43 protein-coding genes, 3 tRNA genes and 4 rRNA genes (1 of these 50 only partly in view) are annotated in these 54,653 nt (G+C 31.2%); 14 read left to right on the forward strand and 36 right to left on the reverse strand.

What is annotated here, in order from left to right; translation table 11 throughout:
• Positions 1–935: the 3' portion of a 2-hydroxyacid dehydrogenase gene (locus bsdtw1_RS22880; protein ID WP_183279971.1), read on the forward strand. 19 nt of this gene lie to the left of the window's left edge; 935 of the gene's 954 nt are visible here — the last part of the coding sequence; its start codon lies beyond the left edge, outside the window; the stop codon is at positions 933–935.
• Between the two features lie 156 nt (positions 936–1,091).
• Here bsdtw1_RS22880 and bsdtw1_RS22885 read toward each other — a convergent pair whose 3' ends face one another.
• On the reverse strand, positions 1,092–1,922 hold the full coding sequence (locus bsdtw1_RS22885) for an RMD1 family protein (RefSeq protein WP_183279972.1): 831 nt from the start codon (positions 1,920–1,922) through the stop codon (positions 1,092–1,094).
• Between the two features lie 692 nt (positions 1,923–2,614).
• Between bsdtw1_RS22885 and bsdtw1_RS22890 the strand changes: the two genes are divergently transcribed.
• Positions 2,615–2,908 (forward strand): hypothetical protein, encoded by a 294-nt coding sequence (locus tag bsdtw1_RS22890; RefSeq protein WP_183279973.1) that lies wholly within the window; start codon positions 2,615–2,617, stop codon positions 2,906–2,908.
• Positions 2,909–3,156: 248 nt separating this feature from the next.
• On the opposite strand, the gene bsdtw1_RS22895 is transcribed toward bsdtw1_RS22890, so the two are convergent.
• Positions 3,157–4,511 (reverse strand): IS3 family transposase gene (locus tag bsdtw1_RS22895; protein ID WP_183276183.1). Its coding sequence is split into 2 segments (ribosomal slippage): positions 3,157–4,052 and positions 4,052–4,511, totalling 1,356 coding nucleotides; the frame shifts between segments, so codons are not numbered across the junction.
• Positions 4,512–4,712: 201 nt separating this feature from the next.
• Complete coding sequence (locus bsdtw1_RS22900; protein WP_183279974.1) at positions 4,713–5,408, reverse strand: GGDEF domain-containing protein; 696 nt, start codon at positions 5,406–5,408, stop codon at positions 4,713–4,715.
• 554 nt (positions 5,409–5,962) lie between these two features.
• Here bsdtw1_RS22900 and bsdtw1_RS22905 point away from each other — a divergent pair.
• A complete protein-coding gene (locus bsdtw1_RS22905) occupies positions 5,963–6,580 on the forward strand; it encodes a DUF3793 family protein (RefSeq protein WP_183279975.1) in 618 nt (205 codons plus the stop codon).
• A 196-nt stretch (positions 6,581–6,776) separates the two neighbouring features.
• Here the strand turns inward: bsdtw1_RS22905 and bsdtw1_RS22910 are convergent, their stop codons facing one another.
• The 3 genes from bsdtw1_RS22910 to bsdtw1_RS22920 all read right to left on the reverse strand — a co-directional run bounded on the left by bsdtw1_RS22910 (position 6,777) and on the right by bsdtw1_RS22920 (position 9,647).
• Positions 6,777–7,160 carry a hypothetical protein gene (locus tag bsdtw1_RS22910; RefSeq protein ID WP_183279976.1) on the reverse strand — a complete coding sequence of 128 codons (384 nt, stop codon included), beginning with the start codon at positions 7,158–7,160 and terminating at the stop codon, positions 6,777–6,779.
• Between the two features lie 562 nt (positions 7,161–7,722).
• On the reverse strand, positions 7,723–8,820 hold the full coding sequence (locus bsdtw1_RS22915; RefSeq protein ID WP_183279977.1) for an MGDG synthase family glycosyltransferase: 1,098 nt from the start codon (positions 8,818–8,820) through the stop codon (positions 7,723–7,725).
• Positions 8,821–9,386: 566 nt separating this feature from the next.
• Entirely contained in the window at positions 9,387–9,647 is a 261-nt protein-coding gene (locus bsdtw1_RS22920) for a late competence development ComFB family protein (protein WP_183279978.1), read from the reverse strand.
• A 405-nt stretch (positions 9,648–10,052) separates the two neighbouring features.
• Between bsdtw1_RS22920 and fabV the strand changes: the two genes are divergently transcribed.
• Entirely contained in the window at positions 10,053–11,243 is a 1,191-nt protein-coding gene (gene fabV, locus bsdtw1_RS22925) for an enoyl-ACP reductase FabV (protein WP_183279979.1), read from the forward strand.
• Between the two features lie 101 nt (positions 11,244–11,344).
• On the opposite strand, the gene bsdtw1_RS22930 is transcribed toward fabV, so the two are convergent.
• The 3 genes from bsdtw1_RS22930 to bsdtw1_RS22940 form a co-directional block, all read right to left on the reverse strand.
• The gene (locus tag bsdtw1_RS22930; protein WP_183279980.1) at positions 11,345–12,406 is read right to left on the reverse strand and encodes a WG repeat-containing protein; all 1,062 of its coding nucleotides are present in this window, start codon (positions 12,404–12,406) and stop codon (positions 11,345–11,347) included.
• Positions 12,407–12,536: 130 nt separating this feature from the next.
• The gene (locus bsdtw1_RS22935) at positions 12,537–12,689 is read right to left on the reverse strand and encodes a hypothetical protein (protein WP_183279981.1); all 153 of its coding nucleotides are present in this window, start codon (positions 12,687–12,689) and stop codon (positions 12,537–12,539) included.
• 407 nt (positions 12,690–13,096) lie between these two features.
• Positions 13,097–13,390 (reverse strand): hypothetical protein, encoded by a 294-nt coding sequence (locus bsdtw1_RS22940; RefSeq protein WP_183279982.1) that lies wholly within the window; start codon positions 13,388–13,390, stop codon positions 13,097–13,099.
• 268 nt (positions 13,391–13,658) lie between these two features.
• On the opposite strand from bsdtw1_RS22940, the gene bsdtw1_RS22945 reads away from it, so the two are divergent.
• Both bsdtw1_RS22945 and bsdtw1_RS22950 read left to right on the forward strand, forming a co-directional pair.
• Positions 13,659–15,032: an aminotransferase-like domain-containing protein gene (locus bsdtw1_RS22945; RefSeq protein ID WP_183279983.1), complete on the forward strand. Its 1,374-nt coding sequence runs from the start codon at positions 13,659–13,661 to the stop codon at positions 15,030–15,032.
• Between the two features lie 472 nt (positions 15,033–15,504).
• Positions 15,505–16,056, forward strand: a complete 552-nt coding sequence (locus bsdtw1_RS22950) for a lysoplasmalogenase family protein (protein ID WP_183279984.1) — start codon at positions 15,505–15,507, stop codon at positions 16,054–16,056.
• A gap of 174 nt (positions 16,057–16,230) precedes the next feature.
• Here bsdtw1_RS22950 and desB read toward each other — a convergent pair whose 3' ends face one another.
• Positions 16,231–17,292 (reverse strand): Delta(10) desaturase DesB, encoded by a 1,062-nt coding sequence (gene desB, locus bsdtw1_RS22955; RefSeq protein ID WP_183279985.1) that lies wholly within the window; start codon positions 17,290–17,292, stop codon positions 16,231–16,233.
• A 529-nt stretch (positions 17,293–17,821) separates the two neighbouring features.
• Between desB and bsdtw1_RS22960 the strand changes: the two genes are divergently transcribed.
• A complete protein-coding gene (locus bsdtw1_RS22960) occupies positions 17,822–18,619 on the forward strand; it encodes a TPM domain-containing protein (RefSeq protein WP_183279986.1) in 798 nt (265 codons plus the stop codon).
• Between the two features lie 30 nt (positions 18,620–18,649).
• Positions 18,650–19,216 carry a LemA family protein gene (locus bsdtw1_RS22965; RefSeq protein WP_183279987.1) on the forward strand — a complete coding sequence of 189 codons (567 nt, stop codon included), beginning with the start codon at positions 18,650–18,652 and terminating at the stop codon, positions 19,214–19,216.
• Between the two features lie 332 nt (positions 19,217–19,548).
• Here bsdtw1_RS22965 and bsdtw1_RS22970 read toward each other — a convergent pair whose 3' ends face one another.
• From bsdtw1_RS22970 to bsdtw1_RS23005, 8 genes are all read right to left on the reverse strand, one after another.
• Positions 19,549–21,054 (reverse strand): DUF4179 domain-containing protein, encoded by a 1,506-nt coding sequence (locus bsdtw1_RS22970; RefSeq protein WP_183279988.1) that lies wholly within the window; start codon positions 21,052–21,054, stop codon positions 19,549–19,551.
• A complete protein-coding gene (locus bsdtw1_RS22975; RefSeq protein WP_183279989.1) occupies positions 21,055–21,618 on the reverse strand; it encodes a sigma-70 family RNA polymerase sigma factor in 564 nt (187 codons plus the stop codon).
• A gap of 270 nt (positions 21,619–21,888) precedes the next feature.
• Entirely contained in the window at positions 21,889–22,380 is a 492-nt protein-coding gene (locus bsdtw1_RS22980) for a GNAT family N-acetyltransferase (protein ID WP_183279990.1), read from the reverse strand.
• A 268-nt stretch (positions 22,381–22,648) separates the two neighbouring features.
• Entirely contained in the window at positions 22,649–24,517 is a 1,869-nt protein-coding gene (locus bsdtw1_RS22985) for an ABC transporter ATP-binding protein (RefSeq protein WP_183279991.1), read from the reverse strand.
• A complete protein-coding gene (locus tag bsdtw1_RS22990) occupies positions 24,514–26,739 on the reverse strand; it encodes an ABC transporter ATP-binding protein (protein WP_183279992.1) in 2,226 nt (741 codons plus the stop codon). The genes bsdtw1_RS22985 and bsdtw1_RS22990 overlap by 4 nt, the downstream gene beginning before the upstream one ends.
• Before the next feature lie 135 nt (positions 26,740–26,874).
• Positions 26,875–27,312, reverse strand: a complete 438-nt coding sequence (locus tag bsdtw1_RS22995) for a MarR family winged helix-turn-helix transcriptional regulator (RefSeq protein ID WP_183279993.1) — start codon at positions 27,310–27,312, stop codon at positions 26,875–26,877.
• Positions 27,313–27,807: 495 nt separating this feature from the next.
• Entirely contained in the window at positions 27,808–28,842 is a 1,035-nt protein-coding gene (locus tag bsdtw1_RS23000; RefSeq protein ID WP_183279994.1) for a hypothetical protein, read from the reverse strand.
• Between the two features lie 19 nt (positions 28,843–28,861).
• Positions 28,862–29,809 carry a phosphodiester glycosidase family protein gene (locus bsdtw1_RS23005; RefSeq protein WP_183279995.1) on the reverse strand — a complete coding sequence of 316 codons (948 nt, stop codon included), beginning with the start codon at positions 29,807–29,809 and terminating at the stop codon, positions 28,862–28,864.
• A gap of 279 nt (positions 29,810–30,088) precedes the next feature.
• Between bsdtw1_RS23005 and rbr the strand changes: the two genes are divergently transcribed.
• Positions 30,089–30,673: a rubrerythrin gene (rbr, locus tag bsdtw1_RS23010; RefSeq protein WP_183279996.1), complete on the forward strand. Its 585-nt coding sequence runs from the start codon at positions 30,089–30,091 to the stop codon at positions 30,671–30,673.
• Positions 30,674–30,787: 114 nt separating this feature from the next.
• Here the strand turns inward: rbr and bsdtw1_RS23015 are convergent, their stop codons facing one another.
• The 6 genes from bsdtw1_RS23015 to bsdtw1_RS23040 all read right to left on the reverse strand — a co-directional run bounded on the left by bsdtw1_RS23015 (position 30,788) and on the right by bsdtw1_RS23040 (position 36,600).
• On the reverse strand, positions 30,788–31,336 hold the full coding sequence (locus tag bsdtw1_RS23015) for a manganese efflux pump MntP (protein WP_183279997.1): 549 nt from the start codon (positions 31,334–31,336) through the stop codon (positions 30,788–30,790).
• Positions 31,337–31,522: 186 nt separating this feature from the next.
• Positions 31,523–31,598 (reverse strand) — tRNA-Ala (locus bsdtw1_RS23020).
• Positions 31,599–31,603: 5 nt separating this feature from the next.
• Positions 31,604–31,680: transfer RNA gene (locus bsdtw1_RS23025), tRNA-Ile, on the reverse strand.
• A 6-nt stretch (positions 31,681–31,686) separates the two neighbouring features.
• Positions 31,687–31,804: ribosomal RNA gene (rrf, locus tag bsdtw1_RS23030) — 5S ribosomal RNA — on the reverse strand.
• A gap of 140 nt (positions 31,805–31,944) precedes the next feature.
• Positions 31,945–34,850: ribosomal RNA gene (locus bsdtw1_RS23035) — 23S ribosomal RNA — on the reverse strand.
• A gap of 230 nt (positions 34,851–35,080) precedes the next feature.
• Positions 35,081–36,600, reverse strand: a 16S ribosomal RNA gene (locus tag bsdtw1_RS23040).
• The 16S, 23S and 5S rRNA genes sit together here with 2 tRNA genes alongside, the layout of an rRNA operon.
• Positions 36,601–37,214: 614 nt before the next feature.
• Here bsdtw1_RS23040 and bsdtw1_RS23045 point away from each other — a divergent pair.
• A complete protein-coding gene (locus bsdtw1_RS23045) occupies positions 37,215–37,757 on the forward strand; it encodes a DUF6512 family protein (RefSeq protein ID WP_183279998.1) in 543 nt (180 codons plus the stop codon).
• Positions 37,758–38,065: 308 nt separating this feature from the next.
• On the opposite strand, the gene bsdtw1_RS23050 is transcribed toward bsdtw1_RS23045, so the two are convergent.
• The 4 genes from bsdtw1_RS23050 to bsdtw1_RS23065 all read right to left on the reverse strand — a co-directional run bounded on the left by bsdtw1_RS23050 (position 38,066) and on the right by bsdtw1_RS23065 (position 43,609).
• Complete coding sequence (locus bsdtw1_RS23050) at positions 38,066–38,269, reverse strand: cold-shock protein (RefSeq protein WP_183279999.1); 204 nt, start codon at positions 38,267–38,269, stop codon at positions 38,066–38,068.
• A gap of 136 nt (positions 38,270–38,405) precedes the next feature.
• Positions 38,406–39,326: a patatin-like phospholipase family protein gene (locus bsdtw1_RS23055; protein ID WP_183280000.1), complete on the reverse strand. Its 921-nt coding sequence runs from the start codon at positions 39,324–39,326 to the stop codon at positions 38,406–38,408.
• Between the two features lie 489 nt (positions 39,327–39,815).
• Positions 39,816–40,619: a pyruvate, water dikinase regulatory protein gene (locus bsdtw1_RS23060; protein ID WP_183280001.1), complete on the reverse strand. Its 804-nt coding sequence runs from the start codon at positions 40,617–40,619 to the stop codon at positions 39,816–39,818.
• 275 nt (positions 40,620–40,894) lie between these two features.
• Positions 40,895–43,609: an EAL domain-containing protein gene (locus bsdtw1_RS23065; protein ID WP_183280002.1), complete on the reverse strand. Its 2,715-nt coding sequence runs from the start codon at positions 43,607–43,609 to the stop codon at positions 40,895–40,897.
• A gap of 832 nt (positions 43,610–44,441) precedes the next feature.
• Between bsdtw1_RS23065 and bsdtw1_RS23070 the strand changes: the two genes are divergently transcribed.
• The 3 genes from bsdtw1_RS23070 (at position 44,442) to bsdtw1_RS23080 (ending at position 48,210) form a co-directional block, all read left to right on the forward strand.
• Positions 44,442–45,185 carry a signal peptidase II gene (locus bsdtw1_RS23070; protein WP_183280003.1) on the forward strand — a complete coding sequence of 248 codons (744 nt, stop codon included), beginning with the start codon at positions 44,442–44,444 and terminating at the stop codon, positions 45,183–45,185.
• Positions 45,186–45,672: 487 nt separating this feature from the next.
• Positions 45,673–46,581 carry an alpha/beta hydrolase gene (locus bsdtw1_RS23075; RefSeq protein WP_183280004.1) on the forward strand — a complete coding sequence of 303 codons (909 nt, stop codon included), beginning with the start codon at positions 45,673–45,675 and terminating at the stop codon, positions 46,579–46,581.
• Between the two features lie 351 nt (positions 46,582–46,932).
• Positions 46,933–48,210, forward strand: a complete 1,278-nt coding sequence (locus tag bsdtw1_RS23080) for an MFS transporter (RefSeq protein WP_183280005.1) — start codon at positions 46,933–46,935, stop codon at positions 48,208–48,210.
• 53 nt (positions 48,211–48,263) lie between these two features.
• On the opposite strand, the gene bsdtw1_RS23085 is transcribed toward bsdtw1_RS23080, so the two are convergent.
• The 4 genes from bsdtw1_RS23085 to bsdtw1_RS23100 are packed head-to-tail and all read right to left on the reverse strand — an operon-like array spanning position 48,264 to position 51,815.
• Positions 48,264–49,628 (reverse strand): PTS fructose transporter subunit IIC, encoded by a 1,365-nt coding sequence (locus tag bsdtw1_RS23085; RefSeq protein WP_183280006.1) that lies wholly within the window; start codon positions 49,626–49,628, stop codon positions 48,264–48,266.
• 25 nt (positions 49,629–49,653) lie between these two features.
• Positions 49,654–50,097, reverse strand: a complete 444-nt coding sequence (locus tag bsdtw1_RS23090; protein ID WP_183280007.1) for a PTS sugar transporter subunit IIA — start codon at positions 50,095–50,097, stop codon at positions 49,654–49,656.
• 2 nt (positions 50,098–50,099) lie between these two features.
• Positions 50,100–51,035, reverse strand: coding sequence for a 1-phosphofructokinase (pfkB, locus tag bsdtw1_RS23095; RefSeq protein ID WP_183280008.1), 936 nt, complete (start codon positions 51,033–51,035; stop codon positions 50,100–50,102).
• Between the two features lie 18 nt (positions 51,036–51,053).
• Positions 51,054–51,815, reverse strand: coding sequence for a DeoR/GlpR family DNA-binding transcription regulator (locus bsdtw1_RS23100; RefSeq protein WP_183280009.1), 762 nt, complete (start codon positions 51,813–51,815; stop codon positions 51,054–51,056).
• 275 nt (positions 51,816–52,090) lie between these two features.
• Between bsdtw1_RS23100 and bsdtw1_RS23105 the strand changes: the two genes are divergently transcribed.
• The gene (locus bsdtw1_RS23105) at positions 52,091–52,381 is read left to right on the forward strand and encodes a hypothetical protein (RefSeq protein WP_183280010.1); all 291 of its coding nucleotides are present in this window, start codon (positions 52,091–52,093) and stop codon (positions 52,379–52,381) included.
• 356 nt (positions 52,382–52,737) lie between these two features.
• Here bsdtw1_RS23105 and rrf (bsdtw1_RS23110) read toward each other — a convergent pair.
• The 4 genes from rrf (bsdtw1_RS23110) to bsdtw1_RS23125 form a co-directional block, all read right to left on the reverse strand.
• Positions 52,738–52,855, reverse strand: a 5S ribosomal RNA gene (gene rrf / locus bsdtw1_RS23110).
• Positions 52,856–52,939: 84 nt separating this feature from the next.
• The gene (locus bsdtw1_RS23115; protein ID WP_183280011.1) at positions 52,940–53,236 is read right to left on the reverse strand and encodes a hypothetical protein; all 297 of its coding nucleotides are present in this window, start codon (positions 53,234–53,236) and stop codon (positions 52,940–52,942) included.
• Between the two features lie 220 nt (positions 53,237–53,456).
• A complete protein-coding gene (locus bsdtw1_RS23120; RefSeq protein WP_183280012.1) occupies positions 53,457–54,221 on the reverse strand; it encodes a phage replisome organizer N-terminal domain-containing protein in 765 nt (254 codons plus the stop codon).
• Positions 54,222–54,572: 351 nt separating this feature from the next.
• Positions 54,573–54,648 (reverse strand) — tRNA-Lys (locus tag bsdtw1_RS23125).
• Positions 54,649–54,653: the final 5 nt, after the last annotated feature.

Here is a 54,653-nt window from a genome sequence, read left to right on the forward strand (position 1 = left end):
AACCGTTAGGCATAAGCAAAGATACCCTTTCTCAGCTGTCATCAAAGCTTAATGAGATGGGGCACCAGTTCGTAGCTTTTGATACGGTTGAAAAAGATGTTGAAATATTAAAAGAAAGAGCTCATGGTGCTGATATCCTAATGATTGCAAACAATCCACTAAGTGGCGAAGTTATAAGAAGTGTGGATACCCTTAAATATATAGCTGTAGCTTTCACTGGAGTTGATCATGTTGATAAATCAGCTTGTGAAGAAAGAGGCATAAAGGTATCAAACGCAAAAGGTTATGCAACTGAAGCTGTTGCAGAACTTACCATAGGAATGATAATCTCTCTACTTAGAAATGTTAAACAATGCGACGAGGTTGTCCGCACGGAAGGTACAAAACTTGGACTTGTAGGAACTGAATTAAACGGTAAAACTGTAGGAATAGTTGGTACTGGTGACATAGGAATAAGAACAGCACAAATCCTTAAAGCATTTAACTGTAAGCTTCTTGGATATAGTAGAACAGAAAGAGCTGAAGGCAAGGAACTCGGAATCAATTATGTAGATCTATCTACTTTATTAAAAAATAGTGACATAGTATCACTTCATGTTCCATTAACAGAAGAGACAACAAAGCTCATAAATAAAGAAACTTTATCGCTTATGAAAAAAGAGGCTATTCTCATAAACATGGCTAGAGGACCAGTTGTAGATAGCAACGCCCTTGCAGAAGCCTTAAATAGTGGAACTATTTCTGGAGCAGGGATAGATGTTTTCGAAGTTGAGCCTCCAGTTGCTTCATCTCATCCACTTTTCAGTTCAAAAAACACTCTAGTGACTCCACACGTAGCTTTCGCTACTAGTGAGTCTATGGTAAAAAGAGCTAACATAGTTTTTGATAATGTCTATGCATGGATAAACGGCGAAGAGAAGAATATAGTTTTCTAAACTTATCAAAAAAATCAACTCTAGATGAGTTGATTTTTTGTTTTATAGATATACCACCTCGTGATAAAATTTGTATTTTAAAATTGAAGCATTACATTTTTAAGAGGCATTACAATAAACAATCTAAATAAAAGCATAAAAATACTCAGGTACTTTTTATCTAAATATTATATCTCTAAAAGCTATTATTACCTCAATAAGTATTAATAATATTACTATAATTTCAAGATTGTTAGCTCTTTTAGAATGACTTAAATTAGCAAAAATTTCTATTATATCTACCATAGTTTGTGATTTTGCATTTAACTTTTCATACCTGTCATTAAGTTCAAATAAATCAGCTAAATCATTAAATAAATTTTCAGCACTTTCATTCTTCCAAGCAATGGCCGGTTTATCTAAGAGCATTATATATGATATAGTTGTATGTTTGAAAGATAATACTCTTCCAATTATAGAAGCAGCTTGTTTTTCATTAATATTAAGATTACCATTTTCAAGACTCTTTATAATCTTCTCTACGTCATCAAAAACTACATCCATTGTTACTTCAATGGTCTCTAATGCAACCGATTTTGCAACAACTAAAGCAGTCATAGAAAAATGATGTTCATCTATACTATTAATAACCAAACTCTCATATTCTAATTGCTCTTCCATATGTTCATGTAAAACTATCCTAAAGTCTTCTCTGCATTCATATTTCATATATTTATTTAGACTTTTTATACTATTAGGTGTTAATTTAATTATATTTATAAAATCATCTATCTCGTCATTTGTAAAGTTTACAAATACAATTGATCCAAAATGATATATATACACTACCTTATCTTCTATACTCTTAACATACCCTTGAAGTTGGCTATCTCTTAATACTAATGGCTCTTCCCACTTTATTTTCCTATTTATATCAAATCTCTTAGCTATGTTAGATATGCTAAACTCACTACATATTGCCCTAGACTTAAATATATATTCTTTCATTATTTCCTCCACCACATTGCTAAATGTTAACTTAAAAAATTAAGACAATCACCTCTTCATATTTTATCTACTTAAAATGAAACCTACTTTAATAAGTATTTATATTTTTAGCCCTAATATACTATACAATAGATTCCGATTTAAGTATTTTATCTTTATATCATATTAATTTAAATTTAAAATATATCCTATATATTCCATGTATTTAAATCTTTATTCAGGTTATATTAATATCATAAGGAACATGGTGATAAGTCAATTCTTATAAATAGTTTAGTCTATTTTTGTAAGGAGAGTTTAAATAGTTGCAGTTAACACTGTTGTTATTTAAATAAGATTTTATATGGTTAGGAAAGGCTTTATTATAGTCATTTTTTGATTATAATAAGGTCCCAACTTATCATATAAGGTCGAGATAAGATTTTGTAGAGTGTTGTAATGGTTATATATAGCCGAAAGGTTATATATAGTTGTGTAAATATTTTACAAGGTCGAGCGAACCATTAATACTTGGTAGTGATGTGCTTTCTTATAGTCGAAAGATTATACTTAGGTGATAAATTATCTTTATTAGTGCTAGTCATATCACCATGTTTCTTATATTAAAAACAAATTTAACACCCCTACTCTGGTATACCTTGCCACCTTAATGTCAATAATCCTAAGGATTATAAAATTAGGTGGTGTTTTTTATGAAAAAAATATATGAGTTTTTAGGTTTAGATAATATAGAAAAATACAGTAAAAGTGATACAAAAGACTTAGTTAAGCTTTCTATAATATTTCTCATATCTTCTTTATATTCTTCATTTTATACTTATGATTACTATAAAAGTTATTTAAGCCATCCATCAGATTTAACACTTATGGGAAACGCAAAAGGTGCATTTGTAACTTCATTAGGCCTGGGGTATACATTTTTATACTTTTTCATAAATATATTCCTATCTAGAAGAAAAACTATAAAAACTAAATTGAATAAATAAATCATGATATAGTAAAAAACCACTGAAGCGACTTTCTTCAGTGGTTTTTTTGCGCATCTGCCTTTTCTGAACGTATGTGAAGAAATTCTGGCAGGCGACATATTCTTCTTTTTTTTATTCTTTATCTTATACTATATCTTAAGTCTGTCCGCATAAATATCTACAGATATAATTGAGATATAATTTCCTAAAGAATAAAAAACAGCCTATATTCTTGAACTGACCCCATAATTTTAGACAAATATTAATTAAGCTATTTTTAGAGACTGAATCCTGTATTGAACAGGACTCAGTCCTTTTAATTTTATCTTAATACGATTATTATTATAATAATCTATATAAGATACTAACTCTTCTATAAAGTGATCTATACTTTCAAATTCCTGTAGATATAGCAACTCTGTTTTCAGTAATCCAAAGAAGTTTTCCATAACTGAGTTATCAAGACAGTTACCTTTTCGCGACATACTTTGCTTAATACCTTTTTCCTTTAGCATCTTTTGATATTTATTCATTTGATATTGCCATCCCTGATCTGAGTGTAGTATCAATTCTATGTCATCAGGAATCTTCTCAAAGGCCTTTTTAAGCATATCAACTGTTTGATGAAATGTAGGCCTTTCGGATAAGTTATAACTTATTATTTCTCCGTTGTACAAGTCAAGGATTGGCGAAAGATATAGCTTTTTTCCAAAGACAGCGAATTCGGTCACGTCAGTAACCCACTTCTCATTAGGTCTATTAGCTTTGAAGTTACGCGATAACAAGTTTGGGGCAATCTTGCCGATTTTGCCTCGGTATGACCTGTACTTCTTAATACGAACCATACACTTTAAACATAACTGCTTCATCAGTCTTTGAACAGTTTTATGATTTACAATATATCCTCTATTGTGCAGTTCTAAAGTAATTCTCCTGTATCCATATCTACCTTTATTCTCATGGAAAATCTGGACGATACAGGACTTAACAACATCGTATTTATCAGATTTCTCCATGCTTTTTATACGATAGTAGAACGTGCTGCGAGGAATGTTTGCAATTTCTAATAAATCAGCTAACTTATATTTATGCCTTAATTCTCTAATAACAACTACTTTGTCTTTTTCGCTGATTTTTCCCTGGCTTGAACTAAGGCATTCAATTTTTTTAGGTACTCATTCTCCATTCGAAGGCGTTGAACCTCAGCAATTAAATCTTCATTTTGTGAGTTATCAGTATTAGGCTTTTTAAACTTATCCTTTTTCATTTTTGCCTTCCTCCCTCTGTTATCTCTATACAGAGCTTCGGGACCATACTCGAGATATATCCGTTCCCAAACACCTACGGTTGAACCATTTGGAATCCCAAAATGAACAGCCCCTTGGAATAGAGATAAATTATTCTTATGGATATATTCTATAACATGAACTTTAAAATCACCAGTATATGTTCCAGACTTCATAGAAAGTCCTTCTACTCCAAATTTCTCATAAAGCGCAACCCATCTTTGAACTACAACTTTTGCTGTAGGGAGTGATTTTGCTACAGAATTGACTGACATACCTTTTTCTAATACATCATTCACCACTTTCAGTTTAACTTCTAAAGTATGTTTAGACATAAAAAATGCACCTCCAAATATTAGTTTTGTCTAATATTTGGGGTGCACTTCAATTCCTATGGCTGCTTTTTGTTGTTAATAGCTATTAATTTAAAATTTTTGTTTATGTAATACTTCACAGTTTAATCTTCTACTTGTGCATACTTTCAACTCTTAATACTTACAGCTTTTGGTAACGTTATACTTTAAACTATAACCTAATTACACAACCAAATCTCCAACTTCTGAATATACAACTTTATTCTTTATCTCTTTAGCCTTATACAATGCTCTATCAGCTAAATCCACTAACAATTGGGTGTCAACTTCTTCGTAAACTGAAACTACACCTATACTAACCGTAATACATCGTTGATCCTGTTCAAATTTAAACACATGGCTTTCAACTAAGTTTCGTATTTTTTCCGCTACTATAATAGCCTTTTCCTTATTAGTTTCAGGCAGAATTATTGCAAATTCTTCTCCTCCAAATCTAGTTATGGTATCTTTAGATCTTATATTAGGCTTTATTATATCAGCTAGTTCTTTTAGAACTAAATCACCGGCACTATGTCCGTAGGTATCATTTATTAATTTAAAGTTGTCCACATCTATCATTAACAATGATATTCCTAACTCATTATGTCTTACTTTTTTCATTTCATTTAAAATCTTACCAACAAAAAACCTTCTATTGTACAACTCTGTAAGCTTATCTGTATATGCAAATACATGAAGATTTCTTATTGTTACTCCACACTTAAAAGCAAATACTACATCTACGACTGAAATTCCAAGCCATAAAAATATAATATATTTCCTTGGAATATATAAATCTAATATATATCCCATAATATGAAGCATTAATACATTGGCAGAAATAATAAATGGGGCAAATTTGTTGAAAAACCTATCCATTTTATCCCTCTTTTATATAAAAATACGTTTATCATTATATCACTTTTGATAACTATAATAAATATATATAGTTTACATTTAAAAACGAAATATAGAAGTTAAGTTGGCTCTAAGGATTGTTTAAATTACTCACTAATATATATTATAATACTTATAGTAACTAGACTAAAGTACTTAAACCATTGTGATTATATTTTTTTATATTTTTTTATATTTTATAGATGTACAGATTACTTTAGATGTTTGATTATATTGTGTAAAGCCTATTGTTAAAATATAAGCATTTTTCGCAAAACCTATCAACTATTAATTGATAACGAATTTTATTATTAATATTTTGGTAAAAAGGTGGTTAGTCTAATATCAAAGGTAATTATTATTTATTATAGCGGTACAGGCAATACGGAAAAATTAGCAAGATAGAATATTTGAATATGGTGCTATTCTGTTCTCATATGGACTTGTAGTTGATGAATATTCTTAAGGCAATGGTCAAAATCACTGTATAGAATTTCGCAAATCATTAATCTAAATTACATTTAGGAGGTTTTACTTTGGATAACCTATTGTTTTTTAGACAATTAGATACTATGAAGGATGAAGATTATATTAAATCTTTTATTTCATATTTAATATCACCAGTAATAACAGGTATTAAGCCAAGTTCCATAATTAATATATTTAACAATACCAGGATCCTGTTACCCCTATGGCATGATATAAGCCTACAATTTATGTCTGACTTAAAACTAGACTATATGCCTATAAAACAATATAACGATAGTGAAACTATCTTAATTTATGATAAATGCTCTATTACAAATATATTAAAATGCCAAGAAATTAGATCATTATTAAAAACTTATGGATACACTGACTTAGATAATACTGATGTTGTTTTAAATTATTTATACACACGACTAAAATCAAATAATTTTCCCCATGAAGTAGGAGTTTTTCTTGGTATACCACTTCATGATGTAGAAGGTTTTATAAAGAGAAGTGACCCTTGTTTATTATCTGGTTATTGGAAGGTTTACTCTGAAGCCAACTATGCTAAAGAAATATTCGAATTATATGATAAGTCAAAAGATTTAGTTGCCAATTGTATTTTAAATGGCAATGATATACGATCACTTACCAAAAACTTTACACCTCTATTTTTAAATTAATTACTTACAGATAAACCAGTTCCAAATAAGGTCTATAAATCAGTTGTAATACTATTAATTAAAATGTTTTCTAGTATACTTTAAATTCATGGAACTGAATTATCTATATAATACTATACTAAAAGCCTATATCTGCAAGATATAGGCTTTCTTCAATTTATTAAATTATTATTTATACTAAATTGAAATGTTTTAATTAATAATTAAGTGCTGCATCCATGCTTAATAATTGCACATCGCTCACAAAAACAGGTTGTCCAGCAAGTAAGAACCAGTGTCCCATAGCTAAATTATTAGCAAGATACATCATAAACCATTCGTCGTAGCTTTCTAACTCAAATTCAAACTGCCTATAAAAGGTAGTATAATTTTCCGCTTCATTAACTTTTCTAAGTCCTTTTATTTCAGAGAATGTAAATCTCTTTTTAGTACTAGTTTTATCATCACCAATAACTTTCCCCATAAGCAATCCATAACTAGGGTCATCAAACCATTTATTTATTGCATCTTTAAGTACATGATTGTAGTTCATAGGTAATATAAGTTTTTCATCTAATGAAATAGTTAATTTAATCTTCATCCACGCACCCCTTAAAATATTAACTATAAAAATGAATCATCTCTCAATTCATCTTTATCTTATTACTTTTCATCAAATATTTTATAATTATTAAATTTTACTACCTCTATATATTATCTCGAAATATACTTGAATGTAATAGAATTGTTCTGGGTACAAAGTTAATTATTAGTATTGCTTGCAACTAATATTTTCTTAATATTGTTATGGATGTACCACTTCAATCCGAAAACTATTTTCAAAACTCCTCTGGATTCTGAGAGGAGAATTTGAAAATATAGATTTTATTATGAAGTGGTACATCCATAAATAAAGACTGCATCTAAATGAATTAAAATTTAAATAGATGCAGCCTTTTTTATAACTATAAAAAAGTCGCTGAAGGGACCTTCAGTGAGCTTTTTTAACGCATCTGCCTTTCCGAATGTATTTGAGGAAAATCTGGCAGGCGAATAAGTTTTATTTTTTACTGTATAGCCCTAAAAAACTTATAAAAGCATTGAAATATCTAGGTTTAGGTACCTTGAAAATTTTATAATTTTCTATACAGTAAAAAATAGTATTACATTGCTAATAAGGATGCTAATAAATCAACAGTACTATCTAATGATGTATCCTTAATTATACGTTCTATATTCGCTTTCATCGCTTCAAGCTTCTTAGGGTTATTAAACAATTCTTTTACAACCTCGTCTAATCTGTCTAACTCAGTATATAATGCTGCTTCTTCTCCAACTAAAAATGTTACATTCTCTTCTTCTTGTCCTGGAATATAATAAGGCACTATTATAGGTAACTTTTTATTTAAAGCTTCAGTAATTGTAAGACCGCCAGCTTTAGTTATTATGACATCAGAAACATCCATAAGTTCTGAAATCTTTTGAGTATATCCAAGTATAATAAGCTGCTTATCTAGAGGAACACTTTCATATATACCTTCAAGCTCTTGTTTAAGCAGCACATTGTTACCACAAACCACTATAACTCTTATTGGTACATCTACATCCATTATTCTCATCAAAGCTTTTTTCATAGACTTTACTCCCATACTTCCTCCCATTAAAAGTATAGTGAACATATCATCTTGCTTTAATGAACTACTTGCATTTAAAAATGTTCTTTTTATAGGAATTCCATATGTATGAACCCTATTCTCATCAACACCTTTTTCTAAAAGACTACTCTTAGTATAATTACTTCCAACTATATATCCATCTACTCGTGAATTTACATAAGAACTATGTGCCTTATAATCTGTTACTACTGAAATAAATGGAATATCTATTTTTCCAGCATCCTTTAAAGAAGAAATTACACTTACAAGCAAAGGATGGGTTGATATTATTAAACTAGGTTTATATTCTTTTATTATTTCATAAGTACTTTCCTTTATAGAGCTTCCCATTATCTTGTTTAATCCCACACTAGTAACTCTATGATTGCTAGCTTTATACAACATACCGAATAAAGTTGGAGTTTTAGTGGCTAATATCTCATATCCTCCAGATACCACTTTATCCAGCATCTTAGCACTTTCTCGTATAGGTTCTATACATTTAACCTCATACCCCTTGTCTTGAAGTTCATTTTTCAACGAATCAGCCACTGAATTATGCCCTTGGCCTGTAGATGCTGTAATAATTAATATCTTTCCGTCCATATATATCACTCCTTTTAATATTCACACTTAATGTCGAAAATATTAAAGTTAAATCTTATCTGCAAATTAACCATTATATTTAAGTACTATTTATAAAAAATCTTTTAATAACTACAGTACATAGTATAAAGGCATTTAATTAAAATTCTCTTAAGTAAATCTGAATTATTTCTTAACAAATTCATAAAAACTTCTTACTATCATTATAATATCAAATATATATTTAATTTCCTTAGTAAATTCTAATATTTAACTTAATTTAATAAACTTTTAAATTTGCACATCCTAAGTTATTATGCGCAATAATTTTTTTATACTACTGAACCATAAAATAATTATAGGTTTCGTCGTTATTAATATCAATTATTTTTATATGGTGGTTTTGCATTCTCTTACCTATGTAAAAAGCTAACAAACTAACTGTATAGCCATAAAAAACTTCTAAAGTTATTGAAATATTTAGTTTTAGCTAACTTGAAAATTTTATAATTTCATAAAGAATAAAAAAATCCTACCACAATATTCATGATAGGACTTTTTACTAAATTCGTTATATTTATATATCTTTAATGAAACGGATTATCACAGACCTTTTCCATAGCCTTAGTTAATTCATTTATCACATCTATTCTAAATTGAGCTTTCATTTCATTCATCTTATTGTATAACCTTCCGTTTTCAGAAGTAGCATAAAGAGGCTTTAAATTATTCAGCGCAATTGCCTTAACATCATCTATACACCTACTACAAGTACATACTCCTTCATAATTAACTAAGACTACAGGAAGTAAATCCTCTACTATATCTTCCATACAATTTTTTATCATCCTATTCTCCTACAATTAAATTATATTTTTTATAAAGACTATTGTTGATGTATTCTTAAGGTTATTACATTAATAATCTTAACTCTAATATTACTTTAACTACTATAAATATTCTATAAATCCTAATATATATTTTCGTCCATTTATTAACAATCTATATAGATAAATCCTATATTATTAAAATAATTTTATTTAAATTTAAAATCTATAATTACAATTCACAAGTTGTGGTATAAAAACATAACCTCACTTTATATATTTTATACCAATATTTCATCAATCCAGCAAGAACTATCCCCTATTCAAGTAAGATTTTGTTGAACAATTTACTTTGAATATCAAATTAATTTATGATAAACTAAGAATACATATTCTATTGATAAAATATCGCGTGAGGAGTTAACTATGATAATTAAACCTAAATTTAGAGATTATATATGTTTAACAGCTCATCCAGAAGGTTGCGCTATAAATGTACGTGAACAAGTTGAATATATAAAAAAACAAAAAAATATAACAGGACCTAAAAATGTTCTTATTCTAGGGGCTTCAACTGGTTATGGATTAGCCTCAAGAATAGCAATGGCTTTTGGTGCAAAAGCAAATACTATAGGCGTTGTATTTGAAAGACCTGCAGCTAAAACAAGAACGGCTAGTGCAGGCTGGTATAATACTGCTGAATTCGAAAGATTAGCAAAGCAAGAAGGTCTTTATTCTAAGACTATAAATGGTGATGCCTTTTCTAATGATGTCAAAGAAAAAGCTATTGAATTAATAAAAAATGACTTAGGAAAAATCGACTTAATTATTTATAGTATTGCTTCACCAAGAAGGACTGATCCAATTACAGGCCAGACCTATCAATCAACATTAAAACCAATTGGTGAAGCCTATACAAATAAAGCAGTAAACTTTCACACTGATATAATACAGGAAGTAACAATCTCTCCTGCTTCAGAAGATGAAGTTGAAAGCACAAGAAAAGTTATGGGTGGAGAAGATTGGGAGCTTTGGATTAAAGCTTTATCAGAGGCTGGAGTTTTATCTGAAGGTGCATCAACAGTAGCATACACATATGTAGGTTCGGAACTTACTTATCCTATATATAGAAACGGTACTATAGGTGAAGCTAAAAAACACTTAGAAAAAACATCTGAAGGTTTAAACAAATATCTTTCATCTATAGCTGGAAAAGCTTATATATCTTCAAATAAAGCCTTAGTAACTCAGTCAAGTTCAGCAATTCCTGTTGTACCTCTTTATATAGCTTTACTATTTAAAATAATGAAAGAAAAAAATATCGATGAGTCTTGTATTGAACAAATCTATAGACTTATGGATTCAAAATTATATTCTGGTGATAAGCTTAATGAAAGTGAAATGATTAGATTAGATGATTTAGAATTAAGAGAAGATGTACAAAAAGAAGTAATAATTCAATGGGATAAAATAAGCTCTGAGAACATTAGAGAACAAACTGATATAGAAGGCTTCAGAAATGAATTCTTTAAACTTTTTGGATTCGGCCATCAAGGATTAGACTATGATCTTGATATAGATCCTAATGTTGAAATCCCAGATTTGATTCAAATATAGTTGATATATCAAATAAATTCACACTAAAATCAATAAAAACAGCTGTATTATGGCAAGTTATATCTGTCATAGTATAGCTGTTCTTTTAATTAACCCATACATTAAATTATAGAGAGTACTCTCTTATCCATAGTATACTTTTCTAGGTTTACTTTGTTTTTTGAGTAGAAGATTACTCTTCCATCCTTATTTATATACCCATTTCTATCATCCATTAAAAATTCTCCAAGTCCATATTCAAAATCAAAAGCCATTTGTAATGCAGGTTTAACCTTATAATTTCCTTTTAAATCTATATACCCAAACTTATTATTCTCTTGTACTGAAGCTAACCCTTCACTGTAGTAAGATGCGTTTTCAAATTTGAAGTCAGAAGCTGGTTTACCTGAAGGATTTATATATCCCCAGACCTCTTTTCCTCCTCTATCAATTCCTACAGCGCACCTTCCTTCACTAAATTCTAATGAATAATCAAATAAGAACCCTGTAACATATCCCCCTTGTTTGTTTATTACAGCCAATTTACCATTTTTCATCACTACAGCAAGTCCTTCAACAAAACTTTCAGCCATATCAAATTGAGCAGGAATTACAACACTTCCTCTCTTATCTATATAGCCATATTTATCTCCATCTTCAAAAACAGCTAATCCTTCACTAAAAAGACTACATCGATGAAATTTAGGCCTTATTACTATATTCCCTTTAGTATCTATATACCCCATCTTTTCATTATCGCCTACAACTGCAACCCCCTCACTAAAAGTGCTTGCTTCTTCATATCTAATAGGAATTTGTACCTTTCCACTTGAATTAATATAGCCTTTCTTGCCATCCAATTCCACCAAAGCTAATCCATCTGAAAAATTCATAACGCCTTCATATTGTGGGGCAACAATCACGTCTAAATTTTTATTAATGAAGCCGTATTGTCCATCTCTTTCAATAATGGCCATTCCTCCAAAAAACTCGAACGCTCTAAACTCATTGAAAGTTTTTGATATCTTACCATCATAACTTATAAATCCGTAACCATCCTCTCGATAAAATGGAATAAGGCCTTCAGACGCTGGCAAAAGGCCTAAAAACTGAGGTTCTACAACAACATCACCTTTTTCATTTATGAATCCGTAAAGTTCTCCTTCTAAAAACTTATATAACATAGTTTCCTCCAAACTACATAAACTTCATAATATGATATATGATTTAATCACAAAATTATGAACCTAAATACACGAGATGAACATAATAAAAGAGCATCCAAAATGAATGCTCTTCCATAAATTATTTTTACTATTTAGAAATCTCTTTTTCCTTTTTTATATCTCTGTCTACTGCTTTTATAAGTTCATCTACTTCATCTGTCTTTTTTCCCGCAAGTATCAAATTTCTCTTTTGTAGTTTTAAGTTAACTAATTGTTCTTCCAATTCCTTTAGTTTTGTCATCGTCCAAACACTCCCCATCTCAAACTCTCATATTCTATAAATTCTTCATTTCTACCCCACGTAAAAATCTATGAATGTGCCACTTCGTAATTAAACTTATATTTTTAAATTCTCCTCTCAGAACCCAGAGGAGTTTTGAAAATAGATTTCGTATTGAAGTGTTTCATCTTTAATACCATTTATCAACAAATACCTATCTTACTTTAATTAAAACCAGATTTCTTATATAAGTTAATTATATAATAAAATCACAACAATTACATAAGAAATTTATTAACATTTTTTAACATTTATTTCCTGTTTTCGATGCATATATACTATACAAATGAAATCTAACTTATGATCTATCATCAATTGCTTCTCATATTTTAGTATATGATATGTTCATATTTTTATAAAGTTACTGTTCAATTTGCCTTAGACGCTCTAAGCTTTCCCCTCCTTCTTGTGACTAATCTCAAAATAAAATCTGAAATTATTGCCACTATTATAGGTATAACAACTGATAAATAACCAAAATCTATGATAAAACTATTATTTTTTTTCCTAAATTGAAATACCATATACCAGTCCTGTCCTAAAGACATCGAGGTAAAGCCTTTAACGTCATAATTATAACTAATAATCATGATAGTTATTACTAAAATAATAAATGTAATTACACCGTATTTTATAATTCTTATAATATATTCATTTGGCACTGTTCTTTCCTCCATATATGAATGTACCACTTCATAATTAAACTTATATTTTCAAATTGAAGTGTTTCATCTTTATACCTTCTCTAGATATTGATATGAAACTTCTATAGGCAAAATTACTGTAGTTGATGAATTTTAAAGGATAAATAAAAAATTTTTATGTGTACTAAAACTATATAAATCTTTCAATTAAAATTAGTCTATTAAAACCTTTTCACACGTGGTAAAATAACTGTATTGATACAGACATATTGGACGGTGAAGTTATATGGATAGTATATATAAAAAAATAGTGTCAGATATTGAAGATGATATTCATAGAGGCATATATAAATCTGGTGAGAAAATGCCTTCTATTCGAAAGCTTTCTATAAAGTATAATTGTTCCCAAAACACCGTAGTAAAAGCTTTTGATACATTAAGATATAATCACGTAATTTACTCTATCCCTCAAAGCGGATATTACGTAGTAGAAAAAAACCTAGAAAATAACATCGAAAACTCTAAAATAATAAATTTCGATACCGGCAATCCAACTATAGGAACTATGAGTACCCCTGATTTAAAACATTGCCTTGATAGAGCAGCTGATATTTATAACAATACCTCTCTAAACAATACTATGTCTGGAGTGGAATCTTTAAGAAAGTTATTAAGCAAATACCTGTCTGATTTTCAGATATTTGTTGATATAAAAAATATATTTATAACATTAGGTGTGCAACAAACTCTAAGTATACTGACTCTTATGCCCTTTCCTAATAAAAAGACTAAAATTCTTATAGAGCAGCCTACTTATAGGCATTATATTGATTTTTTAAAGTATTCAAAAAGTGATGTTCTTACTATAGAAAGAAACGAAAGCGGACTAGATATAAAGGAACTTGAAAGGCTTTTTAAAGATGAAGATATAAAATTTTTCTATACAGTTCCTCGTAATCATAGTCCATTAGGTACCTCTCTTTGTAAAAAACAACGAAAAGCAATAGCATCTTTAGCTGCTAAGTATGATGTATATATAGTTGAAGATGACTATTTTGGTGATATTTCAATAGATACAAAATATGATCCGATATATTGTTACTCTGATCATAAGCACAGTATATATTTAAAAAGTTTTTCAAAAATAATGCCATGGACAAGAATTGGTTTAATAGTGGTTCCTTCTAGCTTATTAGATACTTTTGAGGAACATATACACTTCTCCTATTATTCTTCTTACTTTTCAGCTTCATTAATATCACAAGCAACTCTAGAAATATATATAAGAAGTAATATATTAAAGAAACATACTGATTCAATATCAAAGGAATTATATGAAAAGCACATAGCTCTAAGAAAACATTTTAAGATTTTAAAAGGGTATGGAATTGAGCCTACAGGAAATAACTTTTGCTTCTATTCTTATTTATGCCTACCAGAGTGGATAAATGAAGACACTCTAATTGAAAAGTTAGAAGAGAATTCAGTTTTGGTACGGTCAGGAAGATTCTTTTATTTTGATGAAGCTTCATATAGAAAAGGGATAAGAATAAGCATAGCAAGTGTTAGTATCGGTGATATTGATAAGGGGCTTGGTATAATAGAATCAGTCGTAAAATCGTTACACGATAAGTACTTACAAAACACAACTATATTATAGCTACAAATAATTTCTCTTTTTATTTTCAGTAACAAATATAAGGCTATTATTATTGATGTGCCATTTTATGATAGATTTCATATATTTAAACTCTACTTTCAGATTCCAAAGAGTTTGAATATATTTGTCGTCTTAAGGTGGTGCACATTTAAATTTGAAATAAATATTCTTTTCTTATACTAAAACTTAGTTGTCTAAGATTCTACTTCATTATAATTTTCCAAGAATAAAATAATAAGTTTTCATTTCTCGCATACTATATATAAGTTGAATAGAGTTACTTTCTATTAAACTAATATATTATAACCAGAGGTCTTTTAAATTGAAAAACTTATATTTCAAATTAATTATATTTATAAATTTATTTATATATATCTACTTCTTGATATCCTATATACTTACAAGAAATGTTGATTTCTCTCTTCCCTCAATAATTAAATATTGCTACATTCTGCTATGTTTCTTTTTAAGTATGCTTATTGAAGATAATTGCTATGATACAAGAGATAAAAGATTACTTCAAACAGCTCTATTTCTTACTACCATTGCAGATTTTTTCTTTATAATATTGGAATCACCAGAACTCGGAATTTTTATGTTTATATTTGTACAAATCTCTTATATAGTAAGGCACTCTAGAACAATAAACTTAAATGCTACAACTATAAAAATCTTAGTTTTATTATCTTCAGCAATGCTTTTTCTAGGAATTTTTCTAAAACCTAAAAATATCGACACTAAGCTTTATTATTTAGCTTTACTCTATGGAACCATACTCATAAACAGCTTTATACTTGCATTCTCAACACTTAGAAGTAGGTTTTATTACAAACATAGCTCTTTAATGATAGCCCTTGGAATAGCTTTATTTTTCATGTGTGATATCAATGTTGGATTATATCCATTAATAACTGAATACTACAATATAGATTCATTAAGCATGACTATCTATTTTTTAATATGGTTTTTTTACCTTCCATCTCAACTTCTATTAGCACTTAGTGGATATAGAAAACTTAAATAAATTAAAGAATTTAAATTCGTTAATAAAAATAGCTAATGTTCATTTCATTAGCTATTTTTTCATATTCGTCTTCCTGACGTATATAACAAAACTTCACAGGCAGACAAGTTCTATATTTTTTTAATAAAAATTTTAAATTGCCTTTAACATGTAATACATTGGATAAAGAACATCTTAGTTTGTATTCAATTTAGATTTTCTATAAGTTATATTTTTAATATCCAATCCATTACCTAATGATTTATAAGAGTTTTTATTTCTTGGATCTAAGAATTCTGTTTCATTGTAATATATTCTTGGAGTCTTCCAAAGAGCTACAAGTGCTTTCACTAGTGACATTTGGAAATACCTCTCCGGCCAAAATTCTAATATTTTTTCCTTTACTATAGGATAATATTTAGGATTTATACCTGGAAACATATGATGCTCTACATGATAAGAAAAATTAAAATGTAATACATCAATCCATTTTGGAACTGTTACAGAAAGACTATTTGCTAATGGGTCATTCACTGGTACCAATGGATTTAGTCTATGATTAGTTGATATATATGCCATTACAATAAAGTTCCCTATGAGTAATGGAATTAGATACATAAAAATCCATTTATTAAAACCAACATAAGTTAATAATCCTATCCACACACCCCAAGGTACTAGCATTTGCAGCCATACTCCAAATTTTTTTGATTTAAACTCACTAATATAAGTAAAGAACATCCTCATTGTATGCATTGAAAAGGTAAAAGTTAGAGATAAAAAGCTTATAAACGCTCTAAAATTCAAAGGCAATGTATACACCCATCTAACAATCTTAGGACTTTTTAATAATTGCTCTAAACTAATCCATGCATCTGGGTCCTTCTCTACATCTTGTGTATGTGCATGATGAGTTATATTATGCCACTTTATCCAAAGCCTTGGGCTTACGCTTAATGGTGCAAAAGCTAATCCTCCAAGTAAATTTCTTAACCATGGTTTTCTTACTACAGTTCCATGTAGTATCTCATGCCCTAAAAATCCCATAGCAGCAAAACTAAAGCCTAATATAATTGAAAAAAGCAAACTAGCTATTACATTCATATTTAATTGCTTCATGGCAATCATACAACCTGTTATAACAATTATATATGCTAGGCCTCCTAATAATCTCTGTGGAACAGGCTTTCTTATATCTTCTGGCATTTCTTTAGTTATTCTCTTTACATACCAAGTTATATCATGAAATTCTTTCATCTAATGACATCCTTTCTGAAGTTATTTATAAGTAGTAACCCCTAATAGTCTTACATATAACGCTCAACCACTTAAAAATTTATAAAGCTTTAAGTTACAATTACTTTAAACTTATATATTTTATGAGGTTTTAATATTTGTCGCTGTTAAAGCACCGTGTTTAAATTAAACATAGTCTAATATTTAAAAACAAGTTATACGCAAAACCAGCTTGACCTTAGTGATATGGCTACTTATAACAAATAATACTTTGATAGTCAAAGCATTTCATGTTCCAATGATACCAATAATCGTTATCTATTGTCAACTATTATTTATTAATAATAGTTTAATAAAATAAGTATTTTTTAATATTTTCTTTATAACTTTTATCATTTATACATAAACTATAAATGTGAATCCACTACTAAGGCTTATATATTTTAGCTTAATTTAACTTAATAAATACTTACCCAAATATGTACAACTTATGTATTTCTAGTATAATAATTGCATATAGGTATATAATTTAATAAAAGAGGAGATCTTTATGAAAAAATATTATAAATTTATTTTGCCCTTAATATTGCTATTATCATCAATATTATCAGGCGCTTCCTCTAATGACTTACCTAATAAACCAACATCAGATATTTTCTTTCAAGACTATGCAAAGATGTTTTCTAATGATACTAAAAACTATGTACTTTCAACCTCAAATGATATAAGAAATAAGACTACAGCAGAGGTTGCAGTTGTTACTATAGATTCATTAAATGGCTCTTCCATAGAAGACTATGCAAATAATCTATTTAGAAAATGGGGCATTGGAAATAAAGAAAAAAATAACGGTGTTCTAATCCTAATCTCAAAAAATGATAGGAAGTTTAGAATCGAGGTGGGTTATGGGTTAGAAGGTATATTACCTGATGGAAAAGTAGGTTCATATTTAAGAGAAATGTCTGGATACTTTAAAGAAAACCAATATGATAAAGGCATCATTACTACCTATAAAAGAATAATAGGAGATATTGGACAAGAGTATAATGTTGATGTAACAAATTACACAAATGATGTTCCTGACAAAATCTCTGATGACTCAGATAACATCGCTAATAAATCAATTTCTAATAAAGCTGAAACTGTTCTTAAGGGAATTGGGATGATAATATTTTTAATTATTATCTTTTCTTCTCGTGGTAGAGGACGTCGTGGTGGAGGCGGTTTCTACTATGGTGGAGGTTTCGGCGGTGGTGGCTTTGGAGGCTTCGGTGGTGGTGGTTCCGGTGGTTCTGATAGCTTTGGTGGAGGAGACTCTGGCGGAGGAGGATCATCTGGCGGTTGGTAATAAATATTAATACTTGGAGGTTTAAGTTGTATGAATAAAAAAAGTTTTTTAATTGTTATAGGGGCTATAATACTTGTCGCATTAATAGGCGTAGGAGTTTATGTAAGTGCTTATAATAACCTAGTTTCAAAGGATGAGAATGTTAATTCTAAATTCAGTCAAATAGATAATCAGTTGCAAAGAAGAAATGATTTAATTCCTAATCTTGTAGAGACAGTTAAAGGTTATACCAAACATGAAGAACAAGTTTTTAAAGATTTAGCTGATGCAAGAAGCAAACTTACAAATTCAACTACAGTACAAGATAAAGCAAATGCTGATGCACAAATAACTACTGCTCTAAGAGGTCTTAATGTAATAGTTGAAAACTATCCAAATCTTAAAGCTAATGAAAATTATCTAAAGCTTCAAGATGAATTAGCTGGTACTGAAAACAGAATAGCTGTTTCAAGAAAAGATTATAATGACTCAGTTAAGGACTTTAACAGCTATAAGAGAAAATTCTTTGTTAATATGTTTTTTGGTGGAAAATATCAAGATAAACAATACTTCAAAGCAGCTGAAGGTGCTGAGAAAGTACCATCTGTAAAATTCTAAAAATTATTGCAACATAAATATAAAGTCTACTCACCAGGATTTTTATCCATGGTTAGTAGACTTTATTAGATTTAATTTCCCTAAGTAATTTTTTGGCATTAATATATTGATTTATAAACACTTAATCTGACAAAACCTGTGTAAATCTGTTTATTTCCAAGGAAATACCTACATTCTCTCAATTTATTATGTCTTTTATCATCATATCTTTAGATTATTGGCCTAACTATTTATTCCATCAAATTTAACAATTCTATGACTATATAATTTTAGGTCTCTACCTTAATTTCACTTAAAACCTTGCTAATTTCTAAGTAGCATATACTAAGATATTATTTAGTAAAATCAATCGTTTTTGTATTTTTCATATCGAGTTTAAATTTATCATCATATTGTGGTATCACTAGGTAGTCACTTTCACTAATATTACTAAAGGTATATTCATTTCCTTCTTTGGAATATCTTCTTTCGATTCCACCGTTATAATGTTCTGCTGGATCTACAACTATATGTAGATATTCCATATCTTTTGACTTTCCTTCTTCCATAGCAAAATACTTTTTATATCTATCCATATCCCTAGTCACAAATATATTGCTTCTTTCAATTATATCCAAGCCTTTAAAGCTTATATTGACTACAGTATTGCCATCTTTCTTAACTATGGAATTTATAACTATTCCACAATCCTTACCTTGAGCTATATATTGGCCCTGTTTTATATCGCTTAACTTAACATATTTGTAGGCATCAAAGTTCCAATTTAAATCTTCACTCTTTTGTACTCTAGGAATTATTGTTAAGGATTTAGGCACTTCCTTAAATGCAGTAAATCTGCTATATCTTTTTGTTATTGAATTATTATTTTTATCCTCTTCGCCTATAGTCTTTTCTCCTAGGCTAAAAATTTCCTCACCTTTGTCATTAACTAAGACATAACTAAATCCAAGGTTTGTAAATTTTCCATCGATAAACTTTTGAAAACTTGATTTATTTGCAACTATTGTATTTTCTATAGTCGTTCCTAGCGGTGAAAATGTTATGGCTTCTAAATCAAACTTTACTTTATCATTCACCTTTAATTGACCCAAGTTTTCATATCTCTTAGTTTTATCTACTAACTGATTCTTAGATATTTGAAACTTAAAATCCCAATTACCACTTACATCTCTAACCTTATTTAAGGAAAAACTTATATTAGCCTTATCATCAACTTTACATGACTTAATATCAATTCTTGTTATAATAACTTGACTATCTACCTTTGCATCTCCATAACTAATTTCCGTATCATAAGCTATATATTTCTTCTCTATCCCTTGATCTTTAAGAAGTTTTTCTTCAAGATCAATATTACTATTATTTATTTTTAGCTGACTTATATGAACGTCCCTTTCGTCATCTACTATATTATTGTTGTTTCCATCCTTCACTTTATATGAAAAATAAATATAGCTTCCATCATAAACTACAGAGTTTAGTCTTACAATTATATTTTTATCTTTAGCCTCTAAATTAACATCATTTTCATATTTTACATACTCAGAATTAGCTATTGTAGATCTAGCATTTAAATACTCCATAAAAGGTCCTATGAAACTTATATCCTTAGCCCTTGCTATACTTGATACTGTTATACCGCTAATAATCACTAATGCTATTACAGCTACCTTGCTAGTATTTTTTATGTTAAAGTTAAATCTACTTTTATTGTATTTATCTTTTCTAAAATTTTTAATAAGTGTTTTATCCAAGTCTTTTGGAACTTTTATATCCATTGAATCATACTGTTCCGAATCTAGATCTATTTCATTAAATAATTCATATATATCCTTCATTTATAACACCTCCCCTAATGCCAGTTTTAGCTTTTCCCTTAAAACCTTCCTGCCTCTACTAAGATGAGTGTTTACATTTGATCTTGTTAGTCCTAGATCTTTTGATATCTCGTCCGAGGAATCACCTAAAAAATACCTTTTTATAAATATACTTCTATATGGCTCCTCCATCTTTTCTATAAGTTCAAGAAGTTTATCCTTATATTCTTTCATTAGATATTCTTCTTCCACACTTTCATTACTGGCTATAAAGATTTCTTCTATATTACCTACCTGTGCAGTTCTTATTCTCTTTCTGCTATAATCAATAGCCTTGTATTTTGCAATAGCACAAATCCAGCTTTTAAACTTATCCTTATCCCCTATGAACTTATCTGAGTTGTTCCATATAGATAAAAATATATCACTTAAGCATTCTTCTATATATCCATCATCTTTAAATTGTCCTAAGACAGTATAAACCACTTTATATAATAACTTGCTATACTTACCTATAACAAATTCCATGGCTTTTTCGTTCTTTTGCCTAATTTCAGCTATATAATCTGCAGTTTCAAAGTTCATGGCTTCCTCCGTAAACTAATTTTGAAGATCTTCAATTAATAAAACGTAGCTTTTTAAAATAAATTACATAAATTTATAAATAATTTTTATTTTTTACTGTATAGTTATAAAAACCTCTACAAACATTTAATCACCTAATCTTATGGAAACTGTAAATTTTATACTTTCATACATAAAAATAAAAGCCTTACTATCTTTAAGAGATAGCCAGGCTTTAAATAAGCTTGTAAATTTTAATACATCTAATTGTTCTTATAGTATTAATTCAAATTAACCCAGTAACATTCTTGCCATATGATATTCATCACTATAAATTCCGTTTCTAAGTGCTGACATTTTAGCTATACCCTCTATATCAAATCCAAACTTCTTATATAATTTTATTGCTCTTTCATTTTCTATAAAAACAGATAGCTCCAATCTTTTTAATTTAAGTTTGTTATCAGCTATGTCAGTAATAGTGGACATGAGCTTAGATCCTATCCCCATCCCATGATAATCACTATTTACCATGATAGTTATGTATCCCACATGTTTCTTTCTAGGATTATTATGCATTGATAAAATAATTAACCCGACTACTCTATTTTCAGCTTCTGATACAATCCAAAGGTCATTTCCCTTATTTAAAAATCTATTCCTTAGGCCATCCTTAGGCTCATTTTTATAAGATAATATATTCTCCATAACCTTTGGCATTTGTCTTATATTATATAATTCATCGCAATCCTCAATAGCAGCTTGTCTTATATTTATGTCCATACTTAAATCCCCCTACTAAATTATCACCCTTAATTATCCATTCTAATTATTTATCAAATTTATCTTTTAGTCAATAATTCAGTACTTACATTATTTCTGCTAGGCGACAAAGTTTTATTTTTTTTACTGTATCTCAATAAAAAGCTTCGAAAAGCATTAAAATATCTAGATTTAATCGGCATAAAAATTTTACAATTTTCTTTACAGCAAAAAATGCTACTGATAATAAACACTTATCAATAGCATTTTGCTCTTAATTTATAAACTATTAGCTAACTTGAGTGCTTTCAAATTGGCTGTTATAAAGGTTAGCATAGAATCCACCTTCTGCTAGAAGCTGTTCATGGCTACCCTGCTCAACGATATCTCCATGATTCATAACAAGTATTAAATCAGCATCACGTATAGTTGATAAACGATGAGCTATTATAAAGCTTGTTCTGTTCTTCATAAGATTGTTCATAGCCTTTTGTATTTGCACTTCTGTACGAGTATCTACTGAGCTTGTAGCTTCATCTAGTATTAATATACTAGGATCTGCAAGTATTGCTCTAGCGATTGTTATAAGCTGTTTTTGACCTTGAGATATATTTGAAGCCTCTTCGTTAAGGATCATGTTATATCCATCTGGTAATGTATGAACAAAGCTATCTACATGAGCCGCCTTAGCAGCAGCTACAACCTCTTCATCAGTAGCATCAAGTCTACCGTATCTTATATTTTCCATTATAGACGTATTATATAGCCAAGTATCTTGTAATACCATACCAAACATGCCTCTTAAATCTCCACGTGTAAAGTTTCTTATGTCATGACCATCAATCATGATAGCGCCTTCATTTACATCATAGAATCTCATTAGAAGCTTAATCATTGTAGTCTTACCTGCACCAGTTGGTCCAACTATGGCTACCTTTTGACCTGGCTTTACTGAAGCAGAGAAATTATTTATTATAGTCTTATCAGGATTATATCCAAAGTGAACATGATTAAAATCAACTCTTCCATCAACTTTTTCAAGCTTAACTGGGTTTTGAACTTCAGCAACTTCTTCTTCTACTTCTAAGAACTCAAATACACGTTCTGATGAGGCTGCGGTTTGTTGAAGTATATTTGATATATTAGCAAGCTGAGTTATTGGTTGTGTAAATGAACGTACGTATTGAATAAAAGCTTGAATATCTCCAACAGTTATTGCCTTCTTAGCAGCAAGATATCCACCTAATATAGATATTGCAACATATCCTAAATTTCCTACAAAGCCCATAATAGGCATCATAAGACCTGATAAAAACTGGGACTTCCAAGCAGATTTATAAAGTGTATTATTTAAATCCTGAAACTTAGCAACACTTTTTCCTTCTCCGTTAAAAGCCTTCATTACTAGATGTCCGCCATACATTTCTTCTATATGTCCATTAACATGACCTAAATAGTCTTGTTGTTCCTTAAAATATCTTTGAGAATTCTTAACAATTATCATAATAAATATCATCGATACTGGAATTACACATAACGCTACAACAGTCATTAACCAGTTTATACTAAACATCATAGAAAGAACACCAATTACACTGGTTACTGATGTGATTATCTGAGTCAAGCTCTGATTTAATGTCTGACTTATTGTATCAACATCATTAGTAACACGGGATAAAACTTCTCCATGATTTGTTCCATCAAAGTATTTTAGAGGGATGCGGTTAATCTTTTCGGATATATCTTTTCTTAACCTGTATGTTACCTTCATAGTAACTCCAGACATTATCCACCCTTGTATATAACTGAATAGAGCACTTACAATATACAACACTAGAAGTAATCCAATTATATTACCTATATAATTAAAATCTATACCATTGCCACTACCACTAATTTTACTAGTGATACCCTCAAACAACTTTGTTGTTGCTTTTCCTAGTATCTTTGGTCCAACTATAGTAAAAATAGTACTAGCTACAGCAAATATTATAACAACTAATATTGATAATTTAAATTCACTTAAATACTTAATTAGTTTTGCCATGGTACCTTTAAAATCACGAGCTTTTTCGCCACCCTGCATCATAGGGCCGCCAGGTCCATGTCCTCCTGGCCCTCTTCTCTGTGCGCCTGTTCTTTTATTATGTTCACTCATGCTAATTCCTCCTTTGAAAGCTGTGATGAAGCTATTTCTTGGTAAGTAGGACAATTGGTCATAAGTTCTTTATGTGTTCCAACACCTACAATCTTCCCTTCATCAAGCACTATAATTTGTTCAGCATTCATGATAGTTGATATACGTTGTGCAACTAAAAGCACTGTGCTTGAACCCGTTTGTTTCTTAAGTGCTTTTCTAAGCGCTGCATCTGTCTTAAAATCAAGAGCCGAGAAACTATCATCAAATATATATATTTCAGGTCTCTTTACTAGAGCTCTTGCAATAGAAAGTCTTTGCTTTTGCCCACCAGATACATTGGTACCACCTTGAGATATTTCAGTTCTAAAACCTTCTGACTTTTCATTTATGAATTCCATTGCTTGGGCTATTTCAGCTGCTCTTTTAATGTTTTCTTCTGAAGAATTTTCATCAGCATATTTTAAGTTTGATTCTATAGTACCGCTAAATAATGCTCCTTTTTGTGGCACATACCCTATCTTATCTCGAAGCTCGCCTTGAGGTACTTCTCTTATATCTACACCATCAATTAATATCTGACCTTCTGTAACATCGTAAAAACGTGGAACTAAATTTACAAGGGTAGTCTTTCCTGCTCCTGTAGATCCTATTATTGCTGTAGTTTGACCTGGTAAAGCTTTAAAGTTTATATTTTTAACTACATCTTCCTCAGCACCAGGATATCTAAATGATACATTTTTGAATTCTATAGTACCATCTATTTCCTTAGCCAAATGTTTAGGGTCCTTTTTATCAACAATTGCTGGCTTTATCGCTAAAACTTCAGCAATACGATCAGCAGCAACAGATGCTCTTGGAATCATTATAAACATCATCGATAACATTAAGAATGAGAATATTATTTGCATAGCATATTGCATAAATGCCATCATATCACCAACTTGCATTGATGAATCTGCTATTTGATGAGCACCAACCCATACAATAAGAAGAGTAATACCATTCATTATAAGCATCATTACAGGCATCATAGATACCATAACTCTATTTACAAAAAGATTAGTGCTAGTTAAGTCCTTATTAGCCTTATCAAATCTTTGCTCTTCAAATCTTTGAGTACTAAATGCTCTTATTACCATCATACCTGAAAGATTTTCTCTAGTAACAAGATTCAATCTATCTATAAGTTTTTGAATCGCCTTAAATTTAGGTAAAGCTACTGTAAATACAACCATTATTAAACCTAATAAAGCTATAACTGCCACTGCTATAATCCAAGACATTGAACTACTCTTTTGCAATGCTCTAATTACTCCACCTACACCCATTATTGGTGCATAGAATACCATTCTAATCATCATAACTAAAACTGTTTGTATTTGAGTTATATCGTTTGTTGTTCTTGTAATAAGAGATGCTGTTGAGAATTTATCAAATTCTGTATTAGAAAAGCTTTCAACCTTTGTAAATACATCTTTACGTAAGTTTCTTGAAAGTCCTGCTGCTACTCTAGCCCCTAAGAAACCAACCATTACAGTACACAATGCACCTAATAATGAAACGCCTAGCATTATTACTCCAGCTTTCTTTATATAGTTGCTTTGGATTTTATCAGTATTTACCCCTAAAGCTTTATATTCATCTTTTATTGGAACTACTGCAGCTTGAACAACCATGCTGTCTCCTAATTCCTCAAATTTTTTGTTCATATCTTCACTTAATTTTGATCTTTGATCTGCTGGTAACTTACCTAATAAAGCAAAAAGGTCAGTATTTGCAGGTATATCTTTTCCTCCAAAGGATATCTTTCCGTCTTTTGCTTCACTCTTCATCTTATCTACTCCAGATACAGCTAAAAAGGCTTTACCTAGTATAGGATTCAAAGTATCAATTTCTGAGTTACTAATATCTTTTAATACATATATTGGTTCCTTCTCTAATTGTGGATAATCTTTAACATACTTATCATAGTCTGCACTAGATTTATCTACTAAAGTATAGTTATCCATGACCTCTTTTTTATTATCTTCACTCATAAACAATTCTAATTTATTCATTTGGCTTTGTCTTACAGCTGTAGGCACCGCACTTTCAATACCATTTTGTTGAATCCCTTTGTTTACTATATTTGACATGTAATCTGGTAATGCCAGATCAGTCATTGCCTGTACAAACAGTAATGCTATTGCAACTATTATTGGCAAAATAAATGGCTTTACATATTTAGCTAACTTAACCATTAATGCATTCACTCCTTCTTCATAATTTAGTACATATATTATATTTAAATTACTAGGTCTAACTACATTGGAAACTGTATACTTTCTCTTACAGTAAAAAATTACTTTACATACCCATTAGAAAAGTTAAATTTTTTAAGAATTCCTTCTCATTATTTTCTCTAAGGTATCTAATCCATTAAGCACTATATCTAATTCTTCAGTAGTAGCTTCACTTGCTATACGTTCTAATTTCTTTTCAACTTGTGAAAAGTTTTCTTTAAAATTTTTCAAAAACTCTTCGGTTACACTGACAAATACTATCCTCTTATCCTCTTTACTTCTCTTTCTTTCAACTAACCCTTGTTTTTCAAGTCTATCAATTATTCCTGATACTGTACTATTTGAAAGCCCTAGTTTTTCACTCAAATCACTTATTTTCATATCACCTTGATGACATAATACCCCTATAAGCATTCCTTGTGATTGAGTCAATCCCATTTGCTCAAAATGATTGCCCATACTTCTTTTAAATAACTTTCCTATATTTTTAAGTTTTCTAACTAATTCAACACCTCTATTTACTTCGTCCATTAAGTTTATCACCTTCTACTTGTATTTCGCACGCAAACATTTCGCCAAAGAATATTTCGCATCGAAACATTTTCTATGCAAAATATATTTTACTCCTGATTTTTCTACCAGTCAATAGAACTTTTTTTATGATAACTTTTTCATTGCATTTTTTTTATATTTTTATTAGATAATTATTAGTTTATTTATGTAAGAATAAATTAATAATTTCTCATTTATAAATATGGGCAAGTTTTATGATTTTTAGTCAGATAGAAAAGTAGCAAAAGCGACTTTTTTGTCCACCTACTGCCCCCAACATACTTGCAAAAAATCTAGCAAGGGAATAAGTTTTATTTTTCACTGTATTCACTAAAAAAACATCTTACCATCTGAAATTATTAGATTTATCCGCTGGTATAGAAACCTTATATTTTTCTATATAACAAATAAGAGAAATTAATAGCTATTTCTAAAAGCTACTAATTTCTCTTATTATGTCTTAAATATATAATTTTAATTTTTCACAATAGATTCAGGCTTATTAACTATAACTTCATTATCCTTTATTGATAGTATATTATTGTCTTTCACATTTAGATAAGTTCCCTTATAAGTAAGCTCTTTATCTCCTACAACTGATTTTATAATCTGATTTTCTTGGTTTAACTCAAAAATTTTTCCATCTTTTGATATCATAATATTGTCTTTCTTAACATTATTTTTAACTTGGACCTTTGTCCACGAATCAATTCCCTCATTTATGAGTCCATAATATATAGACGTTATAATATCATTCTTACTTATTCCTATAAATACTCTATCTGAATTATCTACACCTAATAATACTTGTTGACCATTTTCTCTTAGTGATATAGTTTTACCAATATAACTTATATAAAATTTATTTAAACTTTTTGTATTATATATAATTTTATCTTCATGCGGTATAACTAATAAATCCTCAATATCCCTAGCTTGTGTATTTACATCTTCAAATACCCCTTGCTGAGTATTTAATTTCAATACCTGCTCTTTTCCATAATTCTTTACTTTTACAAAAAGTAAGTTCTTTAAACTTGAACTAACTACTTTCTCAAGCTGTGCATTTTCATCTTGAAGTTTTAAAGTTGCTACCAAGTTTTTTTCCTTCTTATCTATATCATATATATAGAACTCGTAGTTATTAGTATTATCTTTTGTATTATTTATATATAATATCTTATCATCATATAACCAAATATACAGATATGGCTTTACCTCTGAAGCAACAGCACTATCATATTTATCTAAAATTAAATATTTTAATTGATTATCTTTTATATATGATACATACTTATTGCTTTCAGATGCCTTAATATCAGCTGCACCAGCTTCTATTAGATTTTTCTTTTCAACTGGTTTTGGTGCTTCAACTTGCTTAGAATCTACTACTTTATCAGGCGCACTGAAACCTGCCAGGTATTTATAATTTATCAATGCTAGAACTGATGTCTGTAAAGCTATTGCTACAAGCAGATATATTGCAATTATAATAAACCTTTTCTTCATTAACTTATATACCTCTTTCTTATTTAATTAAAAATGCAGTGGGTATAAACCTAACTCCATCCATACTTGATGGATCATTTAACACCTTATTATCCCAATAAATAGTTGACGAAGATCCTCCATCTAAATTTGCAGCGTTATATGCTTCATATTTTAACATAATATCTTGTACATCTTTCAATGTTGCTCCAGGCATAGTTAGCTTTCTTCCCTCAGTTACAAGCATTAATACTGTCCCATCTTTTCTTTGTCCTATAACAGTCCTTGGAGCTAATCCCCATCCACCATTTCCAGACTTTATAGTAGTTTTTCCATTAACTATTAAAAAAGGTTCAAAAGAAACAGCTGCCTTTAAATCTAGCTCTTTTATTTGGGATAAAGAATAATTACCAAGTATTAAAATTCCCTGTTTATTAAAACCTACAATTGAGTAACTATCACTTTTTGTCTTATAAAGAATTTCACCGTCCTTAACCACTATACCAGTGGGAGTTCCTCCATTACCTTGTCCATTTTCATCTTCAAAACCACCAGCATTTATTCCTCCAACCGCATCATTTTCCTTAGACATATCATCTAACTTTACTCCAAACTTTGTAAGATCCTTAGTAACTCCAAGTTCAATTCTTTTTGGATCTTTAACTATCAATAGATAACCTTTGTATCTATTTTCATTTATACTAACAAGCTCAACACCTTCTGTTTTATTTACTGGCATATCTGTGTCAATACTAGAGTTTGTCTCAGCAGATGTGGATACAGCCACAGATATATCCTTAATATCGGAATTATCTGTAGTATCTATCTTGTTCTTATTCATAATTTCATTTATCTGATCCTTGTCCAAAAACCAAGTAGCTAAATATTGATGTCTATATGTTGTCATTGCTGATGTTACTACCATCTCCTTTAGATTATCAAATGGACCATAATATATCATTGGCAATGAGTATATTAAACCTATCAATAAATTACATCCTATAAAAATTGATAAATTAATTAATATAGTTCTAAATTTTTTTCGAAACATAAATATACAATCCTTTACATTATCTTATTTAAATATTATATATTTATTTTAATATGTTTACCATTAAAAAGTTTATCATTATTATTACAATAATATATATTTTTTGTCATAAACTGAGGTAGCCTTGTAAACTATTTTTAAGACATCAATTAATGCAGGAATTTATGAATATGATGAAGAATACAATACTACATAAAAATATTGGAGGGGATAAATTTGAAATCTTTAAAAGGTACTAAAACATCAGAAAACTTATTGAAGTCCTTTGCAGGAGAATCCCAAGCTAGAAACAGATATACTTATTACGCATCTATTGCAAAAAAAGAAGGATTTGTCCAAATATCAAATCTATTTATAGAAACTGCCGAAAATGAAAAAGAGCATGCAAAAAGGTTCTTTAAGTTTTTAAGTGAAGGCTTAGGAGTTGATAATGTAGAAATAACAGCCACATATCCTGTAGCCTATGGAGATACAAAAGTTAATCTTAAAGCTGCTGCTGACGGAGAAAACGAGGAATGGACAGACCTATACCCTACTTTTGCAGATGAGGCTGAGGCTGAAGGCTTTCCAGTAATAGCAGCCGTTTATAGAAAAATAGCAGAAGTAGAAAAGCATCATGAAGAAAGATATAGAGCTCTTCTCAGTAATATAGAAAATAATAAAGTTTTTTCAAAGGATATTGAAGTTTCGTGGAAGTGCATAAATTGTGGATATATCTATATAGGACAGGATGCCCCTATAGCTTGTCCTGCTTGTGCCCATTCTCAATCTTACTTTGAGGTATTGGCTGAAAACTATTAATATAATAGCTTTTATTTATTTACAAATAAGCACCTATAGTATTTATAGGTGCTTATTATAATGATCTTATATTAGTATAAGTAGGATTACATACTTCCATACACTTCTTTTGACCTATCCCACTAATTCTAACAACCCCATCAATATCATTACTACACCTGATATTATGGTTGCTTTTTTACCAATCTTAAGTTTTCCAAAGAACCTTGTACCATAGTCAGACAACATAAAGATCATAATACTTATAATAAAATATGGTAGTGATATTGCGAAAGGTGAATAACCTGATAACCCTGAACTTACTGAACTTCCTACATCATCAAGAGCCAATACCAATCCTATTGATATAACCTCGGTGTATTTTATATTTTTAACTTTATATTCGTCATCATCACTTTTTTCTAAGATAGATTTGATTATCATCTTACTCCCCATAACTACCAATATTATCACACTCAACATTGTACAAATATTATCACTTAAAAAATTCGATACCATATTGCCAGAAATAGCAGCTATATAGGACACTAGAAATGCTATAGATGATATAATTATATTTTTGTAAAATCCAATCTTTATTCTGCCAACACTGTACGCAACACCTATACCAATGTTATCAATACTATTTACAAAAGCTATGACAAATAAGTATATTAAATGCATAATTCTACCTCCTTATCTTTGGTAAGTACTCATAACATAGTTATGCTAAGGTTATATAGCTGGAGGTGTAGATTTATATATATTTGTCTTAGAATATTCTATTCAAAACCTATAAGTTAGTTGCATTATAATTATTTAATTATTTGCAAACAAAAAAACCATGAACATTAAGTTCATGGTTTACTTTGGTGGAGATAAAGAGATTCGAACTCTTGACCCCCTGCGTGCAAGGCAGGTGCTCTCCCAACTGAGCTATACCCCCAAATATGGTGGACCTTCAGGGACTCGAACCCCGGACCTACCGGTTATGAGCCGGTTGCTCTAACCAACTGAGCTAAAGATCCTTACTAACCTGGCAACCACTTACTCTCCCACACAGTCGCCCATGCAGTACCATCAGCCGTCTAAGTCTTAACCTTCGTGTTCGGTATGGGTACGGGTGTAACCCTAAGACGCATCATTACCAGATATTCAGTTTGTAGTCATTAATTTGACCACAGTGAATATTATATCTAGACTTTTTCTTCTTGTCAACAAGAATTTTTTCTAAATATAAGAAAGATTATTCTTTCAAAATTGCACTTAAGTTTACTTTGTAATATCTTGTATTGGTCAAGCCCTCGACCTATTAGTATCGGTCAGCTGAACATGTTACCATGCTTACACCTCCGACCTATCAACCTCGTGTTCTTCGAGGGGTCTTACTAGCTTACGCTATGGGAAATCTAATCTTGAGGTGGGCTTCACGCTTAGATGCTTTCAGCGTTTATCCCTTCCCGACGTAGCTACCCAGCTATGCTCCTGGCGGAACAACTGGTGCACCAGAGGTCAGTCCATCCCGGTCCTCTCGTACTAAGGACAGCTCCTCTCAAATTTCCTACGCCCGCGACGGATAGGGACCGAACTGTCTCACGACGTTCTGAACCCAGCTCGCGTGCCGCTTTAATGGGCGAACAGCCCAACCCTTGGGACCTACTTCAGCCCCAGGATGCGACGAGCCGACATCGAGGTGCCAAACCTCCCCGTCGATGTGGACTCTTGGGGGAGATCAGCCTGTTATCCCCGAGGTAGCTTTTATCCGTTGAGCGATGGCCCTCCCACGAGGTACCACCGGATCACTAAGCCCGACTTTCGTCCCTGCTCCACTTGTGGGTGTCGCAGTCAGGCTCCCTTCTGCCTTTGCACTCTACGAACGATTTCCGACCGTTCTGAGGGAACCTTTGGGCGCCTCCGTTACTTTTTTGGAGGCGACCGCCCCAGTCAAACTGCCCACCTAACAATGTCCCGTCACCAGCTTCATGGTGCCCGGTTAGAATCCCAGTACTGTCAGGGTGGTATCCCAAGGACGACTCCACATCCCCTAACGAGGATGCTTCCAAGTCTCCCACCTATCCTGTACAGACAATACCGAAACTCAATGCTAAGCTACAGTAAAGCTCTACGGGGTCTTTCCGTCCAATCGCGGGTAGCAAGCATCTTCACTTGCACTACAACTTCGCCGGATTTACAGTTGAGACAGTGCCCAAGTCATTACGCCATTCGTGCGGGTCAGAACTTACCTGACAAGGAATTTCGCTACCTTAGGACCGTTATAGTTACGGCCGCCGTTTACTGGGGCTTAAGTTCACCGCTTCGCGTTACCGCTAACGATTCCCCTTAACCTTCCAGCACCGGGCAGGCGTCAGCCCCTATACATCAGCTTTCGCTTTAGCAGAGACCTGTGTTTTTGCTAAACAGTTGCTTGGGCCTATTCTCTGCGACCTACTCTCGTAGGCACCCCTTCTCCCGAAGTTACGGGGTCAATTTGCCGAGTTCCTTAACTGTAATTCTTCCGCCGGCCTTAGGATTCTCTCCTCACCTACCTGTGTCGGTTTGCGGTACGGGTACTACATTTCTCCCTAGAAGCTTTTCTTGGCAGCGTAGAATCAAGTACTTCAGCCTAAAAGGCCTTCCCCATCACACCTCAGCTAATACAGGCGGATTTGCCTACCTGTATACCTAAGTGCTTAGACTAGCATCCAATAGCTAGCACACTCTATCTTCCTGCGTCACTCCATCGGTAATAACGATTTGCAGTAGTATCGGAATATCAACCGATTGTCCATCACCTACGCCTTTCGGCCTCGGCTTAGGTCCCGACTAACCCTCAGCGGACGAGCCTTCCTGAGGAAACCTTAGGTTTTCGGCCACTAGGATTCTCACCTAGTTCTCGCTACTGATGCCAACATACTCACTCGTAATCAGTCCACCGCTCCTTACGGTACGACTTCAGCCCGATTACGACGCTCCCCTACCCCAGCAGATAAATCTGCTAGCCGTAGCTTCGGTGATAAGTTTGAGCCCCGAACATCTTCGGCGCAGGATCTCTCGACTAGTGAGCTATTACGCACTCTTTTAATGAGTGGCTGCTTCTAAGCCAACATCCTAGTTGTCTTAGAAATCCCACATCCTTTTCCACTTAACTTATACTTTGGGACCTTAGCTGACGATCTGGGCTGTTTCCCTTTTGACTACGGATCTTATCATTCGCAGTCTGACTGCCGGACTAATACTATATGGCATTCGGAGTTTGATAAGGTTCGGTAAGCGATATGCCCCCTAGCCCATTCAGTGCTCTACCTCCATTAGTCATATCCGACGCTAGCCCTAAAGCTATTTCGGGGAGAACCAGCTATCTCCGAGTTCGATTGGAATTTCTCCGCTATCCACAGCTCATCCCATGGTTTTTCAACACCAACGTGGTTCGGTCCTCCACGAAGTTTTACCTTCGCTTCAACCTGGCCATGGATAGGTCACCCGGTTTCGGGTCTACGGCATGCAACTAGTCGCCCTATTCAGACTCGGTTTCCCTTCGGCTCCGTACCTTAAGTACTTAACCTCGCTACATACCGTAACTCGTTGGCTCGTTCTACAAAAAGCACATCATCACACACATATGGTGCTATGATCGGTTGTAGGCACACGGTTTCAGGTTCTATTTCACTCCCCTCCCGGGGTTCTTTTCACCTTTCCCTCACGGTACTTCTTCACTATCGGTCATCAAGTAGTATTTAGCCTTGGGAGGTGGTCCTCCCTGCTTCCCACAAGGTTTCACGTGTCTCGTGGTACTCTGGAGCAGAACTATGGTCTTCTTGTTTCACTTACAGGACTATTACCTTCTACGGTGTATCTTTCCAGATATCTTCAATTACAATAGCCACCAATGTTATGTTCTGTCCGCAACCCCAAAGATAAATCTTTGGTTTGGGCTCTTCCGATTTCGCTCGCCGCTACTGACGGAATCGATTTTTCTTTCTCTTCCTCTAGGTACTTAGATGTTTCAGTTCCCTAGGTTTACCCTCCTATAGCTATGTATTCACTATAGGATACGTAGGGTTACCTACGTGAGTTTCCTCATTCGGAGATCTTTGGATCACAGGCTATTTGCGCCTACCCAAAGCTTATCGCAGCTTGTCACGTCCTTCTTCGGCTCTTGATGCCAAGGCATTCACCATGCGCCCTTTGTAGCTTGACCTATCAAATCAAATTTGAGTTACAAATTTGCTGATTTACTAAAATACTAGCGTGCATTTTAGCAATCAATTTATTACAAAGAATAGTAAATATCTTTACTTTAACTTATGTGCAATTTTCAAAGAACAATCTGAGATACTTGGTATCTCAAAATTAAACAGAGAGAGATTCTAACCAGAATTCGTATATATTAAGCCTGAAATGCATCAGTACTTAATAATTTCTCCATAGAAAGGAGGTGATCCAGCCGCAGGTTCTCCTACGGCTACCTTGTTACGACTTCACCCCAATCGCTGACCCTACCTTCGGCTGCTGCCTCCCTTACGGGTTAGCTCACAGACTTCGGGTATTGCCAACTCTCATGGTGTGACGGGCGGTGTGTACAAGGCCCGGGAACGTATTCACCGCGACATGCTGATTCGCGATTACTAGCAACTCCGGCTTCATGTAGGCGAGTTTCAGCCTACAATCCGAACTGGGACAAGTTTTTGAGATTTGCTCCACCTCACGGTCTTGCGTCTCTTTGTACTTGCCATTGTAGCACGTGTGTAGCCCTAGACATAAGGGGCATGATGATTTGACGTCATCCCCACCTTCCTCCCGGTTAACCCGGGCAGTCTCGCTAGAGTGCTCAACTAAATGGTAGCAACTAACAATAAGGGTTGCGCTCGTTGCGGGACTTAACCCAACATCTCACGACACGAGCTGACGACAACCATGCACCACCTGTCTTCCTGTCGGTACCAAAGGTACCGACTTCCCCGGTTAAGGGTAATTCAGGAGATGTCAAGTCTAGGTAAGGTTCTTCGCGTTGCTTCGAATTAAACCACATGCTCCGCTGCTTGTGCGGGCCCCCGTCAATTCCTTTGAGTTTTAATCTTGCGACCGTACTCCCCAGGCGGGATACTTATTGTGTTAACGGCGGCACGGAGGTGTTGAAACCCCCACACCTAGTATCCATCGTTTACGGCGTGGACTACCAGGGTATCTAATCCTGTTTGCTCCCCACGCTTTCGAGCCTCAGTGTCAGTTACAGTCCAGAAAGTCGCCTTCGCCACTGGTGTTCTTCCTAATCTCTACGCATTTCACCGCTACACTAGGAATTCCACTTTCCTCTCCTGCACTCTAGATATCCAGTTTGGAATGCAGCACCCAAGTTAAGCTCAGGTATTTCACATCCCACTTAAATATCCACCTACGCTCCCTTTACGCCCAGTAAATCCGGACAACGCTTGCCACCTACGTATTACCGCGGCTGCTGGCACGTAGTTAGCCGTGGCTTCCTCCTTGGGTACCGTCATTATCGTCCCCAAAGACAGAGCTTTACAACCCGAAGGCCTTCATCACTCACGCGGCGTTGCTGCATCAGGGTTTCCCCCATTGTGCAATATTCCCCACTGCTGCCTCCCGTAGGAGTCTGGACCGTATCTCAGTTCCAATGTGGCCGATCACCCTCTCAGGTCGGCTACGCATCGTCGCCTTGGTGAGCCATTACCTCACCAACTAGCTAATGCGCCGCGGGTCCATCTTATAGCGGATTGCTCCTTTGATTTTCATTTCATGCGAAACGAAAATGTTATGCGGTATTAATCTTCCTTTCGGAAGGCTATCCCCCTCTATAAGGCAGGTTACCCACGTGTTACTCACCCGTCCGCCGCTAAGAAAGTTCCGAAGAACTTTCTCCGCTCGACTTGCATGTGTTAGGCACGCCGCCAGCGTTCGTCCTGAGCCAGGATCAAACTCTCAATTTAAAGTTTAATCATAGCTTACTTACTTAGTAAGTCTTTTTTCAAAAGAATTGCTGGTTTAGTTTAAGTCTAGTTTTAGACTTTGTTTATCTTCTCTGTTTAATTTTCAAAGACCAAGTTGTTTTGCTGTTTTTCTGACAGCTTTTATATCTTACCACCGTAAGATTTCTTTGTCAACACTTTTTTAAAACTTATTTTTAAAGATAAATTTTACTTTCGTGTCTTCGTCACTACTTGTTTCAGCGACGTGTTTTATAATAACATGCTACATATAGTTACAAATATATTAATTCCTTAAATTAATCACTTTATTCTTAAATAGATAATTTTTTCTTTATAATTTGCGAATTTCCTCATATTGATACACCTGGTTATGTTTCCGCTAAATTTTATATGCATATTGATTGTTTTATATTAAAAGCTCTCTATTTTTTATTGTTTACTACATAATTATTTTATACTTCTTTAAAAATCCTTGAAATTATATCATGTAATTTAATTCACTGTTTGTAATAAATCTTATATATTAATCATACTTCTAATGTAAGAAATAATATAAGAGGAGTTTATTATAGTCAATAAATAATAAACTATACCTTTCTAGGAAGTGCTAATTAATGAAACACAAAAAAGGTGAACTGTTGTTATGGGAAGTTATAGGAATACCTTTCCTTATATTAGTTGGGTTTACTCTAGAGTTTGCTTATAAAACCTTAAATCAAAACTTTATTATAGGATTGTTTAGCGTAGTTAATAACAGTATATGGGAAAACTTAAAGATAGGCTTCTTTTCAATTATACTTTTCTCTTTGATAGAAAACTTATCATTAAAAGAAAGTGCAGATAACTTTTTTACTGCAAAGGCATTAGAGGTTATATTTATGAGTATATTGTTAAGCATCTCTTACCTACTATTTAAATATAATCTAATTAATAACCTAACAATAAATATCAACATTATATTTGCAGTTATATGCATATTAAGTCAGATGTTATCTTTTAGAATCTTAACCTTAAACAGAAATTATCCATACTTAAACTTATTGTCATTTTTATTTCTAATCATCTGTACATTAATTTTCTTTGCTTTTACAGTCAACCCACCAAGTAACTGGTTATTTGAGGCATCAAAACGTCTTAATAATATCCTAAAATTCTAAAGCTAATTGACTATAACCTCATACTCATAGATACTATTATAATTTTGGTGAATTTTATAAAGCAACCTCTAATACATCCGCAACTTCACAATTCGTTATATTGTTGCAAAAGAATACGTAAAATAATAAGCATTATAAACAGATAACTTTATAATGCTTATTGATATTTTAAAACCTCTGTTAAGAATCCGTCAGAGGTTTTAAAATAGGTTTAGATTTAAAGCTATCATATTTAGTTATCATTAAATTATACCTAATTCTACGTTGATTGCCTTTATATAGATTAATGCTACTAAATTAATATACCCTTACATCTTCTCCACATTTATTGCTTGAGGACCCTTTTCTTTTTGAACAACATCAAAAGAGACTTCTTCTCCTTCATGAAGATCTTTACTTGGTCCTTTTTCTTTAATTTGAGAATGATGAACAAAAACATCATCACCTGCATTTGCCGATATAAATCCATATCCTTTTTCATTATCAAACCATTTTACAATACCTGTCTGCATACAAAAACCTCCAAAACTTATAATATAATATTAATGTCCCCATATGCATATTTTTAATTCATCACTATTTAATTCAATTATTGCTTTTATTATAAAGATATACCAAATCACCGAAAAATCTAATTTTAAATTAATATTATTCATTTCTATTATTTACTATAATATCTCTAAACCTATTAGATTGTTTTAACAACTTCTTGCCAACATTGGCTACAACATCTTGAGGAAGTTTCATTAAATTATATTTTGTTAGCTCTATAATAGGTTCAAATAGATTTTTTGTATCATCATAACCTTGCTTGATTCTTTTTCTAGCACCGTTAGGTGTAAAATCTAAAGTTGCACTAAGAACACCCTCGTCCATTTCACTAGGTATTATTTCAATTATTTTAGCATTTGGAAACGCAGCTCTATCTACTTCGCTTACAAGAGATAAGTTTACAGCTATTATTATGTCACAACCATCTCCGTAGAGTGGTTGGATTGGTAAATTGTCACACATAGCTCCATCTAAATATTTTCTAGTTTCGATTTCTTTACTTTCATATACAACCGGTATAGCAGAACTAGCCAATAGTATCTCCTTTATTCCATTCTCATCATATTCATTTAGCTTAAAATACTTAGGTTTAATGGAAGGCATTTCACTGCAAGCAGCATAGCAAGTTATTTGAGATCTCTGTACCTTTTCAAAATCTATATGTTTATTCATCAGATCAATTAGTCCTTGCCTTGATATATTTCCCATTTCCAAAGTTTTCGGAATATACTTTTTAACAAAATTTATGTTCCTTGATCCCCAAGCTAACATTAAACTTTTCTTCATTAATTCTATATTTTTAGCAGGTAAAATTTCGTCTCTTGATAAGTTGAGCCATAAATCTTCTGCTTTATCTACATCTCCACACATAAATAAAACTGCATTTAATGCTCCTATAGAGGTTCCTGAAACAACCTTAATATATTTATCAAACCCTAAATCAACTAAGGCTCTCCATACCCCTATTTGATAAGCGCCTCTTCCTCCACCACCTGCCAACACTAACCCTATTTTCATATAAGCCTCCTAGCCCTAAATCTATACTTATTTATAAAATATTCATTACACAGTATATGGTTCTTAATCATATTTATTTAAATTATAGACATGTCATTGAAATATAAAACATATTTATGTATTAAGTAAGTAATTTAACAAATACTATCAATGTCGGAAGTTTGAACAGATGTATTTGATAAAACACTATATACTGTATGACTTTTTACGAATCTAATATAGATATTGAAATAGGAACATCTCCATGTCATATTTCAAAAAAGATCGCTGAAGTGATTTTCTTCAGTGATTTTTTTTGCGCACCCGCCTTTTCTGAACATAGTGTATAGCTTCTGGCATACTAATAAGTTTTATTTTATTGTATATCCATAAAAAACTGTAAAACTACTGAAACATCTATATCTAGCTAGGTTGAAAACTTTAAAATTCATATATATTAAAAGGTGATACATCCCAAAAGGATATACCACCTTAAATTACACTTATATTCTATTTACCCTGCCCAATAGACTCCATTATTATTAGAGCCGTATCTTCAATAGCTCTTTGAGTAACATCAATAGTTTTACATCCTAGCTTTCTTATAATCTTATCAGCGAAATCAAATTCTTCTAATATTCTTGAATCACTAGCATATTCAATCTCAGAAGAAATTCTATGAAATTTATCTAATCTTCTTTTCCTAATTTCGATTAGCTGAAGTGGATTGATAGTTAACCCAAATACCTTCTTCTTATCTATTTGATATAATTCATCTGGAACTCCTACTTCTGGAACAAGAGGAATATTTATAGCTTTTATCCCCTTATTTGCTAGATACATACATAAAGGAGTCTTAGAAGTTCTGGATAATCCAATTAAAACTACATCAGCATTCTTAAGACCTCTATAATCTTTCGAATCATCATATTGCATAGCGAATTCCATGGCTTCTATTCTCTTAAAGTACATTTCATCAGTTTTCCACATAGCCCCCGGATTATAATCAGGATGGGTATTCAATATTGTGGAAGCTACATTTATTATTGGCCCCAATACATTTATTATATTTATATTTTTTTCTATACATTTTTCAGTTAAAAATTCTCTTACATTAACAGTTATTATAGTTGATACTACCATGCAAGATGTACATGTATCTATGTTTTTTATTAATTCTTCAACATCTTCAAATGATTTAACATACGGAATCCTCTTTACCTCTGCCTTATCCTTAAACTGACTCGCCGCTGCTATAGCAACTTGTTCCGCAGTTTCTCCTATAGAATCTGAAACAGCAAATATGGTTAACATCCTATATACCCTCTTTCTTATCATTAAGTTATAAATTCTATTACATTTAACCCAAAAATTAACCCTTCTATTAATTATTATACCTATAAATTACACACAAGTATAACTAAATTGTATACATAAATTTATTCTTTAACCCCACCTTTATAATTTAGTACAATTTTTTCTTTTTATACATAGCTGCAACTATACATAAAACTAAGCTAAGATTTAATAATTCCTTAAAACAAAAAGAATCCTAAATTCAAATTAGAACTCTTTTTATCATTAAGGAGTTATTTAGTTGACTTGAATTTTAGAAGCCTTCTATATTCTTCTTCAACCACTTCATATGGTACTGGCTTACTAAAATAATAACCTTGTACTACATCACAACTAATTTCTTCAAGAAATCTAAGTTGCTCATCTTCTTCAACACCTTCAGCTATAACTTCCATCCTTAAATCATGAGCAAGTTTTATTATTCCATCAAGCAAAGCCCTATTGTTATGTGTAGAGTTAATATCATCAATAAATGACTTATCTATTTTTAACACCTCGATAGGAAGCATCTTTAAATAACTTAAGGAAGAATACCCAGTACCAAAATCATCTAACACAATCTTAAAGCCTAATTTTCTTAAATTGTTGAGAATTTCATTACTATATTCAATATTATTAATTATAGCAGTCTCAGTTATTTCAAATTCTACTTGACTAGAATCTATTCTAGTCTCTTCTAAAGCCTTTTGCACTGTAGCTAAAAAGTTTTTATCTAATAGTTGTACTGCAGAAATATTTATAGAAATCACATTATACCCTATATTTTTCATTCGCAATTCATTAGCACTCTTAAAAACCTTATATATAAGCCATTCTCCTATAGGTACTATACTTCCAGTTTCTTCAGCGATAGGGATAAATTCTGCTGGAGATACTCTTCCTAATACCGGTGAATTCCATCTTAAAAGCGCTTCAAGACCTCTTAATTTGTGTTGTTCCAAATCCATCTGAGCTTGATAGTACACTTCTAATTCATTATCATAATTTATATCACTTAAACCTTGCTCTATTGCAATTTTTCTGTTAAAGCTTTCAAACATATTATTATCAAATAACAGAGCTTTGTTTTTTCCGCTTTCTTTAGCTCCATACATCGCTATATCAGCATTTCTTATTATATCTTCTACATTATTACCATTCTTAGGGAATTCTACTATTCCTGCACTAGAAGAAACAGTTATGCATTTTCCCTCTATATAAAAGTTGCTTTTTAATCCAGTTTGTATTTCATTAACCAAATGCTCTATATTTTCATATTTACTTACATCCTTCATAAGCAACAGAAACTCATCTCCACCTATTCTTGCAACAATTGTATTATCTTTATTTAAATCGCTTAGGAGTTTAGCTATTTCTATAAGTAATAAATCACCAATCCTATGACCTAATGTATCATTAATGTTTTTAAAATTATCTACATCTATAAGTACTACTATTGCATTTAGATTGTTTTCTTGCAAACTTTCTATTTCTTTAGCTAATTCCTTTTGAAAATATATCTTATTTGGAAGTTTAGTAAGTTGATCATAATACGCTAAATTAAAAATATCCTCTTCATATAACTTTTTTAAAGTTATATCCGTAATGGATCCACATATTTTAGAATTTCTTTTATTATTTTTGCTTGCCGGCTTGGATTTCACACTTAACCATATATATTCTCCATCTATCTTCCTAATCCTAAATTCACTTTCAAATGTAGATTCATGTCCTTTAATTAAGGAGGTAAAACTATCACATGCTTTTCCATAGTCGTCTGGATGTATCAATTCTATTAAAGATTGAAGGGTATATCTTTTATTATCAGTATTATATCCTGATATTGAACTAAACTTTTCTGACAGTGTTAGTTTATCCTTATCTATATCATATTCCCATATAGCATCACTAGAAGAATCAATAATACAGCTTAACTTGTCTAAGATATTATTAATATGTGAAGCTATAATTGCAACCTCATCCTTAGCTCCCTCATCAAACCTTAGCTTCAAGTCATCTGCACCTATATGTTCTATATCTTCAGCAAGTATCTTCAAATTTTTAGTTATACTTTTAGTAACACGACCACCTAAAAAAATAGCTAATATAGATATAAGCAAAGAAGATAGTATAGTTATCTCTAATATATCCTTAGAATACTTATTCATTTCTTTTTCATCTATCATTCCAACTATTATCCAATTGGTTCTTAGCGATTTACTGTAGAAACAATATTTTTTCTCACCATTATACTCTAATGTTATTAATTTTTTACTTCCAGATAGAATTGTTTTAGTTAACTCTTCACTTTTTATATAAGTCCCTACTTGTTCATTATCATAACCGGCCATTATTTTATACTTTGAATCTAATAACATAATATGACCTGTATCGCCTAATTTTATATTTGATATATAATCAACAAGTGAATCCATAGCAAAATCAATTCCAAGTACACCTATGAGTTTTCCATTTTTGTATAAAGCTTTAGATACAGTTATTACTGTTTTTCCTGTTACCTTATCTGTATAAGCATCGCTCCATACATTTGTATTTCCTTTAACAGCGGCAGTATACCAGTCTCTTTCACTTAAGTTGCCAAGAGCAGTATCTGTCCTTGGGCTAATAACACAGCTTCCATCATCATATGCAAGGTATATATTTAGCACACTTCCATAGGTTTCAGATATACCATCTAAATCATTCTGCATATGCTCTTTATCTGAAAATGATATATTTTTATCTATTAAGTTTGATTTTTCAATTTGATCAATTATATGCTCCTGCTGTTTTGTAAAATTATTAACAGAAAAATCTACAGTATTCATAAGAAGCATACTTCGCTCTTCAAATGATTGCCTTACTATCCTATTAGCATTAACAAAATATATTGTGCCTAAAAAAACTACTGTAGTAATCACTAATAATATAGCAAATGATCTAACCTTCTTTGTTATTGTATATCTCATCAAATCCCTTCCCTTATCAAAATTGCAAATACCAGACATGATATAGATTTCTATTTAGAAAACAATATTCTATTTTAGATTGCTTAACCAATCTGGAGAGGAATTTAATGATTTGATATACATATGTATATCAATGTATGCCTTCTTCCTCTTATCTGTAAATAGGTCCTAAGTTTAATTCTTTTACAAACATGCCTCAGTATTTTCATCGTTATAAATATAAAACTCTTAAGTGAAAATCAGTAAATAATTTATCGGAGTAAATCAAGATGTATTTAACATGCGGTCTTTTATAGACAAATTTAGTAAAATAGATGTGTTTTAATCATTAGTATTTTTAAACTACGTTTTAATATTTTTTTTAATCCTTTTGTATTTTACCAAAGTATGTAATTTATTTCAATAAAAAACATGTATTTTTTTGTCTAAACTTGTATTTTTATGAGATGTTCATGTAAAAAGCTATACATTTATAAAATACGTAAATAATAATTAACTTTTTTATACTTTATTCAAAGATATGTATATTTATAAATTTTCTTAAAATATCATGTAATTGTTAACATGAATTGCAACTTAAAACTTCCAATTAATTTATTAACCCAAATATCAATTTATAAATTCTTTACAAAACTAATCCATTCTTATAATAAAAAAAGCAAATAAAACTAGCTTCAAAAACACATAGAAAATATAATTAATCGAAATTACTTATATTTTCTAACTATTAGTTGAACATAAATCTAAATAGATGATAAAATCAATTTATGAAACGATAACTTGCAATATAATATAAATACAATTTTAACTTAAATTCTAGGAGGAACTATCAATGAATAAATCTCGATTATTAACTGTGGGCATTCTACCTATTATGTGGATAATATATTTTGCGTTTGAGTTTATAACAGGTAGGATTCATTCACAATATGATATAATAATGAACCTTTTACCTACGATACTCTTCGCTATAGTTGGCTTTTTAATATATTACTTAGGAAAAAGATTTTCTAAAGGATTATCAAAGTCTAGTCTATGGATTGTATTTACTTCCACATTTATCTTAGATCAAGGAATAAAGTATATTATAAAAAACTGGTACTTTGACAAAAGCTTTTTTTTAATAGATAATTTCTTAAGCTTTAATCCAATAATTAATTCGTCAGGTTCATGGCTAAATGCTAGATTTGGTACTGGTCTAAGCTTCTCAGTTCTCATAACAGTAAATATAATAGCAATATTGATTTTTATTGAAAGTTATAGATATTATCTTCATAAAGGACATAAGGACTTTTGGGCTGATATGAGCTTTTGTTTTATACTAAGTGGATGTCTATGTTCATTAATAGATAAAGTGTTTTATGGTGGTAGTTTAGATTTTATAGGCATAAGTTCTCTTTTTATAGCAGACTTAAAGGATATATACATAAACCTAGCAATCTTCTTTTTAGCTTTATGCATATATAACAATGGATTTTGGCAAACATCTGAAGAAACAACTTTAAAACAAGATGTTGAAAGTATTAAAAGGTTTCTTATCTTTATAAAAAAAGATATTTTTCAAGGTTCAAAATAAATTAAAAAGTAATTATAAAATACTTTATACGATCACTATTATTTAGCAATTGCCCTTGATTATAATTTCTTTTTGAATTAAAATTAAATTGAATGTTTAATCTTTAACAAACCTTTATTCATTTTACGTTAAATTTTTCTGCATTTGCAGAGTATTTTTAAGAATCAGCATTTGAAGTATTAACTTTATTTTGCAGATCCTTAAAAATTTTTTTTGTGTTTTTTCATTGTTATGATATCTCTAACAAATTATAATAATAATTCTGTTTTCAAGATAATTCTACTTATGAAAATAGGTATATTAAATAAAACAAAAGCCTTCTGATCATTCGGAAGGCTTTTATTTTATTTATTCTTTTATAAAAAACAAGTATTTCTAACAATTAAATACTAATACTTTAATTACAGAAAACTTTAATTATCAAATCTGTTGTTCATCATTTTCACTAGAAGTATAATTACTAATATATATTAAAATGGAGGTCATTATGAAAATTCTGTTATTATTAATAATACTCTTATTACTAGTTGCAGTAGTTACTTCTATGTATTTTTCTAGAATTGTAGTACTCCCTACTGTAAAAAAATATGATGACACACTTTCAGCTGAATTAGATGCTGGAAATATAAAAGATTACATCCTTAATGAACTAGAGAAAGAAGAAATATATATACCATCAACCTTTGGTTATAAACTTCATGGTTTCTTTTTCCCTAATAATAATTCTAAAAAGGTTATTATTTTTGCTCATGGTATAACATGGAGCTTGTATGGATCTATGAAGTATATGGATATATTTATAAAGAGAGGTTTTGCTGTACTTATATATGATCATAGAAATCATGGTCTTAGTGGAGGAAATGATACTTCTTTCGGTTATTATGAAAAACATGATTTAAAAACATGTACAGATTGGGTTATTGATAGAGTTGGATCTTCAACTATAATAGGAGTACATGGAGAGTCAATGGGCGGAGGAACAGTACTTCAATATATATCAATGGATCCACGCGTTAAATTTTGTATAGACGATTGTGGTTATTCTGATACAACTGAACTTTTCAAACATAGGCTTAAAAATGATTTTAAACTATTAAAGCAACTTCCTCTTATACCTCTTGCAAGTATAGCAACAAAAATCACAAAGGGCTGGAGCTTTAATGATGTTAGTCCTATAAAAACAATAAGCAAGATAAATACACCTATATTATTTATACATGGTGAAAAAGATGATTATGTACCAACTAAAATGTCTCATGATCTATATTCTTTAAAAAGTGGATTTAAAGATATTTATATAGCACCAGGTGCTGACCATGCACAGGCTTATACTAGTAATCCAGAAGAGTATGAAAAAAGAGTTGATAAATTCTTAAGAGATATAAATATAATATAGAGTTCCTAACTCAACTATTAATTTATACATGCCTGAAAATCCCCAGAAACCGAGATTTTCAAACAAGCATAAATTAAGTTTCGATAAAGAAACTCTTTATAGCAACTACATCCTTATTTAAATTACAGATGTGCTTTAAAATTCAAAAGTATTTCTTTACATGAAGTTATAAAAGATCAACTTTGAAGATAAACTTGAATTAAAAAAGTACATCTTTTTATTGTTCAAAAAGTAGTTCAATAAAATGACGGTAAATTTTGAGTTAATATTTGTAAATTTATAAGATAATTACGCACTAATCTAGTATACTTAAAATAGATACTTATTTTATGAGAAAAGGAGTGTTTGATTTTGACCAAACAAGAAAAAAGTTGGATTTTATATGATTTTGCCAACTCTGCCTACTCCATAACTATAACTACTGCAATCTTACCAGTATTCTTCAAAACAGTTGCTGCAAAAGGACTTGACGGCCCTACCTCTACAGCATACTGGGGATATGCAAATTCTATATCAACCTTACTAGTAGCAATTATAGCTCCTCTTCTAGGAACTATAGCAGACTATAAGTTTAGAAAAAAACGTTTCTTCTTAGTGTTTACTCTAGTCGGAATAATATCAACTGCATTATTGATGTTTGTAGGTGAAGGAAACTGGCTTACTTGCCTCATCATTTACACGCTTACTGTCATAGGCTTCTCTGGAAGCTGCGTTTTTTATGACTCCTTTATAACCGATGTAACTGATAATGATAATATGGACAATGTATCATCACTTGGTTTTGCTTGGGGATATATCGGAGGAACTATACCATTTTTAGCATGTATCCTCTTAATAATGTTTGCAGGTAGAATAGGTATATCCACTGTTCTAGCTACTGAGTTATCATTTCTAATCACAGCTATTTGGTGGTTTATATTTACTCTCCCTATACTTAAGAATGTAAAACAAGTTTATTTTATAGAACCTGAACCTAATTATATAAAAAATAGCTTTAAAAAATTATGGAGTACTTTTAAAAAAGTTAAGCAAAATAAAGAAATATTTTTATTTCTTTTAGCTTTCTTCTTCTATATAGATGGTGTACATACCATCATATCAATGGCAACTGCATTCGGTTTAGATATCGGTATGTCTACTAATATGATGATGATAGTATTAGTGGTTCTTCAAGTTGTAGCTTTCCCTTGCTCCATGATATATGGCAAGTTAGCAAAGAAGTTTTCTTCTGGAAAGATGATTTTATTTGGAATAATAACCTATTGTATTGTATCAATCTACGGAGTATTTATAAAAAGTACTTTAGATTTTTGGATTCTTGCAATTCTTGTAGGAAGCGCGCAAGGAGGTATACAAGCCCTAAGCAGATCATACTTTGGAAAACTTATACCTAAAGAAAATTCTGCAGAGTATTATGGAATATACAATATATTTGGAAGAATATCATCAGTATTCGGCCCACTGCTTATGGGAATCATAGGTTCTGCCACTAATAATACTAGATATGGAGTGCTAAGCCTCATAGTCCTTTTTGCAATTGGTGCCTTTATATTTATAAGATTGGATAATCATATTGAAAAATCACAAAGTACAGGTAAGAGCACAGTTTCTATAAATCCATCAGAGTAACTGCCTTAATATAAAAAAATCCCTGCCATTATGTTGGCAGGGATTTTTTTATATTAAGCCACTGGCTTTTTAATTGTTGAAAGTATAACTCCACCTACAACTGCTCCGATTAATATAGATAGAACATACATTAATACGTTACCTACTGCATTTGGTATAAAGAATACGAATAATCCACCATGAGGTACTGCAAGAGTACACTTAAATAACATTGATAGTGCCCCTGTTAGAGCTGAACCTACCATAATTGAAGGTATTACTCTTAATGGATCTGCTGCTGCGAAAGGTATTGCACCTTCTGTTATAAATGCTGCACCTAGAGCCCAAGCTGCTTTTCCCGCTTCTCTTTCTTGAGTTGTGAATTTATTCTTTCCTAAAACTGTTGCTACTGCTACTGCAAGTGGTGGAACCATACCAGCTGCCATTACTGCTGCCATTATAGCAGAAGGTTGGCCTTGAGAGATAGTTGCTACACCGAAAGTATAAGCTGCTTTATTTAAAGGACCTCCCATATCGAAAGCCATCATTAATCCAATTATTGTTCCAAGTAATATAGCATTAGTTCCACTTAAACTATTTAACCATCCAGTAAGTGCATCATTAATTCCCTTAACTGGGTTACCTAATACATAAATCATTATTAGTCCTACTATAAGTGTTGAAAGTACAGGTAAAACAAGTACAGGCATTAAACCTTCTAAAGACTTTGGTAGTTTTATAACCTTCTTTAAATAATACACTGTATAACCAGCAAGGAAACCGGCAATTAATCCACCTAAGAAACCTGAACCAATATTTGATGCTAAATAACCACCAACCATACCAGGTACTAAACCAGGTCTATCAGCTATTGAATAAGCAATATATCCAGCAAGTATAGGTACTAAGAAACTAAATGCGCCATTGGCACCAATTCTAAATAGTGCTTCTGCAAAAGATCCTTTAACCTCAAATGCTTTTATTCCGAATGCAAATGATAATGCTATTAATATACCCCCAGCTACTACGAATGGTATCATGAAAGATACACCATTCATTAAGTGCTTGTATGGTCCATTTCTATTTTCTTTTTCTTGAGTATTTGCTGAAGCTTCAGCCTTTCTTGGAGCATCACTAGCTTTAGCTGCTAACGCTCTTTGAATAAGTGCTTTTGGATCCTTGATAGCATCCTTTACAGAAACCTCAACTAAAGGCATTCCTGCAAATCTGCTTTTGTCTACATTTGTATCTGCTGCAATTATTACAGCACTTGCATTTCTTAAATCTTCTTGAGTTATAACATTTTCAGCACCTACAGAACCTTGAGTTTCAACCTTTATCTCGTGGCCTAATTCCTTAGCTGCCATTTGAAGAGCCTCCGCTGCCATGTATGTATGTGCAATACCGGTTGGACAAGATGTTATTGCTACTAATTTCATACTAAATACCCCCTATTTTTTTATTTTATTCGAATACTTTTATAAACTGATCAAAACTAGTACAATTCATAAGTGACTCTCTAATATCTGAGTGCATAAGTTTTCTTGATATTTCACTTAATGCTCTAAGATGAGTATCATTTGCTTCTTCAGGAACAGCTATTAAGAAGAATAAATGTGCTGGCTTTTCATCCATTGATTCATAATCAACTCCTGCCTTGCTTTTCCCGAATGCTATAGAAGCTTTATTTACAGAATTACTCTTTCCATGAGGTATCGCTATTCCCATTCCTATACCTGTAGAAAACTCTTCTTCTCTTTTAAGTACTGCTTCCTTAAATACCTTGCTGTCATTTATAACTCCGTCTTTCACTAATATATCGATAAGTTCATCCAAAGCCTCCATTTTTGTCTTAGCTTTCATATCAAAACAAACTCTTTTTTCTGTAAACATATCCTTTGTTGCCATTGTTATACCTCCTCAATATTTTCCTTTACTTTCAGTATCATACTTTCTACTTGCTCAAGCTTACACGCTTCTGTACCTTCTAAGGTAACTGTAGCTGCTCCACAGCCTTGCGCAAATATCAGTGTGTTCTTTGCATCTAGTTTATTTACTATGGAATAAACCAAAGCTGCAACCATAGAGTCTCCTGCACCAACTGTACTTCTTACAGGAACCTTAATTCCTTTAGCAAAGAATGTTTTTTCTTTTGTAATATAAACTGCACCTTCAGATCCCATTGAAACCAATATATTATCAATGCCTTGTTCTCTTATTTTGTCACAGGATTCAATTATTTTCTCAACATTATCTAATTCTTCATTAAACAATAATGATAATTCATGATTATTAGGTTTTATTGCAAAAGGTTTTTCTTTTAGCCCATTTGCAAGTAATTCTCCTTCAGCATCAAGAATAGTTAATGCTCCTTTACTTTTTGCAATACTTATCAGTGTTCCGTATATATCCTTAGGTAAACTTGATGGTATACCACCTGACAATACAACAATATCTCCCTCTGAACATTTTTCAGTATATAATGCTATAAATTCATCCAATTCAGCTTTAGATATCTCAGGTCCTGCTTCATTTATATCTGTATAAATGTTATTCTTAGTATCTACCACTTTTGTATTAGTTCTAGTGCTTGCATTAATATCTATAAATTGATGATTGATCCCTCTTTTATCTAGTTCATGCTCAAAACTTACCTTCCATGTTCCACCAAGAAATCCTATAGCTAAGGAATCTATTCCAAAATTCTTTAATACCTTAGATACATTTACTCCTTTTCCTCCTATATCATATCTTATATCTGAGGTCCTATTAACAGTACCTAGTTTAAAATCGTCTATTATAAGAGTTTTATCCATGGCTGGGTTAAGAGTTACTGTTATTATCATTCGCTCACCTCCTTAATCTTAAGCTGTTATAATATCCACGCCTATTTCTGCATATTGTTTTATTACTTCTTCATCAATATCTTTACTAGTTATAATCATACTTACCGCCTTTACCGGACATATTACAGAAAATGAAACATTATTAAACTTACTACTATCTGCAACTATGATTACTTTACTTGCATAATTAATCATTGATTTCTTTGTCTGAGCTTCAATAAAATTAGGTGTTGTTATACCGTCTTCTATAGAAACTCCATTGGCACCTATAAACGCTTTGTCCACTCTGAAATTCTTAATAACACTTTCTGTCAAATGACCAACCATAGCTCTAGTATTAAGTCTTAAACTACCTCCAGTTACTATTATCTCTATACCTTCCTTTTCAGAAAGTTCTGCTGCTATATCTATTGAATTTGTTATTACTGTTATATCTCTTCCATTTATTCTTTTAGCTATTTCAAGAGTCGTTGTACCTGAATCAAGTATTATAGTGTCACCATCTTCAATCATCTCACTTGCAACTTCTGCAATACTATGTTTTTGATCAATTCTCTCATCTTGTTTGTCAGTAAAGGATGGTTCAAAGCTTGTTCTATTGTTTATACCTACAGCTCCACCATGAGTTCTCATAAGAAGCTTTTTTTCTTCTAGCTCTTGTAAATCTCTTCTTATAGTAGATTCGGATACATTAAGTAGTACCGCTATATCCATAACCTTTATACTACTTTCTGAATTAAGCATATCGAGTATTTTTTGTTGTCTTTCTTCAGCGAACATAACTAGTTATACACCTTCTTTATTTCTAATGACATAAAGCTTGATTACTTTTGATTGTATCTGCTTGTTTGATTATATTTTATATGATAACATTTACAAAGTCAATATTATTTGCGCAAAATATTTCAAAAACAATCATGATTTTATTGGCAAAAATAGCTTTTGTGCTCATTTATGATTTTTATTGATTATATCACTCATAACTGCCACTTTATATTGTTTCTATTATTATTGAATGATTTAATTCATATAATTATGTGGAGGTGATTATTTAGATGAACATTATAACTGATTCTGTTAGATTTCAAGAAGAGCTTTCAGGCGGAAGAGTAATAACAAGAACTTTTAATACTTACCCTATAAGATTATCTAAGGTTGCTGCAGCACTACAAGGAATAGATTATGGCTTTTCAGATGACGAAGGGCAATTCTTTCGTTGCACTATAGATATAAAAGCGCAGATAGTCAATATCTATCAAATTAAGGTACTTATAACTTTTGGGTTACGCTCAAAAAGTTTTGACAAAAGAACTGATGCTACAATTAATTACATTCTACTGTTTTGATAAATATAAGAAATAGTCCTCACACTTAGTATTCCTAATTTTTATAATACAATAAATAAAACTATAGACCTATTTACATCAATGTTATTATTTCTAATTTAAAATAATCTATGTATTTTATTGTTAACTTTAATTAAAATTCTACAAATTTCCACGAAGATGACATACTCTTTTTCTTCCTATTTCATTAAGACTTTAGCCATCATGATTTGTTACTATAAAAAAAGCAAAAAACCACCATCAAAATATTAAAATATTTTGATAGTGGTTTCTTTATATTAATACGCTAAGCAAACTTAAACAAAACTTTATTCTTATAAAGTTAATGCTCCATCATATTACTGATGGAGCACATTACCTAGCGACCACCTACTCTCCCACACAGTCGCCCATGCAGTACCATCAGCCGTCTAAGTCTTAACCTTCGTGTTCGGTATGGGTACGGGTGTAACCCTTAGACGCATCATCACTAGATTTTTAAAAGCAAAAGCTTTTCAACACTTATATATTATACTTGTTATGTTGAAGCTTGTCAATATAAATTTTATAATATAATTTCTAAATTTTATTTATCATACCATAAACTTTATCTAATTTCTTTTTACTCTCTTCTATTCTCTTCAATAGTTTTCTTCTATTAGAATCTATAACCTTGTATCTTTTTGTGCTTCTTTCTTCTAATAATTTTATATCACTTAATTGTTCCGAATCATACTCTATATCTTTTTCTAACTTCTCTAAATCTAATAAACATCTATTATATATATCACTCAAATAGGAAATCAGATATTCCTGTGATACATTTTCAAAATCAATTTCTTTTTTATAATTATCTTTGACTTCATCTATATCCATATTACTAACTCCAGAAAATAAATACTACTAATAATTATATTCAATAAGCTATATATATATGAATTGATTTGGCGCCTTAAAATTTTATTATTTATGCTAGTTTCAGTTTATAGATATACAAAGTTTATATTTTCAAATTCTTGTCTCATAATCCAATAGAGTTTTGAAAATAGTTTTAAGATTGAAATATAGCATTCTTCATAACTACATAAAACATTGTTTATACAAAAGACCATTCTGCAATACTAATCCCAGGTTTTAAAGATGTATTTTCATCTACTATACCACACATATCTTCATCAATAATGTCTTGGCATATGATTTCTCCACACTTATTATCACAACTCAAAATTTCTTTATTCTTACCACTTCTCCTTTTCGTGTTTTTTTTACTTATTAGCATTATAGGAGGATCTTTCTTAGAGATATCTTTATTTGCTTTGTCCCACATTTTTTCATTGATTTCAATACACTTGTTATTTGGCACATCTAAATCATCTATATTATTCTTTGTAGTACTTTTCAGAGAACTGTCAAGCTTCTTATCCTCTTTCGATTTATTATCATTAATATCAACTGGTGCTTCAAAGTTTTCATCTAATAATCCATGAATATTCTTTATCTCTGTATTTTGGTCCTCACATATTTCTTTATCTTTAACCTTAATATTTTGATGTTTTACAAAATTCTTAACCATATATATCTTATCTTCAATAAATTCAACCATCTCTAACTCGATAAATGTTTCTAATGCTAGTTTAACTTGGTCACTATCTCTATTAAATTCTATTGATAAGCTCTCTATTGTGTATGGTATACTTTTTGAAAGAAATAAGTTTCCTTCCATATTCACCTTTCCAGCTAACATTACAATCCTATTCCATATATAATGAATAACATCTCTTTCAGGTTTTCTATCTATTATCTTAAATTTGGTATCATCATACATATCAACTCTAAACTTTACATATTTTCTTTCTCTCATATTCTTCTTCTCCTCTACATACTCAATATTTACGTCTAAACCATTTTATCTATTTTGTCTTCGAATAATATATATGCATTTGTAGATAAGATTGCAGAATTATTTATAGTTTATTTGGATAAATTCTAATATAAAGTAGTTTATCTAAAGATGAACAACTTCAATCCGAAATCTATTTTTAAAACTCTCACGGGTTCTGATGAGAGAATTTAAAAATATAAATTCTACTACGAAGTGGTTCATCTACATAATAAAAAAACGCTAAAATATCTCACTTTAGCTTTTTTACACATCTATGTTATCAAATAAAAAAAGATAAAGCAAAAAGACTTCACATTGTGAAGTCTTTACTGGTGCACCATCAGGGACTCGAACCCGGGGCACCCTGATTAAGAGTCAGGTGCTCTACCAACTGAGCTAATAGTGCATATA

It is taken from the genome of Clostridium fungisolvens, assembly GCF_014193895.1.
Taxonomy (GTDB): Bacteria; Bacillota; Clostridia; order Clostridiales; family Clostridiaceae; genus Clostridium_AR; species Clostridium_AR fungisolvens.

Excerpts from the sequence above, each read along its gene's own strand:
- bsdtw1_RS22960 (WP_183279986.1), top strand. The coding sequence starts at position 17,822 with ATGAAAAAATATTATAAATTTATTTTGCCCTTAATATTGCTATTATCA.
- fabV (WP_183279979.1), top strand. The coding sequence starts at position 10,053 with ATGATAATTAAACCTAAATTTAGAGATTATATATGTTTAACAGCTCAT.
- bsdtw1_RS23055 (WP_183280000.1), bottom strand. The coding sequence starts at position 39,326 with ATGAAAATAGGGTTAGTGTTGGCAGGTGGTGGAGGAAGAGGCGCTTAT.
- desB (WP_183279985.1), bottom strand. The coding sequence starts at position 17,292 with ATGAAAGAATTTCATGATATAACTTGGTATGTAAAGAGAATAACTAAA.
- pfkB (WP_183280008.1), bottom strand. The coding sequence starts at position 51,035 with ATGATAATAACAGTAACTCTTAACCCAGCCATGGATAAAACTCTTATA.
- bsdtw1_RS23100 (WP_183280009.1), bottom strand. The coding sequence starts at position 51,815 with ATGTTCGCTGAAGAAAGACAACAAAAAATACTCGATATGCTTAATTCA.
- bsdtw1_RS23060 (WP_183280001.1), bottom strand. The coding sequence starts at position 40,619 with ATGTTAACCATATTTGCTGTTTCAGATTCTATAGGAGAAACTGCGGAA.
- bsdtw1_RS22890 (WP_183279973.1), top strand. The coding sequence starts at position 2,615 with ATGAAAAAAATATATGAGTTTTTAGGTTTAGATAATATAGAAAAATAC.
- bsdtw1_RS23015 (WP_183279997.1), bottom strand. The coding sequence starts at position 31,336 with ATGCATTTAATATACTTATTTGTCATAGCTTTTGTAAATAGTATTGAT.
- bsdtw1_RS23070 (WP_183280003.1), top strand. The coding sequence starts at position 44,442 with ATGAATAAATCTCGATTATTAACTGTGGGCATTCTACCTATTATGTGG.
- bsdtw1_RS23115 (WP_183280011.1), bottom strand. The coding sequence starts at position 53,236 with ATGGATATAGATGAAGTCAAAGATAATTATAAAAAAGAAATTGATTTT.
- bsdtw1_RS22995 (WP_183279993.1), bottom strand. The coding sequence starts at position 27,312 with ATGGACGAAGTAAATAGAGGTGTTGAATTAGTTAGAAAACTTAAAAAT.
- bsdtw1_RS23090 (WP_183280007.1), bottom strand. The coding sequence starts at position 50,097 with ATGGCAACAAAGGATATGTTTACAGAAAAAAGAGTTTGTTTTGATATG.
- bsdtw1_RS22930 (WP_183279980.1), bottom strand. The coding sequence starts at position 12,406 with ATGTTATATAAGTTTTTAGAAGGAGAACTTTACGGATTCATAAATGAA.
- bsdtw1_RS22950 (WP_183279984.1), top strand. The coding sequence starts at position 15,505 with ATGCTTATTGAAGATAATTGCTATGATACAAGAGATAAAAGATTACTT.
- bsdtw1_RS23075 (WP_183280004.1), top strand. The coding sequence starts at position 45,673 with ATGAAAATTCTGTTATTATTAATAATACTCTTATTACTAGTTGCAGTA.
- bsdtw1_RS22915 (WP_183279977.1), bottom strand. The coding sequence starts at position 8,820 with ATGGACGGAAAGATATTAATTATTACAGCATCTACAGGCCAAGGGCAT.
- bsdtw1_RS22945 (WP_183279983.1), top strand. The coding sequence starts at position 13,659 with ATGGATAGTATATATAAAAAAATAGTGTCAGATATTGAAGATGATATT.
- bsdtw1_RS22980 (WP_183279990.1), bottom strand. The coding sequence starts at position 22,380 with ATGGACATAAATATAAGACAAGCTGCTATTGAGGATTGCGATGAATTA.
- bsdtw1_RS22975 (WP_183279989.1), bottom strand. The coding sequence starts at position 21,618 with ATGAACTTTGAAACTGCAGATTATATAGCTGAAATTAGGCAAAAGAAC.
- bsdtw1_RS22900 (WP_183279974.1), bottom strand. The coding sequence starts at position 5,408 with ATGGATAGGTTTTTCAACAAATTTGCCCCATTTATTATTTCTGCCAAT.
- bsdtw1_RS23045 (WP_183279998.1), top strand. The coding sequence starts at position 37,215 with ATGAAACACAAAAAAGGTGAACTGTTGTTATGGGAAGTTATAGGAATA.
- bsdtw1_RS23120 (WP_183280012.1), bottom strand. The coding sequence starts at position 54,221 with ATGAGAGAAAGAAAATATGTAAAGTTTAGAGTTGATATGTATGATGAT.
- bsdtw1_RS23105 (WP_183280010.1), top strand. The coding sequence starts at position 52,091 with ATGAACATTATAACTGATTCTGTTAGATTTCAAGAAGAGCTTTCAGGC.
- bsdtw1_RS22885 (WP_183279972.1), bottom strand. The coding sequence starts at position 1,922 with ATGAAAGAATATATATTTAAGTCTAGGGCAATATGTAGTGAGTTTAGC.
- bsdtw1_RS23085 (WP_183280006.1), bottom strand. The coding sequence starts at position 49,628 with ATGAAATTAGTAGCAATAACATCTTGTCCAACCGGTATTGCACATACA.
- bsdtw1_RS22910 (WP_183279976.1), bottom strand. The coding sequence starts at position 7,160 with ATGAAGATTAAATTAACTATTTCATTAGATGAAAAACTTATATTACCT.
- bsdtw1_RS22935 (WP_183279981.1), bottom strand. The coding sequence starts at position 12,689 with ATGACAAAACTAAAGGAATTGGAAGAACAATTAGTTAACTTAAAACTA.
- bsdtw1_RS23050 (WP_183279999.1), bottom strand. The coding sequence starts at position 38,269 with ATGCAGACAGGTATTGTAAAATGGTTTGATAATGAAAAAGGATATGGA.
- bsdtw1_RS22990 (WP_183279992.1), bottom strand. The coding sequence starts at position 26,739 with ATGGTTAAGTTAGCTAAATATGTAAAGCCATTTATTTTGCCAATAATA.
- bsdtw1_RS23000 (WP_183279994.1), bottom strand. The coding sequence starts at position 28,842 with ATGAAGAAAAGGTTTATTATAATTGCAATATATCTGCTTGTAGCAATA.
- bsdtw1_RS23065 (WP_183280002.1), bottom strand. The coding sequence starts at position 43,609 with ATGAGATATACAATAACAAAGAAGGTTAGATCATTTGCTATATTATTA.
- bsdtw1_RS22985 (WP_183279991.1), bottom strand. The coding sequence starts at position 24,517 with ATGAGTGAACATAATAAAAGAACAGGCGCACAGAGAAGAGGGCCAGGA.
- bsdtw1_RS22920 (WP_183279978.1), bottom strand. The coding sequence starts at position 9,647 with ATGATAAAAAATTGTATGGAAGATATAGTAGAGGATTTACTTCCTGTA.
- bsdtw1_RS22965 (WP_183279987.1), top strand. The coding sequence starts at position 18,650 with ATGAATAAAAAAAGTTTTTTAATTGTTATAGGGGCTATAATACTTGTC.
- bsdtw1_RS22970 (WP_183279988.1), bottom strand. The coding sequence starts at position 21,054 with ATGAAGGATATATATGAATTATTTAATGAAATAGATCTAGATTCGGAA.